We start from the raw sequence: 57,671 nt of genomic DNA, 5'->3' as shown, positions 1-57,671 counted from the left end.
GTCGCGGTTCCGATCGTGTCCTGGCTGGGCGTCGGCAACGTCATCTCGGTGCTGCACCCGGTCAGCGCGGAGCCGCTGATCCGGCGGTGGCGGCAACGTCGCGATTCGCGTCGCATCGTCGGCTGGCTGGTAGCCCTGGCGCTGCCGTATGCGGTGTACTACGTCGCCGATCCGATGGGTGGGGTGGAGCATCGCATCTTGTGGACGCAGCTACCCGCGGCGATCGGGCCGGTGCTCGGCCGCGATACCAAAAGCTTTGTGCATCTCGGCATCGCCTTGGTGGTCTGGGTAATGGGCACAGTCGTCGCGGAAGTGTGGGTGCGCAAGGGTGGGCTGCAGATGAGGTAACGCTCAGCCCGGCGTTTGCGCGGCCATGACCGAATTGGGTGAGGACCAGTCGGTCGACACATTGCGCTGTTTGATCAGCCAGGCATCGCCGTCGGGCACGAAGATGTCGCGGTAGCGGCCGAAATGGTCGAGGCCGATATGGGTGAAGACGGTGAAGTAGCACGAGACGTGGGCTTGCTCCGGCGTCATGCCGGTGAACAGCACGTTGGAGACGTTGTGCCGGACGACGGGCTTGACCCCAGCGCCGGTTGCGATGTCGCCCGTGACACCGCCGAGGAACGCCGCGATTTCGGACCTGCCGCGCAATGTTTGCCTGCCGCGGATCTCGAGGACGCCGTCTGCGCAGAATGTCTCGATGAGGCCGTCGAGCCGCCCGGCATCGCCCGACCAGTTGTACCGCGCCAGCGTGTCACGAATCTGCTCACGCGCGATCAGTGCCCACATCTCCACCGTGACTCCTCACTCGACCGCCGCATAGGACGATAGTCGTGGCGAGACGAGTCTTTAACTTGACGAGTCTTTACTTGACGATGTAGGGCCGGAAGCTATGTGGGACCGCCGGGGTGATTCCGTTCAGGTCGAAGACGGCGATGAGGGCCCGCAAGAGGGCGGGGGACCAGTCCTCGAAGGGTTGCGCGTCCACCCGTTCGAGCAGTTCACAGCGTAGGTACTCGATGCTTGTCGGCTGATGATCGTCGATCATTGAGCCGGTTCCTCCAAACGAATCGGCGATGTTTTCGCGGTGTGAACTCGACGCTAGGGCAGCCGCGTCGCACTTGTACAGCGAACTGGTCAAATTCAAATTTCATTCAGGGACGGCGATCAGCCGCCAAACGTGCTTTTTGTAACCTGTTTGCTCACACCGCATTACCAGGTAGCTGCGGATCGGTGTCAAATCACGTCTCGCGCAAGGGTTTTGCACCGTTGGCTGCCCGCCCGTCGCCATGCGATGCGGGTGATTGGTGCTGCGCCGTCGCCCGCGTGATCGTCGGATCGGCGTCTTTTTCAGAGGCTCAAATCCGTGGATGAATGAAGACACCTTCGGCCGAGACCGTCACGCCCCCGGTGTCGCTGACCTTTCCTGCGGCGAAAGTCTTTACCCCGTCCACACTTTCGATCCAGGCTTCGGCGCGCAGGGGCCGCTGCAGCGGCGTGGGCCTGTGATAACGCAGCGTCAGGGTCCCGGTGTATGCCGGCTGTCCCGGTTTGTGTGCCGTGGCCCCGAGAACGTGATCGAGGATCATGGCGGAGACACCACCGTGCACATGACCCGGGGGACCTTCATAGGCGGCGCCGAGGACGAACTCCGTCCACACCGATCCGTCGCTCTCGTGGTGGATGACGAGCGGGGGAGCGGACGGGTTGCGCACGCCGATGACGACATTGCCCGCAGCTGGGCCCTGCCCGTCGTCGACGACACGCTGGCCGAACGATCCGGGCATCAGCGCCGCGCTCAGCTGGGTCGTGACGCCGTCGATCGTGGCCGCGGCCGAGGCGACGGTTTCCGGGGTCACCTCAGTGCGGATCGTCGCGTCGATCAAGCGCCGCACCGAGGTGGCCAGCGCCTCGTACTCCGGCGACGAATCGGCCATCGCGGCAATCGGATCCACCATGTCCGCCACCATAGATCAGTGGTGCAGCTCGGTCGGTGGGACGGCGGTCATCGCGAGAAGCGTGCAGCGCAGGAGAAGCTGTCCGCAACCTGGCGTCCCAGCCAGCGGTCGAAAATGCGCAACTCACCGCCCGTGTTGTTAATCTGGCGAAATGGCCCCCGGAGTGGACCCAGCAGGCGAGAAGTCGGTGAAGTCGGCGCTTGCCGCCACCAGTTGGGCGTTGCTGGGCATGATGTCCTACGAAGAGGAAGTCTCCGGCTACGACCTGAAGAAATGGATCGACTGGAGTGTCGACCTGTATTACTGGAGTCCCTCGTACAGCCAGATCTACACCGAGCTGAAGAAGCTGGAGAGCATGGGCCTGGTGACGTCTCGGGTCGAGCGCGACGAGGGGACCCGAAGCCGGCGGCTCTACAAAATCACCCCGGCCGGGATGGACGCGGTCACCGAATGGACCAACGAAGCACCGGTGGATCCGCCGGTGCTCAAGCACAGTGTGCTGCTGCGGGTGACGTTCGGCCATCTCAGCAATCCGACCCGGCTCAAGGAACTGTTGCAGGAGCATGTGGCCTACGCCGAGGCGCGGCACCGGAAAGCGGTCGAGGACGCCGATGGCGCCGAGACCGAACCCGCCTGGGCGTACTCGGTGATCGCCCTGCGCTGGGCGGCCAAGTACTACGCCGCCGAGCGTGAATTCGCGCTGGAGCTCATGAAGGACATCGACGAGGCCGATGCAGTCTTGAAGAAAGCGGCCAAAGGTGGCTACGGGCAACCGCGCCCCACCCCGGGCTATTGGCGAGAGGTCGAGAAGCAGGTCGAGGCCAAGCGCGCCGCAGACTAACCGCCCGGCTCCGCCGCGTCCCTGGCGGCGACGTAGCCGTACACCAGTCCTTGCGCGATGGTCGCTCCGGCTCCCGGGTACGTCGAGCCGAATGCGTTGGCCGCGGTGTTGCCGATTGCGTACAGGCCGGCAATCACGCTGCCGTCCTCGCGCAGCACGCGGGCGCGTTCGTCGGCTTTGAGGCCGCCGCATGTACCGAGATCGGACAGCACCATTCGCACGGCGTAGAACGGGCCTTTCAGCAACGCACGCAGGTTGGGATTGGGAGTTATCGTGGGATCGCCGTAGTACCGGTCGTAGGCGCTGCTGCCGCGGCTGAACTCGGGATCTTCACCGGCAGAGGCATTTTCGTTGAAACGAGTCATCGTTGCAACAAACTCCGACACGTCGACACCCATGCGCGCGCCCAGCTCGGCGAGGCTGTCCGCGCGATTGGCGATACCCCGGTCGTACCACGTCTGGGGCAGCCGCATCCGTGGAAACAGTTCGGCGCCAAAGACATAACTGTTGCGATATTGCTGGTCGAAGACGATCCACATGGCTTCCACGGGACTGCCGCAGCGCTCCAGCTCGAGAACTCGCTGTCCAAAGGACATGTAGTCGGTCGACTCGTTGACGAAGCGACGGCCGTGCTGGTCCACGATCAGGGATCCCGGAAGTGACCGTTCGGCCAGCATCACCGTGGGCGGCTTGCCGGGCACGGGTGCGACCGCAGGGAACCACCAGGCCTGATCCATCAGATCGATGCCGGCGCCCAGCTCCTGTCCGGCGCGGATCCCCTCGCCGGTGTTGGCCGCAGCACCCAGACTCAGGTTGGCGCCCAGCGACTCGGACTGGAACTTCCACCGCATATCCATGTTGTGGTCGAAACCGCCGGTGGCCAGCACCACCCCGCGGCGCGCGGTGATGGTGACTTGACGGCCGGCGTGGTCGACGACTGCAGCGGTTACCCTATCGCCATCACCGTCGAGGCGCACCAGCGTGGTCTCTGTCCACACCGGTATGCCGGCGCGCAGCACGCCCGCAAACAGCCCGGCCGCCAGTCCCTGGCCACCTGCCGCGTAGCGCCGGCCGATCAGCCGACCGCCCACGCCCTGTGCGATTCGCTTGGCGAAGGTGGGAATCCCCTTGCGCGGCAATCGAGTTACGAGGTTCATCCAGCGGTAGTCGGCACCCGTTGTCGGTATCGGGACGCTGGCCTCCATGACGCCGGGCTGTAACCGGGTGCGGTATGCGCCGAGGATCGACGTGTCGAACGGCTGGCATTCGCAGGTGCGACCCGCAGCGCTGCCGCCCGGCTCTTCGGGATGGTAGTCGGAATAGTCACGGGCCCAGAGGAACCGCAGCGGAGTGGTTCGGCGCAGCATTTCGACCGTTGCGGACACGTGCATCAGAAAGCTCGCCGATCGCTGTGGCGGCGCGGTTCCGGCGACCACCGATTCCAGGTAGGCGGCCGCCCACTCAGCGGTGTCGTCGGCGCCCGCCTCGCGCAGTATCGGGCCGCCGGGCAGCCACAAGGCGCCTCCGGACCGGGCGGTCGAGCCGCCCACATGCGGTGACTTCTCCACGATCAGCACCGACAGTCCGAGTTCGTCGGCTGCCAGCGCTGCGGCCATGCCGGTGCCCGACCCGATCACCAGTAGGTCGACGCTGGTGTCGGCCACGGGCAGCCCAGCAGGGATCGTCATACTGCCGGCGGTCACGCCTGTCAACGGTAGGCCGCGTGCGCGTGCGGGAGGAAGAGTCGTCCTGATGAGTGGAACATCTCGGCTGCGGCGGTACGGGGATGGGGGTTGAATGACCCCTATGAAGTCGCGGTCCGACGAGGTTCGGCACGAGGAAATTCGGCAGATAGAGGCGCAGGCCGCACCGACGCGGTTCGCCCGGGGCTGGCACTGCCTTGGTCTGGTGCGAGATTTCGGGGACGGTAAACCGCACGCGGTCAATGCGTTCGGCCAGAAGCTGGTCGTATTCCGCGGTGGAGACGGCAAGATCAACGTGCTCGACAGCTACTGCCGGCACATGGGCGGAGACCTGTCGGAGGGCGAGGTCAAGGGCAACGAGATCGCCTGTCCGTTCCACGACTGGCGCTGGGGCGGCGACGGCCGGTGCAAGCAAGTGCCCTATGCGCGGCGCACGCCCCGACTGGCCCGCACCGCAACCTGGCCCACGCTGGAGCAGGACGGCATGTTGTTCGTCTGGAACGACCCCGAACGCAAGCCGCCGCCACCGGAAATCACCATCCCGCGCATCGAGGGCGCCACCAGCGACGCATGGACGGATTGGCACTGGTACACCACCGTCGTACATGCCAACTGCCGCGAAATCATCGACAACGTGGTGGACATGGCGCACTTCTTCTATATTCACGGCTCGTTGCCGACGTATTTCAAGAACATCTTCGAAGGGCATGTGGCAACCCAATACATGAACGGCGGCAACCGGCCGGACCTTGGCAGCCCCGAAGGGTCCCAGATGCTCGGTACGACCTCCGTGGCGTCCTACTACGGCCCGTCCTTCATGATCGACGACCTGACCTATCACTACCAGCAGGGCGACGCCAAAACCATCCTGATCAATTGCCACTACCCGATCGACTCGAATTCCTTTGTGCTGCAATATGGAATCATCGTCAAGAAGTCGGAGACGCTGCCCGACGAGGAGGCCATGAAAACCGCGGTCAGCCTCGGCGACTTCGTCAAGTTGGGCTTCGAGCAAGACGTGCAAATCTGGCGGCACAAGGCGCGCATCGACAATCCGCTGCTGGTCGAGGAAGACGGCCCGGTGTACCAGCTGCGCCGCTGGTATCAGCAGTTCTATGTCGACGCTGCCGATGTGGAGCCGGATATGGTGGACCGCTTCGAGTTCGAGCTGGATACGACGCGGCCCCACGAGGCTTGGATGAAAGAGGTGGAAGCGAACATGGCGGCTCGGGCGGGCTCGGCGTGACGAGGTCGCCGGCCCGGGTCGACAACCGGCTCGACGACATGCCCATGGTGCCGGTGGTATGCCGCAACTGTGGGGCTCACGTGCTGGCGCGTAAGAGCAGCTGGAATCAGACCAGCGTGCAGTGGAATTCCGACGCGACGGCCCGTTGTGCCGAGCGACGGGAGGCACGGAAAATGCCAATGCCCGGCGGCCGGGGTGTGTTCCTGATGTGCACGGCGCTGAGCGAGTCGATATGCGACGCGGTGCGGCGTGGAGAGTTGTCCATCGTCGACGAAACAGCAGGCGCGGCAGGTGTGGTTGGGGGGCATAAGAGCGTCCCGTCGTCACACGCGTAACTTCGGCACCGCCAAGCAGGGCGACAATCGATCCGGAAAAGCGACAGGCCTTTTCCCGATGTGACGGATGTGACTAAGGGTCACGTCTTAACGACCGAAACGCGCTGGCCGCATACTCTTTCACTATGAAAGCTGAAAAGCACTGATCGGCGCCTCGTCGGGATAGCTGGACGGGCCACCGATGTCGTAGGCGGCGTTGAGCGCACTGATGAATGCCGGATCGTGTAGCGGTTCGCTGGGAATGTCGAGCTTGATGCCCCTGGCGTTCACGTCGTCGACCAGGATGTCGATGGCCTTATCGACGGTCAAGTCGGCGGAGCCCTCCATGTTCTTCTTCAGTTCGTCGAAGTCGGCGAACACCTCGGCCGACCAGTGCACCAGGAACCGCAACTCGTCAGTGTGGTGACGTGCAATCACCTCATCGCCGTTTTTCAACAGCCAGTGGTCGGGGGCGCCGGGGTCACCGGTGAACACGGTGTCGAATGCCAATCCGGCCGGGATCTGTTGTTCCAGTGGGCCATTGGCTTCACCGCGATGCACCATCATCTCGTTCTGCACCACCACACCGCGGTTGTTGATCGGCGGCAGTACGCGCTTGGGTGCCTTGAGCGGCCCGTCGGGCCAGTAGGTGAAGCCGCTACCGGTGTCCAGCGAGAACCAGGTGATCACCTGTGCCATCTTGATCAGATAATCCCCGAACAGGCCGGACTTACCCATGACACTGGTCAGCCACGTCGGCGCGTTCTCGTGGCGCACACCCCGGAAGCTCGGCGAATCCAGGTGTCCCGGATCACGATTGGCGCACGGACCATTGATGTTGAACAACATCAGCTGAGGTTTGGCGTACTCGGCGTTCCAGTAGCTCTTGGCCATCTCCAGAAACCGCGCGCTGTAGAAGCAGTCGTGCAGTTCTGGGTAGAGTACCGCGCCGTAGTTGGCCAGGTAGCCGCGGAAGGTCGGGGTCAGGAAAAGGTCCAGCGACGGGGTGAAACCCTCGGGAAAGAGGCCGCTCATGGTGGCGATCAACTCGTCGGCGGACGCAAAATGTTGTGCGATGATCAGCTTCCACGGACCCTCGGTTCGCACCACTTCCAGCAGGCGCTCCCGTTGGTCATCGGTGTAGACGTTGTCGATCTCGCGTGGCGGTGCGGCTGGGCGCAACACCTCGGATAGCTGGATCCGCTGCTCGTCGGTGAGCATCAGTTATCTCCCTCTGTCGGTCGTGAGATCCCGGGAGATCCCATCGGTACGTCAAAGTGCAAGGGATGGGCGAACTTCGCCCGCAGCAGAGCCCCGATCTCGGCGATGGCCAGCCGCCCGCGGGCGGTCGCGTCGGACCGCATCAGAAAACCGTGGTGCATGCCTGGGTAGCGGGTGGTGGTGGTCTGGACGCCGGCATCGCGCAGCCTGGCCGCGTACCTCTCACCCCAGTCGCGGATCGGGTCGCAGCCTGCGGTCACCACGATGGCCGGGGGCAGCCCGGACAGGTCGGCGGCGTAGGCCGGAACGAGGTAGGGATCGCGGGGCCGACCGGACTCGCCGTCAGCAAGGGCGTGCATGTAGTCGATGTCGTCCCGGCCCAGCATCGGTGCATCGGCATGGGCGGCGATGGACGGCGCGGTCATGTCGCGATCCAGGCCGGGGTAGAGCAGCACTTGCGCGCAGATCGCCGGTCCGCCACGGTCGCGCGCAGCCAACGCCACCGCCGCTGCCAGCGAGCCGCCCGCGCTGTCGCCTACTACCGCGACGCGCCCGGAGTCGAACCCCAGGCGCGGCGCGTGTCGCGATACCCATTCGGTCGCGCTGTAGGAGTCGTCGAACTGCGCGGGCGGCGAGGCTTCAGGGGCCAGCCGGTAGTCGACGGCTACGACGGCGGCTGCCGACGCCGCGGCTAGTTCGCGGGCCAACGGCTCGAACGAGCGGTTGGATCCCATGACAAGTCCACCGCCGTGGAAGTACACCAACGCGGGTTGGCCGGAATCGCTTGTGGGGCGGTAGATCCGAATCCCTAGCGGCCCAGCCGATGTGGGGATGACGTCATCGCTGACGTCTGCCATGGCCGGCATGGCGGCGGGCAACGGCGCCGACTCGATCGCTGCCCGCACCGCAGCGAGACCACGCTGGCGCATCGGCGGAATCTCGCCGAATGATGCGATTCGCGCTGCGGCGTCCGGATCCAGCGTGGACGTCATTGTGTTGTCGCGGCAGCGCTGTCGGCGGTGAGCTCGGACAGCGGGACGGAGTTGGTGGTGTCGAGAATGACTTCCATCCGGGTGAACTCCAGCCCGTCGGTGCCGCGCCGGACCTCGACGTTGGCCACACCGCTGGACACGGAGAACGGCACGAAGTTCGCGATTTGGTTGACGAATAGGTAAAAGCGCACCCGCGTGACGTCACCGTCAGCGCCGGTGCGATGCACGTTGGTGGCGTGGTGGCGCAAGGGGTAGGGACTCTGTTTGCGGTGCTCGGAAAGCCACTCCATGACGGCGTCCCGCCCGTGCAGCTGGGGCGACATCAGTGCCTCGAACGGGCTCGCTCCGGAATCGCTGCGGCTGATGTAGGTCACGTCTTGTGCACATCGGGCCGTCAACTCGTCATAGTGCGCCTCGTCGTAGTGGTACCAGAAGCCGGCGATGAACTCCTGCAGATCCGGCAGCGTGATGTCGCTCATGCTGGTGAGTCAACGCCGCTGCGGGCGGCCGCACACCGGGACTGTCCGGTCAGTGGAACAACCGCTTTCGTCAGCCGGTGATCAGGCCCCACAGCTTTGCCGCCCCGGCCTGCACAGCGGCGCTGGTGACCCGATCGTCCCAGTACCGAACCGTCCCGAACTCGGAACGCCAGGCGAGTGCCGCTCGGGTGAACTCGTGCAGCCGGTGCTCGCGAGTGGTGCCCATCGCGCCGTGCACCTGATGGGCGTTGCGCACCACTACCGAGGCGGCGTGTCCGGTGCACGAACGTGCCACGGCGACAAGGAAATCGAGGTTGGGCGCCGACCATTTGCTGGTGACCGCCGCGGTCAGCGCGGCCTCCGTCGCCGCTCGCGCGAGGGCCGCTTCGGCGGCGACATCCGCGATCAGGTTCTGTACCGCCTGGAACTTGGCCAGCGGACGGCCAAACTGGTTGCGCGACGCCGCGTGCTCGATCGAAAGCTGCAGGATCCGGTCGAGGGCTGCGCAGACCTGAATGGAACGCACCAGCGCCGACTTGAGCTGCAACCGGGCGACCAGGGAGGTGGCCAAGGGTATGCCGCCCAGGGCGCCGGGCTCGGCGACGACGGTATCCCGCGGCTCGCCGATCATGTTGGTGCTTCGGGTGATGTCTAGAGCCGTCGCCTCGACATCGGCCGCGCGGTACTGGCCGTCGGTGTGCCAGATGACCACGACGCGTTCGGCGCCGCTCGCCCACGGCACCGCGCTCGCCGTGCCGCGGTCGTCGAGCAGACACACAGTCCGCACCGCGTCGTCGCAATCCATACCGTTGGCATCCAGCAGCCAGCAGGCCAGTAAGTCGTGCTCGGCCAACGGAATTCGTACCGCATGGCGGACGGCGGCGGTGAGCAGCTCGGCCGCTTCATACCAGCTGGCCCCGCTGCCGCCGGCCCCCTCCTCGCCGGTCAACCGCACCAGGCCGAGATCCTGCAACCGTCGCCAAAGTGCGGTGTCGCGTTCACAGGGCGGCGCGGGCGAATGCGTCTCGCGATACTCGGCGAAGACGGCGTCCATCATGTCGGCCAGGGCTGGGTCGACGCCGTTCGGAGCGATTGTCATCGCAGCCCCAGTCCCCGGGCGATGACGCCCCGCAATATCTCGTTGGTTCCACCGCGCAGCGTGAAACCGGGACGCTGGTCTACCGCGGCCGCCACCAGCTCCGCGAACGCGGAATCCGCCTCGCCGAAGAGGTCGGCGAAGTCGGCGATGTCGCCCTCCGTGGTGGTGCCGAGCACCTTGACGACCGCGGCGGGAACCCCGACCTCGGGGTCGTGCCGCTCCAGCGCGCCGGCCACCGCCGACGACATTCGATGCAGGGCGGCGACGCGCGCCACCAGGCGGCCCAAGTCGGCATCGTGCGGAATACGTTGCGCGGCCATGCTTTCGGTGGTTGCTGCGAGCAGCATGAAGGTGGACAGAAATCGCTCTGGCCCGCTGCGTTCGAAGCTCAGCTCGGACGTCACCTGTCGCCAGCCTTCGCCGATCTCGCCGAACACCATGGCGTCGGGCACGAAGGCCTGGTCGAGTATCACCTCGTTGAAGTGGTGTGCGCCGTTCATCGAGATTATCGGGCGGATCTCGATGCCGGGCCCGCGCAAGTCCACGATGAACTGGCTGAGCCCGGCATGCCTATCTTCGGGGTTCACCGGTGCGGTGCGCGCAAGCACGATGAACGCGTGCGCGAGATGTGCGCCAGACGTCCAGACTTTCGTTCCTGCCAGTGACCAGCCACCGTCGACACGTACCGCTCGGGTGCGCACACTGGCCAGGTCGGAACCGGAGTCCGGCTCGCTCATGCCGATGGCGAAAAAGCATTCCCCCTGCACAATTCGCGGCAGGAACTCCGACTTCTGAGCCTCGGTACCGTACTTGAGCAACGACGGCACAATCTGTCGGTCCGCGATCCAGTGCGCCGAAACGGGCGCCCCGGCCGCCAGAAGTTCCTCGGTCACCACGAACCGGTCCACGAACGAGCGTCCATGACCGCCGTATTCGACCGGCACCGTCATACCCAGCCAGCCGCGCGCGGCCAGTGCTGCGGTGAAGTTCTCGTCCCAGCCCGACAGCCACGCATCGACCGTCGGCGTGAAGGCACCGGCAGCGAGTTGTTCGGCGAGGAACTGCCGCACCTCGAGCCGCAGGGCTTGCGTCGATGCGGCGTCGACACTGGCGGGCGGCACCAATCGCGGCAGCGGCGAAGGCGCCGTCACTGGGTTTTCCATCTTGCGATGCGTTGCAGATGCTCGGGGTCGCGGTGCGCCAACGATTGCATGGCCGCGGCCATGCCCAGCGTCGATTCGAGCGAACCTTTGCGCGACTCTTGTAGCAGTCGTTTGGCCATCCGCAATGCGTGCGACGGGTTCTTGGCGATTCTCTCGGCGAGTTCGTGCGCTTGGGGCAGTAGGTCGTCGTGCGGCACCACCCGGCTGACCAGACCCCAGTCCAGAGCCGTGGCCGCATCGATGCGGTCACCGGTGAACGTCATCTCGGCCGCGCGTTCATAGCCGATGGCGCGCTGCAAGAACCAGGTGCCGCCGTCGCCGGGGATGAGGCCGAGTTGGACGAAGCTTTCGGCGAACGACGCGCGATCGGACGCGATGCGGATGTCGCACATCATCGCCAGGTCGCAGCCGGCACCGATCGCGGCGCCATTGACGGCCCCGATCAACGGCACTTCGAGAAGACCCAGGGCCCTTGGGACGCGCTGGATTCCGTCGACGTACGCGTGCCGTTGGTCCAGGGGGCTCAGACCGAACATCCCGGCCTGGTCGGCCATCTCCTTGACGTTGCCGCCGGCCGAGAAGATCTTGCCTTTCCCGGTCAGTATCACCGCCCGGACGCTGGTATCGGCGTTCGCAGCGTCGACGGCGGTCTCGAAGGCGGCGATGAAGTCGTTGCCGGTGATCGCGTTGCCGACTTCTGGCAGGTTGATCGTCCAGACCTGCGTCGGCCCGCTAGTGGCGATGTCAAGGGGAGCGCTCATGCGGTAACTGTAGGGACTCGGCGTGACCGCACCGTAGGCGCGTCGATCCGGCTCGGATCAAAGTGTCCCGCTGAGTAGGCAGGGTGTACCTGCCGCCGTGGGCCGGCGCCGATACTCGCTGTCATGGGCACCCGCGCGGCTCTGCATCTCGACGAACTGCGGGCCAATCTGCGTCGGGCCGACCCCGGCGTGCTGGTCGCCGTATTGGCGCAACTGACCGGCGACCACGCCGTGGTCGACCGCTTCGCGCCGAAGATCGCTCACGTGCCCGACCCCCCGGAGCAAGCCGGTGTCACCGATCCCGAGACAGCCGAAGCCCTGGTCGAGGCCGTAGTCGGCGCGCTGGAGCAGGCCGGGTTTGCCGCCGTCGACCCCGACCTGTTCGCGCGGATCGCGCCGGTGGCACTCGGGGGAACCGTCGACGCCGAGTATCTCCCGCTGCTGTTGGAGCAGGGTGGATTTCAGCCTTCACAGCCGGTGCTGCCGCGCACCGCGAAGCTCCCGGACGGATTCCGCGTCGCGATCGTCGGCGCGGGCATCTCCGGACTGACCGCCGCGCTGGAGCTGGCCGACGCCGGCATCGACTGCCAGATCTTCGACCGCAACGACGAGGTCGGCGGCACCTGGTACACCACCACCTACCCGGGCATCGGGGTGGACACGCCGTCGTCGTACTACTCGCTGTCACGCGACATCAAAGGCGACTGGTCGAGTTATTACCCGCTGGGCGCGGAGTACCAGGCGTACCTGGTATCCGTGGCCGACAAGAACCGCCTGCGCGAGCGCACCCGGTTCGGCACCGAGGTCGAAGCGTTGTGGTGGGACGATCGGCGCCGGCAGTGGCAAATCCACGCAGTCGGGCCCGACGGCACCCGCGGGGTGAGTTATGCCAACGTGGTGATCCCGGCGGCCGGTTACCTGAACCGGCCGCGCTGGCCGGATCTCCCTGGCCGCGGCACATTTTCCGGAGTGGAAATCCATTCGGCGCAATGGGATCCGGGGCTGGACCTGACCGGCAGGCGGGTCGCCATCATCGGCGCGGGATGCACCGCGGTCCAGATCGTCGACGCGTGCGTGGACCAGGTGGCGCACCTGACTGTGTTCCAGCGTCAGCCGCACTGGGTGGCGCCGCGGCGGCGGCTCTCCGACGACGTTCCCGACTATCAGCGCTGGCTCGGCACCCGAGTGCCGTATTACGCCAATTGGCTTCGGCTGAAGTCGTTTTGGGGGACGGCGGACAACAACTACCCGGTGATCCTGCGCGATGCCGGTTGGGCGAACGAGCATTTGTCGATTTCGCCCGCCAACGACGTCTTGTTGCGGATCTGCCTGGACTACATAGACCGAATTTTCGGGGCAGGCAGCGAGCTTGCCCGCAAAGTCACCCCGGACTTTGCGCCGTATGGCAAGCGGATCATCCGCGATCCCGGTGGGTACTACGCAGCGTTGGCCCGCGACCACGTAGACGTTGAAGTCGACGAGCCGGCCCGGGTCAACGACGAGGGGATCGTGACGCGCGACGGCCGCCAGATCGATCTCGACGTCATCATCTACGCGACCGGCTATCACCTGGATTTCCTTTCGACCGTTGATATTCGGGGCCGCGACGGTAGGAGGCTGGTAGACGAGTGGGGCGCGAGCCCACGCGCCTACCGCGGCGGGACTGTCCCCGGCTTTCCGAACCTGTTCATCTCGTCGGCGCCGAATTACAGCCCGGGACACGGCGCCGGCCACAACTTCGGTGTCGAGGTGATGGTGCATTACGTCATGGAATGCCTGCAGTTGATGGCGCTGCGGAAGGCCTCCGTGATGGAGGTTAGCCGGCGCGCCTACGACGAATACGTCGCCGACATCGACGCGACGATGGCCGGCACCGTCTGGTGCCACACCCCGACGGCACATACCTACTACCGCTCGGGCGGGGGCAGGATCGTGACCGCATTCCCGTATCGCCTGGTCGATATGTGGCACAGTCATCGCGCTCCGATCGAGACGCATTTCGAGCTCCGATGACCGGAATACTTGGCGGCAAAACCGCTTTGATCACGGGCAGTAGCCGGGGCATCGGCCGGGCGATCGCACGACGGTTGGCGGCCGAGGGTGCCACGGTGGCGGTCACGGCCCGGTCGCATATGCCGTCGTCATCTGTGCGGGCGGGAGCGACGTCGATCCTGCCGGGGACCATTGGCGAGACGATCGGGTTGATCGAGGCTGACGGCGGCCGAGCCATTGGGGTGACGGCCGACCTCGAGGACCCGGAACAGCGCGACGGGCTGGTCGACGAGGTGCTCGACCGGACCGGCCGGCTCGACATCCTGGTCAACAATGCCGGATTCGCCGACTACGCATTGATCGAGGACATGAGCTTGGAAACCTTTGATCGGACCGTGTCGCACTATCTGCGTACGCCTTTTTTATTGACGAGAGCCGTTGTGCCGCATATGCGCAAGCAGGGAGCGGGGTGGATCGTGAACATCGGCTCGGTCACCGGCGTCGCGCCGGCACGGCCGTACCGGCAGTACAACAAGACCGCGGGTGACGTGATCTACGCGTCGATCAAGGCCGCGCTGCACCGGTTCACCCAAGGTGTGGCAGCCGAACTACTCGATTCCGACATCGCGGTGAATTGTGTCGGCCCTTCGACGGCCGTCCGCACACCCGGTGCGGCACAGCTGATTCCAGAGGACTTTCCGACCGAGCCGGTGGAATATCTGGCCGAGACCGTGCTGGCGATGTGTCACCGGCCCGCCGCTGAGCGCACCGGACTGGTGGCATTCAGTCTGCACTATCCCTGGTCGCAGCAATTGCCTGTGCACAGCCTGGACGGAAAGACGTTGCTGCCACCGTTGGCGCCGCCCGCCTCCGCCAATCCGAACATCTCGTCAGCTCAGCACAGGGTGCTCAACCGAACAGAAGCTGTGGCAGATGCGGTCGTGGACGATGACGTCGGTGGTCTCCGGGTCGAACCAGCGGTCTATCACGGCCCAGTGGATCGGATGCATCAGGTAAGGCCCCAATAGACCTTCGGCGTCGGAGAACTCCTGCTCGAACACGTGGGTCCAGCGCGCGTCTCCGACGGGCTCGACTACCCGGCTCAGCTGCCACGCCCGGATTGTCGAGACATAGAGCGGCATTGACGAAAGCTCGTGTTCGAAGCGGGTCACCGTTTCTTCGTCGGTGTCGGGGTGGACACGCAGCAGCAACGTCCGGTACACGGTGCCGGCCGTATCGCCGGAGCGTCGCGGCTCACCCCGGTAGGCCGCGCCGTTGACGCGGGTCACGGTGGGACTGGCCAGCAGCGCATCGAATCTGTCTGCGGCGCAACGCCAACCGCCCTCCTCGCTGAAGCGCAGGTGCACCAGGATGTCACCACCGTTCCGCGAGCCGGTCAGCGTCGGCCCCACAGCCGAGCGCAGTGCACCCGTTTCGGCGGCGGCGGAACGCAACTCAGCGACCAGCCGGTCGCGATCATCGTCGGCCACGTCGAGCAAGCGGGTCACGCTATACATCACACAGGCAGTCCACGTCTTCGGCGGATGCGGCGAAAGATCGCGACCGCTCCTGCACCAATTCGCTTACCTGCGACCACCATTGGCCCAGTTTCGGATCCAGCCGGCCTATCCGCGTCATGTCCCACCACGCCTGTGGGGATGGCAGCGTCCAGGTGATGGTGAGGGTGTTTACCTGATCGTCGAACCAGATCGGGGGACTGACGAGCACGTGGCGCAAGGTCATCCCCCGGTCGCGCGCTCCCGGCGCGTACTCGGCGAGGTAGGCGTTGACGAACCGTCGGGCGCAGCCTGGCCGGGTCACCACCCTGTCGATCACGAATACCTCGCCGTCAGCCATGCAATTGACCATATGGCCGGCGACGCTCGTAGCGCACTTGGCTCCCGGCCACCGGGAAAACAGTCGCTGTTGTCGGAATCGGTCCCGCGCCAACGGTCCCTCGGTAGCATGTTTGCCCAGGTGGGCGAGGGGAAGGCCGGTCGGTGGATGAGCGGGAATTCGGGCGGTACCGGCTACAGTCGGTGATCGGTCAGGGTGGCATGGGCACGGTCTACAAGGCCCACGACACCGTGATCGGCCGGGATGTCGCCGTCAAGGTGTTGCCCATCGAGTTGGGCGAGGAACCAGGTTATCGTGAGCGGTTTCGCCGCGAAGCGCACACCGCGGCGCGGCTGAGCGAACCGCACATCATCTCGATCTTCGACACCGGCGAGATCGACGGCCAGCTGTATTTGGTGATGCCGATTGTCAAGGGCAACGACGTGCACGAGCTGCTGCAGCGAGATGGGCCGATGACTCCCCAGCGGGCTGTGCACATCATCGAGCAGCTGGCCGCCGCGCTGGACGCCGCCCATGCCGCCGGGCTGGTGCACCGTGACATCAAACCGTCCAACGCGCTGGTGGCAGGCAACGACTTCGTCTACCTGATCGATTTCGGGATCGCCCACGACGGGTCAGCCACCAAGTTGACGAACACCGGGATGTTGGTAGGCACGCTCGCCTACATGGCCCCGGAACGATTCACCGCCGGCAGGGCTGATGCACGTTCAGATGTATATGCATTGGCGTGCGTGTTGCATGAATGCCTGACCGGTGACCAACCCTTCCCAGGCGACAGCATGGAGCAACAGATCGCCGGTCACCTCACACTTGAGCCGCCCCGGCCCAGCGAGCGCCGAACCGGGGTACCGGCCGGATTCGACGAGGTGATCGCGACTGGCATGGCCAAGGACCCCGCCCGGCGCTATCAAAGTGCCCATGAGCTGGCCAGTGCCGCCCGTCACGCCCTCAGCGCCGCGCCCAACCGCGGCCCGGACATCGCCGCCGCCCCGCCCGCGCCTGTCGGCAACCGGCCAGGCTACCCGACTTACACTGGGACACAACAACACTCGCGCACCTGGTCGGCTGTTCCACCACCTCGACCGGTGGACCGGCCACGCCGGCAGGTCGCTGAACGAGTGGAAGCGCAGCGCCCACCTCCACGGCTGACTTGGTTACTGGTCGCCGCGGTCGTCGTGCTGATAGGCGGCGCCGCCGGCATCACCGGCTATCTTCTGAGCAAACCCGGCACCACTTCCCGGGCGCCCGCCATCGTGGGGCCATCCAGCTCGGAGCCGTCGGCTATTCCGACGCCTTCCACCCTCGCCCTGCCCGCTCCGCCGTCAGCGACGACTACTCCGGCCGGTGTCGCAGGAATCGGACCGTTCGTGGGGCGCTGGCAGGCTCACAAGGAGGGTCTGGTTATCGACGCCAACGGCCATGGCCATCAGACGTTCACCGGCGGCAGCGTGGATTTCGCGCTGACCTCGGTGTCGGGTGACACCGCCACCGGTACCGTGACGGCCAGTTCGGCACCCGATAGCACCGTCGTGGGGGACCCCGTGACCGTGACGCTGGTCGGTAACGGGCAGGGGCTCAAGCTGAGTCGGGGCAAGGAGCAGCAGTTCCCGTACTGCAACAGCAACTCGCCCAGCAATTACTACTGCGGCGCGTAGGAACCGGCCGCTGCCTGATGCGCGGCGGCACGATCGGTCCGCGATCGGCGGCCGAGATTCACGCGTATTGCAGAGCAGGACGCGGACCGTGGGGGAGCAGCGGCCGCAGTGGTTGCAGGGTCGGCGCCACCCGCTGCGGGCCGTCCTCCACATTGCGCCAGATGCCCATTGCGGTCATGCGTACCGGGGCGGTCAGACGCTGATCGAACTTCATCCGGCTCATCGGACCACACACCGAGACCGCGGCGACGGCCTCACCCGGACTGCCGATGGGGGCTGCAACGCAACCGAATCCAAGGAGGGACTCCTCGCGTTCGAACGCCACCCCGTGTGCCCGGACCTTGGCCAATTCGATCGCCAGTTGGGAGTTGGTAGAGATCGAGTACTTGGTCTTGCGCACCTGCAGGTCCACCTGCGCGTCGTCGGCGTACGCCAACATCGCCTTGCCGAGGGCGCTGCAGTGCGCGGGCTGGCGACCACCCACCCGGGTGGGGAGCGCGCCCACTACCCGGTCGCCGACCTTGTCGAGGTAGACGACGTCAGATCCGTCCAGCACCGCGAGGTGAACCACAAGCCCAGTGGCGCGGTGCAATTCACCCAGCAGCGACCGGGCGGCGCGCACCAGACGGTCCTGGTGCACGGCCAGCGAGCCCAGTTCCACCAGGCGCATGCCCAGCTCATAGTCGCGACCGTTGCGGCGCAGCCAGCGCAGCTGCACTAGGCGCTCGAGCATTCGATGCGCCGACGAACGGGGCAACCCCGTGCGACGGACGATCTGGGCCAGCGTCAACCGTCCCGGCCCTTCGAACGCGTCGAGGACCAGCGAGATCCGGTCGATGACGGCGCTGGGTGTGCCTGAATCGACGGCGGCGGCGGTTGTCCCTGACATCGGTCCTCCAAAAGGCTGGGGTATCTGGCTGGTATATTCCTAATAGGAATATGACAGTTTGTATCACACCAGTCGGGCATTGTCACGCATCGCACTGAAAATCACCGGTGTGAGGTCGTAAACCCCGGTCGTTCGCGGCCGTCAGCTCGCGTAGGCCGGCCCTTCGGCAAGCAGATGCCGGCGCACCAGCTTGCGCCACCTTCGCTGGCGGTAGCGGAAGATCCCCATGGCCGCCGCGGCCACGATGACGGTGGCCGGCCCGGCGTCGATCTCGATGGTGTCGCTGTAGCGGCAGGAATTCTCATCGAGCGCTTCGGCGTGCAGCGTGTGGTTCCAGACTTTGAGCATGCCGCCGTGCTCGTGCGTGCGCACTGTCTTGGTGACCTCGTCGACCTCGATGACCTCGATCGTGTGCCGGTAGGCCGGTATGAGGTGGAATGCGACCAGCCATCCGGTCCCGCGCTCGCCTGGCCGCAGCGGCTCGGAACGTCCGGACAGGGCGGGAAAGCCGAATAGACCCTTGCACACATAGAGGAAGGTGACCGGGGACAGCATCGCCGACCACACTCGGTCAGCGGTGGTGGGGAGGATGGTTTCCAGGTGGATCGTTCGCACGAGGACTCCTTCAGAGCGGCGGTTAGGGTACCCTAATTTTGCTGGTCGCAGCCCCAATTGACTACTCGCTTTTCGGAAGGAGGCCCGCGATCGCCCCGACCGATCGGTTCCGGCCCCGCAAGCAGCCCAAACAGGAACGTGCCGAGAAGACGAGGCGACGGATCCTGGACGCGGCGGCTCACGTTTTCGCCGAGCACGGCTACGTCGCCGGAACCACCAATCGCATCGCCGAGCAGGCGGGAATATCGATCGGGTCGCTGTATCAGTACTTCCCGAACAAGGACGCCATCCTGCGCGCGCTGATGGACGCCCACGTCGATACCGGCGCTCGTCTGCTCAGCGAGCGGGTGGCTGAGGGGTTGCCGACAGGGCTCGACGAGACCCTGCGGGTGTTTGTGCGCGCAACGATCGATAATCACCGGGACAATCCCCGGCTGCACCGGGTGCTGTTCGAAGAAGCGCCGAGGGCACCCGCGTTTCTCGCGCGGTTGCACGAGTTGGAGCAACTGTCCGTGGATGCGACGGCCCGGCTGCTCGAACAGCATCCCGATGTGCGCGCGGGCGGCAGGCTCAATGCGCGCATCGTGGTGGCAACCATCGAATCGCTTGTACACCGGCTCGTCACGTCGGAGACTCCGGTGGATCCGCAACAGCTCGAAGACGAGATCGTCGACCTGCTTGCCGGGTATCTACGCTGAGGCGGCACTGCGCTTACGATCGCCATGCTGCGGCCGCCGCGTCTCCGGAGGCCACGGGCCTGACGCCGGTACCTGTCACGGCCGCATTGCCGCGGGCATCTCGCCGACCCATTGATGACCCCAGTAGCTGTCGGCCGTGATTTCCTCTGCGGTGTAATAGCTTTCGTCGACTCGCATACCGTCGGTGCCGAACTCGATGTCCCAGTCGCCCGGTGCGCGGACATAGAACGACACCATCTTGTCATTGGTGTGGCGCCCCAGCGTCGACGACAATTGGAAGCCTTCGGCGTTGACGCGGTCCAGCGCCTGCCCCACCGCGTCGAGGGTGTCGACCTCGACCATGATGTGAACCAGCCGCGGGTCGCGCTGATGTGCGGCCGGGACTATTGCCAGGCTGTGGTGTCGCTGGTTGATGCCGAGGAAGCGCACCCGCACCGGGCCGAACTCTTTCGGTAATGGAACCCGGAACGCGCCGCGTGAACGAAAGCCCAGGACGTCGGTGTAGAAGTCGAAAAGCCCGTTGGGATCGGTGGCCGGCAAAACCACATGGCCCAGACCCTGATCGCCGGTGACGAATTTCGCGCCGAACGGCGTCACCACCGGGCTGTGGTCGAGCACCGCGCCGTGAAAAACCTCGAGGGTGATGCCGGCCGGATCCTCGAAGGTGATCACCTCTTCGACGCGGCGCGCCTCGGCTTCATCGACGGACAGTTGCTTGAAAGCCACTCCGGCGCCGTCAAGAGTTGCCTTGACCCGCTGCAGCGCCGCGTGATCGCGCACCTCCCAGCCGACGGTACGCACCCGATCGGTCTCGCCGGGGACGACGATGATCCGGGCCGCCCGCTCATCCATCCTCAGGTACAGCGCCGACGGGTCCGGACCCTTGGAATTGGGCGAGCCTTCCGCGAAACCCAGTACACCGAAGGCGAATTGTCGCCAGCGGTCGATGTTGTTGGTCGAAATAGTAATGTAGCCAAGGCTTTTGAGGTCAGTCACCAGGTCCCCTAGTTCGACGCTAAATCAAAGCACGCAGCGGACCCTGCGGCGGATCGATCCCCAGGGAGCTCAGCGCCGACGCGTGGTAGACGGTGCCAGGGACATGGATGGCGTGCAGGTGGCCGACGTGCACATCGCGCCAATACCGTTGCAGCGGTTTGTCCATCCGGGCCGCATTGCCGCCGGAGCGTGCGAAGATCTCGTCGACGGCCGACACCGCGCGCCAGACGGCGCGTATCTGGGTACGACGGCCCGCGGCCCGGTCGGCGAATGACACCTCCTTGCCGGCCGCGACGATGTCATAGATGCGGTCGGCGTTCGCCAACAGCTCTTGGCGTGCAGCGTTGATGTCGGCAGCGGCCTCGCCGATGGCGTGCATGACGTACGGGTCGTCCTTGATCGCGGTTCCGGTAGCGCCGACCCGCTCCCGCTGGTAGTCCAGGTGCGCGGCCAGCGCCCCTTCGGCGATGCCGATGGTGGCCGCCGAGATGCCCAGCGGGAACATCGTCGACCACGGCATCAGATACAGCGGCTCGGTCATGCCGGCTTCGCGCTGTGCGGTGCCGTCCATGACCTTCGTCGCGTCCATCGTCCGGTAGGCCGGCACGAACGCATCCTTGACGATGACGTCCTTGGAGCCGGTTCCGCGCAGCCCCACCACATTCCACGAGTCCTCGACGATTTCGTAGTCCTTGCGCGGCAGGATCATGTGCAGCATCTGCGGCGGCATCAGCGGAACGCCGTTCGCGTCGCCGAGCATCGCGCCCAGGATGATCCAGTCGCAATGGTCGGTGCCCGAGCTGAACTGCCAGCGTCCGTTGAAGATATAGCCGCCGTCCCCGCCTTCCAAAGGCGTAGCCACGCCTTGCGGCGCGTACGGTGAGGCCATCCAGGTGTCGACGTCGTCGGCCCAGACCTCGGCGGGAACCTTCGGGTCTGCGTAAGCCAACTGGTAGGGATGCACTCCGACCACGCCGACGATCCAGCCTGCGGCCGGGTCCAGCGCCGCGGTCGCCATCACCGTCTCCGCGAACTCGCGGGGATGCGCTTCAAACCCGTTGTACTGCTTGGTTTGCAGGAGCCGGATCAGCCCGGCGCCTTTCATCATCTTGACCGACTCGTCGGTGAGCCGGCCGATCCGTTCGGCTTCCGGAGCCTGCTCGCGCAGCTGGTCGGCCATCGCTACAACCCGGTCAAGTACCCGCTCGGTCATGGTGTCGTCCTTACGTGTGTTCGCTTCCTAATGGTGTACCGCAGTCCGGATCCGGCCCTGCCACCACTCCCGGTGAGTGGACTAAATCCGGTCAGAACTCGACACGCAGCCACCGGCTCACCGGGCGGGCCCGGCACGCGAGGATCAAGCCGTCGCTCAGGTCGTCGGGCTCGAGCACCTCGCACGCCGCCATCTCGACCTCACCTTCGAGTACGGTCGCCACGCATGAGCCGCAGCGGCCTTCCCGGCACGAGTGGGGCACGTCGATAGCAGCGTCGAGCAGCATGTCGACCAGGGTCTGGCCCGGCGGCCAGGGCAACCGGTGCCGTTGACCATCCAGATCGACCTCGACGGCAGGCATGACATCTGACATGAGTGCATGGTTGCCGATGGACGTGTGACCGCATGCGCCCGTGCCCAATGGACGGGAAATGTCGTCCGGAGCGTCCGGTCACCGGGATGGGGCTGGGCTCGCGATCAGACAGGTCCTACCGTGGGTGCTTGTGAGCAACGCCGGCGACGAGGTTTCGAATGCACCGTTGGACGTGGTCGTGGTGGGTGCCGGGTTCGCCGGCCTGTACGCGCTACACAAACTGCGCAGCCTAGGGCTCACGGTACGGGTGCTCGAGGCCGCGCCCGAGCTGGGCGGCACCTGGTACTACAACCGATATCCCGGCGCCCGGTGTGACGTCGAGAGCGTCGACTACTGCTACTCGTTCTCCGAGGAGCTGCAGCAGGAGTGGAACTGGACCGAGAAGTATGCCACCCAAGCCGAGATTCTCAGTTACCTGAACTGGGTCGCCGACAAACTCAACCTGCGCCGCGACGTCGTGTTCAACACCCGCGTGGTGTCGGCGGTGTTCGACGAGATGACCCTGCGCTGGACGCTGTCCACCGACGGTGGAGAACGGCTCTCCGCGCGCTTCTGCCTGATGGCGACGGGCCCGTTGTCGGCCGCGCTGACCCCGAACTTCCCCGGGCTGGATACCTTCGCGGGCAAGATCTACCATACGGCTGCGTGGCCGCACGAGCCGGTGGACTTCACCGGTAGACGAGTCGCAGTCATCGGCACGGGATCCTCTGGCATACAATCGATTCCGATCATCGCCGAGCAGGCGGCACATCTCTACGTCTTCCAGCGCACGCCCAACTACAGCGTGCCTGCCGGCAACAAACCCTTGTCCGTCAAGGAACTCGACGACATCAAGGCGCAGTACGCGCAAAGACGCCAACTGTCGTGGCGCAGCGGCGGCGGCTCACCGCACATCACCGCCGCCAAGCCGACGCTGGAGTTCACGCCGGAGGAGCGCCGCGCGGCGTTCGAAACTCGCTGGCAATTGGGCGGTGTGCTGTTCTCCAAGACCTTCCCGGACCAGGTGATCGATCCGGCGGCCAACGAAGAGGCAAGAAAGTTCTACGAAGAGAAGGTGCGGGCCGTCATCGACGACCCCGCGGTGGCCGAAATGCTGATTCCCAACGATCACCCGATCGGCACCAAGCGAATCTGCACCGACAGCAATTACTTTCAGACCTTCAACAAGCCCAACGTTTCGCTGGTGAGCGTGCGCAGCACTCCGATCGAATCCGTCGATGCCACGGGGATCAACACCACCGCTAGGCACTATGACCTCGACGCTATCGTGCTGGCAACGGGTTTCGATGCGATGACCGGCGCGCTGGCCAAGATCGACATCGTCGGACGTTCCGGCGCCAAATTGCGCGATGACTGGGAGCATGGGCCGCGCACCTACCTGGGGCTGGGTGTCGACGGATTCCCCAACATGTTCGTGATTTCGGGTCCGGGAGCTCCGGCGGTGCTGGCGAACATGGTGCTGCACGCGGAGGCACAGGTGAACTGGATCGCGGACGCCATCACCTACCTCGACGAGCACGGTTACGCCGCAATCGAAGCCACCGCGCAGAGCGTCGATGAATGGGGCGAGGAATGCGCCCGGCGGGCCGACGCGACCCTGTTCACCAAGGCGAACTCCTGGTACATGGGTGCCAACGTGCCCGGCAAGCCTAGGGGTTTCATGTTGTTCGTCGGGGGATTCGCGACGTACAACGACATCTGCGCCGAGGTCGCCGATGCCGGCTACAAGGGATTTGACTTGATCAAGAAACGGTGATGACCGACGTCGCAAAATACGGACCGTGGGCGTTGATCGCCGGCGGCTCCGAGGGAGTGGGCGCCGAGTTTGCCACACAGTTGGCCGGCGACGGTTTCCAGCTTGTTCTGATCGCGCGCAAGCCCGGGCCACTCGAAGACACCGCGCGGCAATGCCGGGAGCTCGGTGTCCAGGTGCGCACGCTGGCCGTGGACCTTGTTGAGCCCGAGTCGATTTCGCGGATCGTCACCGCGACCGCCGACCTGGAAGTCGGGCTGCTGATCTACAACGCCGGCGCCAACACCTGCCGCGCACCATTTCTGGACGCCGAGCTTCCCGAGTTCGGTCGCGTCATCGACCTGAACGTGACGAGGATGCTCCAGCTCGTTCAGCATTTCGGGCGGCCCATGCGTGCTCGTCGCCGTGGCGGTGTCCTGTTGGTGGGTTCGCTGGCGGGCACCTACGGTTCGATGCAACAGTCGGTGTACGCCGGGGTCAAGGCGTTCGGCCGGCTTTTCGCCGAAAGCCTGTGGCTCGAATTGCGCGAGTATGGCGTAGACGTCCTGGAGTTGGTGCTGGGGGTGACCCGCACTCCGGCCATGCGGCGGGCCGGGCTCAACTTCGACGTGCCGGGCTTGTCCGTCTCCGATCCGGCTGACGTGGCCCGGGAAGGGCTTCAGAATCTGGCGAACGGGCCGGTGTTCATCGCGGGCGGTAACGCGGCGGCCGTGCACCGGGGCAGTGGGCCGGACCGGGCGGCAATCGTCCAGGGAGCCCACCAAAGCGTTCAGCGGCTACTAGGCCAGAAACCAAGGGACCTAACATGACTGACGACGACGTGAAGAGCCGGCTACGCCGACTGGAGGACGAACGCGACATCGCACGGTTGATCGCCAGCTACGGGCCGGCGGTAGACGCCGGCGATCCCGACGTCACCGCCGAACTCTGGGCGAGCGACGGCGTCTACGACGTCGAAGGCTGGCGTATGGAAGGCCGGCCCGACGTGCACGCGATGGTGGCCTCGCCGTCGCACCAGAATCTGGTGGCCGGCGGATGCTGCCACTTTCTCGGCCCGTGCGTCGTCACGGTCAGCGGCGATATGGCTGTCGCTGTGTGCGAATCACTGGTGCTGGTTCGCGACGGGGATGGGTACCGCGTATGGCGGGCAACCGCAAACCATTTCGAATTGCGACGCGGCGACGGCGGCTGGCGGATCAGCAGCCGGACCAGCCGCCTGCTCGATGGGAATCCTGACGCGCACACCTTGCTGCGGTCAGGGCTGGCGGGTCGGGCCGCGCCGGCCCCTGACGCCAGGTGACTCCGTCGGGTCAAGCGGTAGGCACGGATTCGGCCTTCTCGGCCGGCCGCTGAATGGGCTCAGGCCACGGCGAAGCAACCGGCCGCTGCCGAACCCGTTGCGGCCACCAGAACCACTTGCCCAGCAGCGCGGCGATGGACGGCGTCATCAGTGATCGCACGATCAGCGTGTCGAACAGCAGACCCAACCCGATGGTGGTGCCGACCTGACCGATCACGATCAGCTGGCTGACTGCCATCGTCATCATCGTGAAGGCGAACACTAGTCCCGCCGACGTCACCACCGAACCGGTGCCACCCATCGACCTGATGATGCCGGTGTTCAGCCCGGCATGGATCTCCTCCTTGAACCGGGACACCAGCAGCAGGTTGTAGTCGGCGCCGACGGCCAGCAGGATGATCACCGACATCGCCAGCACCATCCAGTGCAGTTCGATACCGATGAGGTGCTGCCAGATCAGCACCGAAAGCCCGAAAGACGCACCAAGGGAGAGCAGTACGGTGCCCACGATGACCGCCGAGGCCACCACGCTTCGCGTAATGATCAGCATGATGATGAAAATCAGGCACATGGAGGCGATTCCGGCGATCAGCAGGTCGTAGTTGCTGCCGTCCTGCATGTCCTTGAAGGTCGCCGCGGTCCCGCCGAGATAGATCTTGGAGCCCTCCATGGGCGTGCCCTTGAGCGCCTCGTAGGTGGCCTTCTTGATCGCGTCGATATGCGAAATGCCTTCTGGTGTCATCGGATCGCCGTCGTGGCTGATGATGAAGCGCACGGCATGGCCGTCGGGGGAGAGGAAGTTCTTCATGCCCCGCTTGAATTCGGGGTTGTCGAAGGTCTCCGGCGGCAGGTAGAACGAGTCGTCGTTCTTGGACGCGTCGAACGCTTTGCCCATGGCGGCGGAGTCGCGCTGTGCCCGCTGTTGCTGTTCCAGCAGACCCTTCTGGGTCGAATACATGGTCAGCATCATGGTTTTCATGTTCTTCATGTTCTGGATCATTTCGGGCATCAGTGCCACCATCTGCGGCATGAGCGTGTCGAGGTGATCCATGATGGGCATCAGGCTCTGGATGTCGTCGGTCATCGTGTCGACACCGTCGAGGGCATCGAAGACCGAGCGCAGCGACCAGCACACCGGGATGTCGAAGCAGTGCTTCTCCCAGTAGAAGTACGAGCGGATGGGCCGGAAGAAGTCCTCGAAATCGGCCATGTGATCGCGCAATTCGGCGACATCGATCGTCATGGCGTGCATCTTGCCGACCATCACGTGCATGTCGTCGGCCATCTGCTTGGTGATGCTCTGCATCTTCACCATGCTGTCGATGGTCGTCTGCATCTCGTCGGACTGGCGTTGCATGTCAGCGATCTGATCTTCTTGATACTTCTGCGTCATCTGCTGGCTGACGCCCTGCATGCTGATCTGGAACGGAATCGACGTGTGTTCGATCGGCGTGCCCTGGGGCCGGGTGATTGCCTGCACACGACTGATCCCGGGTACCCGGAAGATCGCTTTGGCGATCTTGTCGATGACCAGGAAGTCCGCTGAATTGCGCAGATCGTGGTCACTTTCGATCATGAGCAACTCGGGGTTCATCCGGGCCTTGGAGAAGTGCCGATCCGCGGCCGCGTAGCCGGCGTTCGCCGGCAGATCGGCGGGCAGGTAGTTGCGGTCGTTGTAGTTGGTCCGGTATCCGGGCAGGGTGAGCAGACCGACCAGAGCAATTCCGATCGTTACGACCAGGACCGGGCCCGGCCAGCGAACGACGAGCGCGCCGACCTTGCGCCAACCCCGAATTCGCTGCGCACGCCTGGGCTCGAGTGTCTGGCGGAAGCGCGATGCCACCGAAATCACCGCGGGCCCAAGTGTCAACGCAGCGAGCACAACGACCACCATGCCAATGGCAAGTGGGATTCCCAGTGTCTGGAAGTAGGGCAGGTTGGTGAAGTGCAGGCAGAACGTCGCACCGGCGATGGTCAAACCCGACCCGAGCACGACGTGTGCCGTGCCGTGAAACATGGTGTAGTAAGCGTCTTCTCGCGATTCGCCGACCGCCCTGGCTTCCTGATATCGGCCGATTAGGAATATCGCATAGTCAGTGGCTGCCGCGATCGCCAACGTGACCAACAGGTTGCAGGCGAACGTGGAGAGTCCGATGATCTTGTAGTAGCCCAGGAAGGCGACCGCGCCTCGGGCGGCGGCCAATTCGAACACCACCATTGCCAGCGTGAGCAGCACGGTGACGATGGAACGATAGACCATCAGCAGCATTGCGATGATGACCAGGAACGTCACGGCCTCAATCATCTGCAGGCTGCGGTCGCCGGCTAGATGCTGGTCGGCTTCCAGCGCCGAGGGGCCGGTGACGTAGGCCTTGACCCCGTTGGGGGGCGGGGTGCCTTTCACGATGGTCTGGACGGCCTCGACCGAGTCATTAGCCTTCGTCTCGCCCATGTTTCCGACGAGGTAGACCTGGACGTAAGCCGCCTTGCCGTCGTTGCTCTGCGCGCCGGCCCCGGTGAGTGGATCGCTCCAGAAGTCTTGAACGTGCTCAACGTGTTTGGTGTCGGCCTCGAGCTTCTTGACGATCTGGTCATAGAAGGCATGCGCCTCGGCGCCCAGGGCATTCTGGCCCTCCAGCACGATCATCACCGAGCTGTTGGACTTGTACTCCTTGAACACCTCGCCGACGCGCTTGGTCGCGATCACCGATTGCGCATCGTCGGGACTCATCGAGACCGAGCGCATCTTCCCCACCTCATCGAGCTGGGGGACAACGACGTTCAGCGCCGCGATGAGTGCGATCCAGCCGAGGATGATCGGCACGGCGAACGTGCGGATGAAGTGTGCGATCCTCGGCCGCGCCGCGTGCTTGGCAGCGGGGAAGGCGTCGGTGGGCGCATCTTGAGTGGGAGCGCTCATGCGGATTTCACCAAGCAGGAGGTCAGGGCGTGCACGCCGGTGGATGTTTGCTCGTCCTTGATTTCGTCGTCGACGGTGATGCGGCAACCGAGGTAATCACCGTCGCTTTGCGCCGAGATGTTGGGAAACACAGAGGGCGCGGTGGTGCTGAGCACCAAAGTCCAGGGCAGCGGCGCGCCGTCCAACCGTCGCGGCTCGGCGCTGAGATCCAGGTAGTTGACATTCGCGCGGGTCGCCGAGCCGAAGATCTCATACTTGACGACCTTGGGTTTGAACGGTTTGGAATCGTCCACCTTTGCGCTGGTCAGGGTGTCGGCGTTGTCGGCGCCGTAGAAGGACTTGACCCGTACCACCGCAAAGCCGCCGATGACCACCACCGCAACGATCAGCAGCGGCAGCCAGGCGTTACGCAAGACCTTAGCCATCGGCACCTACGCGATCCTTTCCCGGCCACGAAATGCCAACGCGGTCGTCGTCGATGTACTGCTGGGTCGAGAAGCATTGCGGGGCAACAAATGGCGCTATCAGCTCAACGCGGTCGAACGTCAGGTGCGTGGACGGCACTGCATGCAGCTCGATGTGGCCCGGTAGGTGACGGACGCGTGGTTCGAGTCGCCGAGGCACAGTGGAGAACCGCCGCCCGACCATGTGTACATGATCTGCATATTTTGCACACCATGCAAGTTTATGTGTTTCCGGTCACGCCGTCATTTCGTGAAGATGCTGTTGACCAGCGCGGCGGCGCGCTCGACGTAGGGCATCGGCGTGTCGTCGGCGTCCTTCGGATCGCTGCTGGACCAGCGTTCGATTCCCGAGCGCACCGCCGTCAGCGCTAATGCGGAGATCAGCGCGGGTATTTCATCATCCGACGGCATGCCCTGGCGTTTGGCCACGATATCGGTCAGCTGGGTCTGAAAACGCTCCAGGTCGGCCAAGAATGCCGCCAGCACCGCCGGCGTGGTTTTGGCCAGGTCAAGCATGCAAACGGCCTGCTCGCGCTGCGGGGGCATGTCCCGAAGATGATGTGCGGCCAGCGTGATCAGCTCGGCCAGGATCACCGAATAGGGGGCGGGTCCGGCCGCGACGAATTCGGCCGCCAGCTCGGGGGGCAGGTCCGAGGGGCCGTAGGCGATCGCCGCCTCTTTGTTGGGAAAGTAGTTGAAGAACGTGCGGGTGGAAATGCCGGCCTGGACGCAGATTTCCTCGATGGTCACCTTGTCCCAACCGCGCGCCTGTGCCAGCCGCACCGCCGCCCCGCGGATGTCCGCGCTGGTCTGACGGCGACGCCGCTCGCGCAGGCCGATCTGGTTCATCATGACATTCATAGTTGCACGAACTGCACATTCTGCACGCCACACGGGACGAGCACACGCCAAAGCGCCATTTCGGCGCGACAATAAGTGTTTTTGCGCCTGCTCGCGCGGCCCGCGCGCTCACGCTTTCCCACGTAGAAGGAAGCACAGCACGGTGCTCTCGAACGCTTCCTTGGCCTCGATCATGGCCCAGTGCCCGCATTTCGGGAACACGTGGAGTTCCGCGTTGGGCATGGTGCGCATCGGAATGAGCGCCATGTCAGGCGGGCTCACCCGATCGTCGCGTCCCCACGTCAGCAGGGTGGGCGCGGACACCTTGTGCATCACCGCCCACGGCATCGGGGTGTCGGCGGCCTCCATCGCCGACGTCATCGCGGCGAACGCCGCCTTGCCGTACATGCGGCGCGCGGCGGCCAGCGTCTCCGGGTCGGTGGCCAGTTGCCAACGCTCCTCGATCAATTCGTCGGTGATGACCGACTGGTCGTACACCATCGACTTGAGCCAGTCGACGAGTCGTTGCCGCGTCGGGTCCTCGGTGAATTCCTGCAGCAGCCGGATGCCTTCGCTGGGGCTGGGACTGAAGATGTTGGTGCCGACCCCGCCGATCGTCACCAGCCGATCGATGCGGCCCGGATTGCGGATCGCGAAGTTGATCCCTACGCCCCCGCCCATCGAGTTGCCGACAATGCTGACCCGGTCCACATTGAGGGCGTCCAGGAACGGCACCACCGTACGTTGCGCGGTGACCATCGGGTGGCCGCCGAAGTCGTCGCTGACTCCGAAGCCGGGGAATTCCAATACCAGGCAACGGAAATGCTCGGCGAACGCCGGCAAGACGCCGCGGAAGTTGCGCCAGCCGGTGACACCGGGGCCCGAGCCGTGCAGGAACAGCAACACCGGCGGTTCTGCGGAACCGGGCCCGCAGTCGTAGTAGCGCAAAACGCCGGCCGGAGTGCTGATTTCACGCAGATGCTGCGCCCCGGGGTTGCGTCCAGAAGTGTCTGTCACGGATGCCACCCTGCCATGCCGCGTCCGGGAAGGTCAGCCGGTGTCCGCGTGGCGGGAGAGGAAGTCCAGGACGGCCTGAGCGAAGATGTCGTTGCGGTCGCCGGCGACCATATGGCCCGCGCCGCGGACATCGACGAATTCGACCTGGGGGAACCGTTCAAGGAATTCGTCGGCCCGCTCTTGACTGACAAGGTCACTCATCTGGCCTCGTACCAAGAGCAGCGGCACGCCGTTACGCAGAATTGCGGCAACGGCAGCGTGCATGCGGTCGGTGTCGGTCACCTCGATCGGGGGGAATGGCGAAGTGCCGCTGATGAATTTCGGGTCCCAGTGCCAGTACCAGCGATCGCCGCGACGGCGCAGGTTGGTGCGCAGGCCGTCGAGATCTGTGGGACGGGGCCGATGCGGGTTGTATTCGGCGATCATGTCGGCGACTTCGTCCAACGAGTCGAATCCCGAGGCCACCCGGTCGGCCATGAACGCGTGAATCCGGCTCGCTCCCGACGGATCCATGTTGGGCACGATGTCTACCAGAACGACCGCGCCGGCGATGCCGGGCGATAGCTCACCGGCGAGGAGCATCGAGGTGAACCCGCCCAACGAGGCGCCGACCAGCACCGGCCTGGCCGGCAGCCGGCGCAGCACCTCTTGGATGTCGCTGGCGAAGCTCACCACGCGGTAGTCGCCGTCGCTAGACCAGTCCGATTCGCCGTGCCCCCGCATGTCAACGGTGACCGCCTGCCAACCACGCTCGGCAACGGCGGCCGCCGCGCGGCCCCAGGAGCGGCGGGTCTGCCCGCCGCCGTGCAGGAACACCACGGCTCGCGCCTCAGGGTCGCCCAGGCGATCGCAGACAATGCGAACATCGCCGGGGCCGTAGGTCGAGAACAGTTCCGGTGTGGTGGTCACTGATGGGATGGTAAGTGCTGGCCGGCTGACGCTCGGCCTTTACGTCGAGACTTAACGTGCTGCGACGGTGCCCGGCGTGTCGGGTGCGCAATTTAAGTGTCGCGAAGCGAGCCAATGGGCAGCGGCCTGGGCCGAAAGAACAGGGCACCCGCGATGGCGCGGTCGCGCAGCGCTGCCGCCCGCCAGGTGTTCACCGGATGGGAGGCCAGCATGTTGGCCAGCCAAACGAAGAATCCGGTCTCGGTCGCGGCCCGGTCGGCCATGCCGTCGAAATCCACCAACCTGAGCAGATATTTTCCGGCGCTCAGGACTCCGATGGCGCGGGCCGTCCCCGACGGGCGAAATGCGTACCCGTAGTTGTCGGCCGTGTATTCCATCGACCGTGACAGCGATTGGCCCAGGAGCGGGATCCGCATCGCCAGCTGGCTCAGTTGGCGCCAGTAGGACGTGTGGCCGGCAGCGATGTGGCCCACCTCGTGGCCGATCACGAATGCCAGCGCTTCGGGATCGCGGGCCTGGCCCCCGATCTCGAACAGGTCGCTGTAAACCGCCACGTACCGACGGAAGCCGTGTCCACTCGCGAAGGCGTTGATCTTGCCGTTGCCCAGCACGACGTAGGCGTCGGGTACTTCGGGGAGCCCGAACCGCTGGGCGGCCTCGACGACGAGCCAGTAGCCCTCGGGGAACTGGGTAGGCGACATCTTGACGCCGTTCACCCGCTGCCTGCCGTAGGTCAGGCCGCGGCCGAAATACACCACTATCGGCCAAGCCAGAATCCCAAGCCACAGCGTGCTCGTGCGGCCCGACAGCACTACGGCGATCGCCAGCAGATAGAGCACGAAGCTGGACGCGATGACCAGGACGAGAAGTCCGATCTCCCAGGGGTGGCGGTGGGGCTGTTCCACATATGGGACGTGTGGGTTCTGGTGCCCCGGCAATTGCACGGTGGTCATGAGCGCGCTGGACTCCTTCTGTGATGTCAATTTCCCGGTTCTGCCCGGGCGACTTCACAGTTCAGGGCTGCTCTTGAAGGATTCTCCGCAATTTCTTGGCACCCAGCGGCGTCGGCTCACGGCGCGGCAGGCCGATTGGTCCATTCCCGATCGGTCCGGCGCGCCGAGCGGAACCAGCCGCCGGCGGCGCCGGTACCGCCGTCGGTCGGGATCGTGTGGCCGGTAACGAAGGCCGACAGCTCGCAGGCCAGGAACAGGATCACCCGGGCCTGGTCCTCCGGTAGTCCCATCCGTCCGACGGGAACCCATTGCGGCCACTGCCGTTGCTCGTCCGGCGATAGCCACTGCGAGTAGGGCACCTGTAGCGACTCGGTGACGTCGGGGCCGATTGCGTTGACCCGCACGCCATCGCGACCCACCTGGACGGCGAGGCTGCGAGTGAAGTGGATGACGGCCGCTTTGAAAGCGGCATAGACCGGATCCTCCGGATAGCCGCGCAAGCCTTCGACGGACGAGACGTTGACGATCGCGCCCGCGTGCCGGCCGACCATCGCCGGCAGGAACGCACGGGTGACCAGGAAGACGTGGTGCAGGTTGATCCGGTAGAGCTCGTCCCACAGCTGCGCGTCGGTGTCGACGAAGTTGCCCGGATGCCGCAGCCAGTGGCCCACGTTGTTGACCAGCACGTCGACCCGGCCGCAGCGATCCAGCACAGTGTGCGCCAACGCGCTGACCTGGTCGGGCTCGCGCACATCGACTGCCACGGCCAGGCCGCCGATCTCGTCGGCGATCGCCTGCCCGCGCCCGGCGTCAATATCGGCGACGACCACCCGGGCGCCGTGCTGGGCGAACAGTCGCGCGGTCGCCGCGCCGATGCCGCCCCCGGCGCCAGTCACCACCGCGACCCGGTCGGCCAGCAGCGCCGCCGGTGTCGATTTCGGGTTGCTCACAGGTGACCGATGGCGAAATCCGCGGCTTGACCGACCATGCCGTTGAACGGATACGCCCCGTGCTGTCGGTCCGGCGGCCCACCGGGCGCACCGTCGCAGATGTTGTCGCCGGGAGCGCACAGGTCGATGGTCTTGCCCGCGAACTGCGGACCGATCACGATCGGCGGTGAGCCGAACGTGCGCAACCAATTCGGCGACGGTTTCCCGAACAGGGCGACGGCCGCGACGTGGTTCGCCCCATCCGCCGACACGCCGCCGGAGGTCATGTTGCCGGTCACGGCCGCACCCTGGGAGTAGCCGCCGACGATCATTCTGGTGTTCGGGCAGTTGGCCGCCATGGACTGGATGTGTCCGCGCTCATCGCCGACCCCAGCGTTGAAGGTCCCGCGGAAACCGGGGTTGCCGAAGTCACCGCTGGCGGGGTAATTGACGCCGTACTCGCCGACCGATCGGCCGCCGGCCCGCCCGCGGACTGCATTGACGAATGCGCCTCCGACCCCGCCCACCCCCGGTGGCTCGCCGGTGCCGCGCGCGAACACCACCTCGATGTCGGGGCACGCCGCCGCGGACGCGACCGGGACAGGTCCGCACAGCAGAGCCGGCGACGCCGTCGTCACCGCAAGGAAGGACGCGGTGAGCCGGAACGCGCGCCGCCGGAAATCGGTCATCATCGGGTTTCTCCATCACTATGCAGACGCACCAGACGTGTGGTGCTGCTCTCGTCGAGGTCGACGATGTCGCTGCGCGAGCGCAGGAAGTCGCTGAATGACTTGAATCCCAGCGACTTCTCGCTGAATGACGGGTTCATCCGCTTCATCTGCGCCTTGACCACCGAGTTGTGCAGCCAGTCGGCGTCGTCCTTTTCCTGACTGATTCGAAGCGCACGCTCGAGCAGGCTGGTGGCCGCGGCTTGCGGATCGGGCGGCGGCGGCTCGTCCTCGGGTTCGGAAGTCGCGTGCCGCCCACGCTTCTTGGGCTGGCGCACCGGCGCGCTTTGGGTGGGTATTCCGGGCAGGGTGTCGTAGGTGACGAACTCGTCGCAGGCCGCGGCCAGCGACTGGCTGCTGGCGCCGGCCACGCCGATACCGACGACGTAGCGGCCGAGCCGTTTGCAGCGCTGGGCGAGGGCGATGTAGTCGGAGTCGCCGCCCACGATCACCACGTGGGTCAGGTCGGGCAGCCGGAACATGTCCTCGACCGCGTCCACGGCCAGGCGGATGTCTGCCCCGTTCTTGCCGTAAACGGTCGCGGGAAACAGTTGCACCAGATCCACCGCGCGGCCCACGAGTTGGCCGTGGTAGCGGGCGTTGACGTCGGTTGACCAATCCGCATACGCGCGAGTGAGGACCAGCGTGCCGAACGAGGAGGCGAAATCCATGACGGCACCGAGGTCGACGGTCGCCGCTTCCAGCCGCTCATTCTCCAGGCCCTTGGCCTTGTCCCGTTGGAACGCGTTGCGACCGTGCACCTGGTCGTAGTGCGAGATGACGATGTTGTCGAAGTCGAAATAGACCGCAACACGGTCCGCACCGGATTCGGTCATTCGGCAATCGTGCGCCTCACCGGCGGAATTCATCAAGCTTCCGGCTGTCCCAATAGGAGGCTCTCGTTTCGATCAGGGAAAGTAGGGTTTGCAGCTATCACGAGCGTTCTGCACGAAAAGTTCGGACAGCCGCGGCAAGGGAGCCGGAATGGATTTCGAACTCGACGCCGGCCAGCGTGCCTGGTTGGACGAGGTCCGCGAGTTCCTCCACGCCAACGTCACCGCGGAATTACGTGCCGAACTCAGCGAGCATGATCTCGAGTTTCCCGACGGCGAGGTCGCGCAATTTCGCCGCAAGATCGGCGACAAAGGCTGGTTCGGGCTGAACTGGCCGCGCGAATACGGAGGTTTGGGTCTCGGTGCCGTCTATCAGCACCTGCTGATGAGCGAGTTCGAATATTGGGGCGTGCCAGGACCCGACCTGACGGTCACCTCGGTGGCGCCGATGATCATGCGACACGGCACCGAGCAGAACAAATCCGAATGGCTCCCGCTGATCGCCAAAGGCGAAATGGTTTGTGCGGTAGGCTATTCCGAGTCTGAGGCTGGCACCGACTTGGCCAACATGCGCACTCGCGCGACGCGCGACGGCCAGGAATGGACGATCAACGGCAGCAAGATATGGAATAGCGGGGCACAGCGCGCCACCCATGAATGGCTATGCGTGCGCACCGATCCGACCAGCGCGCGCCATCGCGGGATCTCGGTGATCATCGTCCCGATCGACAGCCCGGGTGTGGAGATCCGCCCGCTGTACGCGTGGTCGGGCTATCGCACCAACGAGGTGCATTTTCGTGATGTGCGGGTGCCCTTGACCAACCTGATCGGCGAAATCAACCGGGGCTGGACGTATATCACCGGAGCGCTCGACCTGGAACGCGGGGCCCTGACCAACGCGGGTGACCTGCGCCGGGCGGTCGACGACTTGCGTGAGCTCGCCATGCGCCCGCGGCGAGACGGCACGGTGCCCGCTCACAGCGCGGTACTTCGGCGCCGCCTGGCGCAGGCCGAGGCCGACGTGGAGGCAGCCGTGCTGATGGGCTACGAGGCGGCCTCGATCCTCGACAGCGGCGTCATCCCCACCGTGGAGGTAAGCGTCGAGAAGGTCTTCACCAGCGAACTTCGTCAGCGCATCGCCGATCTCGCGCTTGATCTGCTCGGCCCGGATGGCTTGCTGACACACCGCAGCGCAGAGGCGCCGCTCGGCGGCAAGTTCGAACGGCTCTACCGGTCGGCGCCGTTGATGCGGTTCGGCGGCGGCACCAACGAGGTGTTGCGCGACATCATTGCTCAGCGGGGCCACGGGATGCCCAGCTATGGACGTTGACTGATGAGAGCCATTCCGACCGCCGTGCAGCGGGAGTTCGGGGCGAGTCTGCGCGCGCTGCTGATGACGGAGAGTCCGGTGAGCCTGGTCCGGGCACTGAATGAGCCCGGCGCTGATCGAAGCACTCCCGCGCTGTGGAAGGCGCTCGCCGACGCCGGCGTTTTCGGGCTCGCGATCGGCGAGGAGTACGGCGGGTCCGGCGGCTCACTTGACGATCTCGCCGTCTTCTACACCGAGGCCGGCCGCGCGCTGTGCCCGGCGACAGTGCACAGCACCGTGCAGGCCGCACTGGCCCTCGACCAACTGGGCACCACCGATGCCCGCGCCGCGTGGCTGCCGGCACTGGCGACCGGCGCTGCTCGCGGCACGACGGCACTGTGGAGCGCCCGCAATGCCGCTGTCGTCTCGGCGGTGCTGGACGCCGAACCCGCCTCGAGCGGTCGCTGGCGGTTGAGCGGAATCGCCGACTACGTCGCCGACGCTGACATCGCCGACCTCATCGTGGTGTCAGCCGCCGCACCAGGGGGCACATCGGTCTTCGCCGTCGGCACGCGCGCCGCCGATGTGAGGATCGAGCCGCTCGCCATGGCCGGTGGCCACCGTGCATTCACCGTGCGATTCGACGATCTGGTGGTCGGCTCCGACGCGCTTGTGGACCACCGTGTCACCCCGTCGGCGCTGCGCCGGTTGGCAAATGCCGCGGTGGCGTTGGGATCACTCGACCTGGTCGGGGTGGGGCAGGCCGTGCTGGACCGCACGGTCGACTACATCAAACTGCGCCACCAGTTCGGCCGGCCGATCGCGTCGTTCCAGGCGGCCCAGCATCTCGTCGCCAACATGCACATCGCCTTGGCGGCAGCGCGATTGGCCGCACACTCGGCGGTCTTCTGGATAGCGCGTGGCCGTACGGCGGCCAGGGAAACGGCCATAGCGCGCATGCATGCCGCGACGGCGGCCAGACTGATCACCCTGGATGCCCATCAACTGCACGGCGGAATCGGCTACGTGACGGAGACCGATCTGCATTTGTGGACCGAAAGGGCGCGCATAGGCTCAACCCTCGGCGGCGGAGCCGACGTCGCCGCGGCATGGCTGGAGGAAAGTATTGACGACTGAGGAGTCCCTGATCGACGCCGAATCGGCGTCACGCGTGGGCACCGTCGCCGCATCCGCGACGGGCGAGGTGAATCGACGAGACTGGCAGCGGTGGGCTGCGGCGGTCGGCGACCACAACCCGCTGTGGTTTGATCCGGACTACGCCCGCGCCAACGGCTTTCGGGACATCGTCTGCCCGCCGCTGTTCGTGCAATATGCGGTGCTCGGTGTCACTCGTCTGGACGGCCTGCGGCCTGATGGTTCCTCCGGCGCGGCCTCCGGCAGTCTCGCGTTCCCGCGGGCTCCCAAACGGATGGCCGGTGGCGAAAGTTTCACCTTCCACGTGCCGGCCTACCACCGAGACCAAATCGAAATGGTCCGCACCGTCGAGTCCATTGTCGAAAAGCAAGGCCGTTCAGGGAAATTCGTACTGGTTACCTGGCGGACGGTGTATCGAAACCAGCACCGCGAGCTGGTCGCCGAAGCGTCGACGTCGATGATCGCACGCCCATGACACGCGCCGGCGACGATGCAGTGGGGGCACCCCCAGCCGCGCAGCGGCGAGGGGGACAAAGCGATGAGGCGGAGCGGCGCCAATGACGGACGCGCAGGTGTTTTACGAGGATGTCGGTGTCGGCGAGCAGATTCCCACACTGAGCGTGACCGCCGACGAAACCCAGCTGTTCTTCTTCAGCGCCGCCACCTACAACGGCCACCGGGTTCACTACGACAAAGTGTGGGCCGAAAGTGAGGGCTACGACGACGTGTTGGTCCAGGGTCCGCTCCAGGCGGCGCTGCTGGCCCGTGCAATCTGCGACTGGATCGGGGGCCGGGGACGCCTGGTTTCCTTCTCGGTGCAGAACCGCGCGGTCGCCTATCCGGGCCAGCAGCTCCTCTTCGGCGGCACGGTCACCGGAAAGCGCATCACCGACGAGGGCGCCGGACTGCTCGATCTCGATATCGCCGGCCGCCGCGGCTCCACCGTGCTGATGCCGGGCACGGCGACTGTCCAGCTGCCCCGGCGCGGAACACCGTCGTGACCGGGTTGCGCGGTGAGGCGGCCATCGTCGGCATCGCCGAGCTGCCCGCTGAACGCCGCCCGCGCCGACCGCAGTTGTTCACCCTCGACCAATACGCGCTGTTGGCGAAGATGGTGGTCGAGGATGCCGGCGTCGATGCGGCATGTGTCAACGGCCTGCTGACGCATGGAATAGCCGAATCGACGATGTTCGCGCCGGCTACCTTGGGTGAATATCTCGGCCTGCCCTTGGATTTCGGTGAGCGCGTCGATCTGGGCGGAGCCACCTCAGCAGGGATGGTGTGGCGGGCCGCCGCAGCCGTCGAACTCGGCATCTGCGACGCGGTGCTGGCCGTGGTGCCCGGATCGTCGGACCTGCCGCAAGCCCGAAGCCGTCCGGCCGCTACACCGAATTGGTTTGGAGCGTCATCGAACAACTACGGTTCGCCCCAAGCGGAGTTCGAAATACCGTACGGCAACGTGGGTCAGAACGCGCCGTACGCGCAGATCGCACAGCGTTACGCGGCGGAGTTCGGCTACGACCCCGCCGCGGTCGCCAAGATCGCCGTCGACCAGCGCACCAACGCATGTGCGCATCCCGGCGCGGTTTTCCACGGCACTCCGATCACCGTCGACGACGTGCTGGCCAGCCCGATGATCGCCGACCCGATCCACATGCTGGAAACGGTGATGCGGGTACACGGGGGAGTCGGCGTCCTGATCGCGAACGCCGAAATCGCGCGTCGCGGCCGCCACCGGCCGGTGTGGATCGCCGGTTTCGGCGAGCACATCGCCTTCAAGACCCCGACCTACGCGGACGATCTGCTGCGCACCCCGATCGCACGGGCGGCGGACAGGGCCTTCGCGATGGCGGGCCTGAGCCGATCAGATGTCGACGTCGCCTCGATCTACGACTGTTACACGATCACCGTGCTGATGAGCCTCGAGGATGCCGGCTTCTGCGCGAAAGGCCAAGGCATGTCTTGGGTTAGCGAACACGACTTGACCTATCGCGGCGACTTTCCGCTCAACACGGCAGGGGGGCAGCTGTCGTTCGGTCAGGCGGGGATGGCCGGCGGCATGCACCACGTCGTCGACGGGGCCCGGCAAATCATGGGCCGAGCGGGGGACGCGCAGGTTCACGACTGCCACACCGCGTTCGTGACCGGCAACGGCGGCATCATGAGCGAGCAGGTGGCGCTGCTGATGCGGGGAGACTGACCGCGCCGGCGACGATGCAGAGTGAAGCGATGAGGAGGAGTGGCGCAATTGACCGTGAGCCGCACTGAACCCCGTCCCGTCCCCGAGCCCACGCCCGTCTCGCGGCCGTTCTGGGACGGCCTGGCGCAGCACCGTATCCTCGTGCAGTACTCGCCCTCGCTGCAGCGCTACGTCTTCTACCCGCGAACCCTGGCGCCGGGGACGCTGGCCGACGACCTGGAATGGCGCGAAATCGATGGTGCCGGAACGCTGTACACCTTCACCATCGCTCGTCGGCCCACGGGGCCGCCGTGGGCCGACGCGACACCGCAGTTACTCGCGGTGGTGCAGTGGGACGCCGGCCCCAGAATCAGCACCGAACTGGTCGATGTCGATCCCGAAGACGACGAAGCCATCCGCATCGGAATGCGCGTGCAACCGGTGTTCTACGATCTGCCCGACGCCGGAATAACTCTGCTGAAGTACCGACCGGGTGACCGGCGCGATGAGTGACCGGTGCGACGGAGCCGTCGGAGGCGCGCATGGATGACGCCGTGCAGGCGATGCTGCGTGACTTGGACGCCGGATTTCCTCGCGTGGAAACCATGACCGGCCCCCAGGCCCGCGCCGCGCTGGCCGAACGACGGGTTCCCGCCACCAACGTCGACGATGTTCGACGCACGGTTGATCGCATGATTCCAGGCCCCGCCGGCGAAATCGCGGCGCGGTTCTACTACCCGCACGGTGACCCATCGCAACAGCGCCCAGGGATCGTGTACTGCCACGGCGGTGGATTCGTCTTCTGCGACATCGAATCCCACGACGGATTCTGTCGGGCGCTGGCTCGCGGCAGCCAAAGCGTCGTGGTTTCGATCGACTATCGACTTGCGCCCGAACATCCCGCGCCCGCGGCGGCGCTCGACGCTTTCGCGGCGTTCCGCTGGGTGGTGGAACACGCCGACGAGCTGGGGATCGACCCGGCGCGGACCGCGGTCGGCGGCGACAGCGCCGGCGGAAATCTCGCCGCGGTCACCGCCATTCTCTGCCGCGAACGAGAAGTCACCGCACCCGCTGCACAACTTCTGATCTACCCCGCGATAGACCCCTCGTTCGACACCGAGAGCTATCAGCGCTACGCCAGCGGATATATCAACACCCGGGCCGCGATGATGTGGTATTGGCGTCAATACCTGGGCGGGGAAAGGCCTTTTGACCCGCCATACCTGGTGGCGCCGGCTCGCGCGGAATCCCATGCGGGGCTGCCGCCAGCGGTGATTGTCACCGCCGGCCTGGATACGTTGCACAGCGAAGGGTGCAGCTATGCACGGCTGCTGCGCAGCGCGGGGGTACGGGTGGTGCACCGAGATTTTCCGGGCCTCTTCCACGGCTTCATGACGATTCAACTGTTGGCCGCGGCAGCGTCGGGTCTGCAGCTCGTCTGCCGCGACCTGAGACAGCTGCTGTACCCGAATGTGGAGCGACAGTGACATCGGTGTCTGGGACCGACGTGATCGTCGTCGGCGCGGGATTCGCCGGGCTCTACGCCGTGCATCGAGCGGTGGCGGCGGGCCTTTCGGTGACCGCCCTCGAGGCGGCGCCCGATGTGGGTGGAACCTGGTACTGGAATCGCTATCCCGGTGCCCGCTGCGACGTCGAAAGTGTCGACTACTCTTACTCATTCGACGAAACGCTGCAGCAGAGCTGGCAGTGGAGCGAACGGTTCGCCGCTCAACCGGAGATCCTGGCCTATCTGCGTCACGTCGCCGAGCGCTACGACCTGCGCCGCCACTACCGATTTGGTTGCGACGTGGTAGCCGCCGAGTTCGACCAGGACTCCGCACGTTGGCGTGTTCACACCGCCGCTGGTGACATACATACCGCGCGGTTTCTGCTGTGCGCAACGGGCTGCCTGTCGGCCCTGAATCGCCCCGACATTCCCGGCGTCGACGACTTCACCGGAGAGGTGTATTTCACCGCTGCGTGGCCGCGCGAGGATCCCGATCTGCGCGGCAAACGCGTCGGCGTTATCGGCACGGGTTCGTCTGGCATCCAAGTGATTCCGATCATCGCCGAGCAAGCGGCGACGCTGGTGGTCTTCCAGCGGTCGGCCAACTACAGCATTCCCATGCCCAACCGACCCTGGTCGGCCGACGAGCAACGGCAGATCCAGGCGGAGTATCCCGAACGCCGGCGGGCCTCCGCATACGCGGCGGCGGGGACTCCGCACGGTACTTACCACAAGAAAGCCGTCGACACCGAACCCGCCGAGCGGGCAGAAGCATTGTGGCGGCGCTGGCGGGAGGGTGGCGTGCTTTTCGCCAAGACCTTCCCCGACCAGACCAGTGACCTGGCCGCCAACGACATCGCTCGCGAGTTCGCCGAACAGCGGATCCGCGAAATCGTCAATGATCCAGCCGTAGCAGGCGATCTTATCCCGGTCGACCACCCGATCGGCACCAAACGGATCTGCACTGACGCCGGTTACTACGCCACCTTCAACCGGGACAACGTCCGGCTGGTGAACCTGCGTCGCGAGCCCATCGACACGATCACCGCCGACGGGATAAGAACCAACGTCACCACCTATCCCTGCGATGCACTGATCTTCGCCACCGGATTCGACGCGATGACCGGCGCGCTTACCCGCATCGACCCGAGCGGTCCCGGCGGAGAACGGTTGCGCGACATCTGGGCCGACGGCCCGCTGACGTTTCTAGGTCTGATGGTGCCCGGGCTACCGAACCTGTTCAGCGTCAGCGGACCCGGCGCCCCTTCGGTGCTGGCGAACATGGTGCTGCACGCCGAGGTTCAGGTCGACTGGGTCATGGATCTGGTAATTACCGCGGGCCGACTCGGGGTCAGCGAAGTCGAACCGCGCCTCGACGCCGCCCGGGAATGGACCGACCACGTGGCGGCAGCCGCCGAGCAAACGCTGTTTCCCCGGGCCGCATCGTCGTGGTACCTGGGCGCCAATATCGAAGGCAAGAAGCGGATCTTCATGCCCTACGCGGGAGGCTTCGGCACCTACCGCCGTCACTGCGACGAGGTAGCCCGGCGCGGTTACGCCGGCTTGGTGCTGACGACCCGCTGACGAGGATCCAGATAACCGTGCCGGAGACAGTTCAGCAGATACTGCGGCAGCGCAGGCACGACGACACCCCCGCCGTCGCCTACGGCGACCGAACCTGGACCTGGCGGGAGCACTTGGCCGAGGCCGAAGCCGAAGCCGCCGCCCTGATCGGGCTCGCCGACGTGACCCGCCCGCTGCACGTCGGCGCGCTGCTGTCCAATTCCCCGGCGATGCTTCGCGCCATGGCCGCGGCGGCGCTGGGCGGATATGTGCTGTGCGGCATCAACACCACGCGGCGCGGAGCCGGACTGCTCGCCGACCTCCGGCGCTCGGACTGTCAACTCCTTCTCGTCGACACCGAACACCTGCCGCTACTGAACGGCTTGGAGCTCAACGGGATTCAGGTGCTCGATGTCGACGAGACGCGTTACGCCGAAGCGGTGGCCACGGCGTCACCGCTGGTTGCGCACCGTGAGGTCACGGGCCCGGACACGCTGATGATGATCTTCACCTCCGGCACCAGCGGCGATCCCAAGGCGGTGCGGTTCGCGCACGGGATGGCTGTCATGTGCGGCGCCAGCCTGATTTATCAATACGACGTCACCGCCGACGACGTTTGCTACTTGTCGATGCCGTTGTTTCATTCCAACGGCGTTGCGGCAGGTTGGGCGGTCGCCGTTGGAAGTGGCGCGACGATGGTCCCGGCCCGGTTCTCACCGTCGCGTTTTCTCGACGACGTACGTCGCTACCACGTGACGTACATGAACTACGTCGGCAAACCGCTCGCGTTGATCCTCGACACTCCCGAACGCCCCGACGACGCCGAGAACACGCTGCGGGTGGCATTCGGCAACGAAGCGACCGATCGCGATATCGCCGAATTCGCAAGGCGTTTCGGATGCCGCGTGGTGGACAGTTTCGGCTCCAGCGAGTTCGCGGTGATCGTGGTACGAGAGGACGGCGCGCCAACGGGGTCAATCGGCAAGCCCTACCCGGGAGTGAGCGTCTACAACCCCGAAACGTTGACCGAGTGCGCGGTCGCGCAGTTCGACGAACACGGCGCCCTGACCAATTTCGAAGAAGCCGTCGGCGAACTCGTCAACACTCAGGGGGCGGGACCGTTCACCGGCTACTACAACGATCCCTCGGCGACGGCGCAGCGGATGCGGCACGGCATGTATTGGTCCGGCGATCTGGCCTATCGCGACGCTGACGGCTGGATTTACCTCGCGGGTCGCACCGCCGACTGGATGCGGGTCGACGGCGAGAATCTGGCGGCGGCCACTCTCGAGCGCATTTTGGCGCGGCTGCCGCAAATCAGTCAGGTTGCGGTCTATGCGGTGCCTGACGACAGAGTCGGGGACCAGGTGATGGCGGCGCTGGTGCTGCGTGACCGGATGCGGCTCGACCCCGCTGACTTGGGGGATTTCCTCGCCGCACAGCCCGACCTGTCGCCGAAGGCCTGGCCGCGCTACGTCCGCATCAACGACGACCTACCGGTGACGGCGACCAACAAGATCCTCAAACGCCGGCTGATCGAGGCTGGCGTCAATGCGCAGGGCGGCGTGTTGTGGACCCGGCCGGCTCGCGGCCGGACCTACCGCCCGGTCGGTTGAAATACCACTCGGGTGACCACCGGTCATCGAGATCCGTGGGGTGACCAGCAATGTCGATGTTTGCGCTGCGCCGCCTCTGGGCAAGCAAAGGGAGTTGTCGTTGACGGCGTAAGGCTCAACAGACGATTCCATCCGCGAAGACTCAGTGAACGTCTGTATCAATTGTGGCCTGCGGTAGTTCATTCTGATTTATTTAGCAATCAGTACGATTGACTGCGCGCAGTTGAATTCAGTGAACAACTGTGTACTATGGCCACATGGCGGAGCGAGGTGCGCAGCCCCAAGTCCCGCGCGGTCGCAGGTTGTTCCTGCGGGCCGTGCGGCGATTGTTCAGTCCGTTGCAGCCCGACGACTACCTGGAGATGATCAACCCGCTCTGGACCACGAAGGAGCTGCGCGGCAAGGTCGACCGCGTTGAGCCCCAAGGCTCTGAAGCAGCGAGCGTTCTGATTCGGCCGGGGTATGAGTGGCCAGGTCACAAGCCCGGGCAGTACGTGCGCCTGGGCGTCGTGATCGACGGCGTCTACCACTGGCGGGCCTATTCGCTGACATCGGACCCGTCGCCCGAAGACGGTCTGATCAGCGTTACGCCCAAGAAGGTGGACGGCGGCGTGGTCTCGCCATACCTCGTGCAGAAAATCCAGCCCGGTGACTTGGTGCGGCTCGGCGAAATAGAGGGCGTGTTCACGCTGCCCGACCCGCTGCCGCCCAAAATGTTGTTCATCAGCGCCGGCAGCGGCATCACACCGATCATGAGCATGCTGCGCAGCCTCGACCATCGCGACCAACTGGACGACGTTATCGTCATTCACTCCGCTCGGACCCGCGAACAGGTCATGTTTTTGTCCGTCCTCGAAGACCTCGATCGCCGCCACGACGGGCTGCGGCTGGATCTGCGCCTGACGTCCGAGCGGGGCCGGCTTGAGCCGGCAGACCTCGACGAGGTCTGCCCGGACTGGCGCGATCGTGAGGCCTTTTGTTCCGGGCCGGGGGAGATGCTCGATGCGCTGACCGAGCACTGGAAAAGCAACGGCGATTGCGATCGCCTGCACATGGAACGGTTCCAGCCCAAGATCGGTGGTGACGGCGCTACCGGTGAAGGCGGCGAAGTTTGCTTCCTCGACAGCGAGAAGTCCGTCGAATGTGACGGCGGCACATCAATTTTGGAAGCCGGCGAGCAGGCCGGCCTCAACCTCGCCTTCGGCTGTCGCATCGGAATCTGCCACACCTGCGTCGGCACGCTGAAGGCCGGCAAACTTCGCGATCTGCGCTCCGGTGACGTGATCGAACCCGTGGGGCAGGACGTGCGGATCTGTATCAATACCGCCGAGGGCGACATCGAACTAGAGCTCTGACGAAAGGATTTGGGGTGACTTCTACTTTGCAACGCCAAGAGACCCCGTTTGCCCATTTGGGCGAGCAGGAACGCGAAAAGCTCGCGAAAGAACTCGACGCGATTCACGACGAGGTGTTCGCCGATCTCGGCGAGCGCGACCGTAGCTATATCAAAACCGTCATTTCGGTGCAGCGGCAGATTGTGGTAGCCGGTCGTGTGCTCCTGCTGGCATCGCGATCTAAGACTGCATGGGTCCTCGGAACGGCGTGCCTGGGTATGGCCAAGATCCTGGAAAACATGGAGATCGGCCATAACGTCATGCACGGCCAGTGGGATTGGATGAACGATCCCGACATTCATTCCTCGGTGTGGGACTGGGACACCGCCTCGACCAAGGAGGCGTGGAAGCACTCGCACAACTACATCCACCACACCTACACCAACATCTTGGGCAAGGACAAAGACCTCGGCTACGAGATCATGCGGATCGATCCCAATCAAAAATGGCATCCGCGCTATCTTGGGCAACCGCTCTACAACCTGCTGCTCACAGCGCTCTTTGAGTGGGGTGTGGCGGTCCACGATATGGACATCGAGGCGATCCGGGCCGGAGAGAAGCCGTGGTCGGAGATCCGTAAGGACCTCAAAGGCATTGGCGGCAAGGCACGTTCGCAGATCTTCAAGGACTATTTGGGCTGGCCGCTGATCAGTGCCGGCGCATTCGCGCTGGTGCAGCTGGCGTCGCGTGGCCGACTCGAGCAGCCGGCGGAGTCGCGTATCGGCAGGCGGCTCCGGAGAATTTCGGGCAAAGGGCGGGTCGGCGCGGCGGCGACGTTCCTCGACCGGACATTGCCCGGTGTGGAAAGCACCTATCTGCGAACCCTGCTCGCCGACGCCGCGGCCAATGTCATCCGCAACGTGTGGGCGCACGCCATCATCTTCTGCGGACATTTCCCCGACCAGACCTACACGTTCACCGAACAGGAAGTCGAGAACGAGACGCGCGGCGATTGGTATCTGCGGCAACTCGTCGGTGCGGCCAACATCGAGGGCAGCCCGCTGTTCCACGTCATCAGCGGCAACCTGGGTTATCAAGTCGAGCACCACCTGTATCCCGACATGCCGAGCAGCCGCTACTCGGAGATCGCTCCGAAGATCAAAGATATCTGCGAACGCTACGAGCTGCCGTACAACACCGGGCGATTCTCCAAGCAGTGGTTCTCAGTGCACCGCAGCATCTTTCGATTGGCCTTCCCGGGTGGCAAGCCCCGGCCTAAGCCCGGGCCATACCACAGCGACGATCGGCGTCCCGAGCCCGGCAATGACGGTGAAGCGACTCGATTCCGTGAACGTGTTCCGGCCGAACACCCGGCCGCAGGCCCGGAGCACGAGTCAAGCGGTGTAGAGGTGCAGCCACCGCCGCGCGGCGACGATTGAGCCAGCTCGGGTCTCAGTCTGCTTCCGCCGGGCTCGGTGCTTCCCCGAATCGCGCCAGCCCCAGAGTGCCGGCGACCGCAACCGCGAATCCCAACACGACCAGCCAGCCGAGGCCCTCGCGTGCGCGGTCACCGAGCCACACCGCCCCGACTAGCGCCGGGGCAACGGTTTCACCAACGACCATGGCGGCGACTGTCGTGGTTACGGACCCGCGTTGCAACGCGGATGTGAACAAAAGAAATCCGATGACGCCGCCGCTGATCGCCGCGTACAGCGCCGGGTTGGTGTAGAAGGCGGCTTTGGTCGGGGCAATCAAGTCGATCAGGCGCACGCCGACTTCCACCACACCGAAGCCGCTGCCTGCACCGAAGCCGAGGGCAAGGGCACGCTCTCGATCACTCAACCGGCCAGCGGCGACACCGGCAACCAGGATCGCGACCACCACCCCCAACAGGGCCCAGCCGAGGCCGGCCGGTGCGCGCCGAAAGTGCCCGGGTCCGGCGGCGCCGGCGAGTACTGCGAGGCTCACGCAGACGATGCCTACCGCTGTCCACTCGGCTGGTGACAGTCGCGCAGACAGGGCCCACGCGGAGACGATCCCGGTGACCGCGATCGAGGCGGCGAGCGCAGCGGCGACGACATAGATCGGTACCAAGCGCAGTGCTATCACCTGGAGGACAAATCCGAGGCCGTCAAGACCGATGCCGGCGAGGTATCGCCATTGCCTGGCAGCGCGCAATACCAACGCGGCGTCGACACCCGACCTGCTCTCGCCTTGCACCGATCGTGCCGCTACCGCTTGCAAGACCGAAGCCGTGCCGTAGCACACCGAACAGCCCAGGGCCAGCAGGAAACCGATTAGCACAGACCGACAATATGCTGTGGCGGGCCGCCTCGGGCCGCCGCAACCACTGTCACCTCGTTCCCTATCATCGGTTGATGAGCGTTGGTGGGCTGGAGGCCGTAGGATCGCCCGCGTTCACCGCCGAGGACGCCGCCCGGTATCGAGCGCAGGGTTGGTGGTCCGACGTCACGCTGTCCGACGCGGTGCGCGCCAATGCCGCTCGCTCACCCGGCCGCACCGCGTACATCGACCACCCGGGAATGCTGCTGACCTGGAGCGAATTCGACTATGCGGCAAGCGATCTGGCGCAGCAGTTGGCCGGGGTTGGTGTCACGCGCGGCGACCGGGTAGCGGTGTGGCACGGCGACTCCGCCGCCATCCACGCGCTGTTCGTCGCGGTCGAACGCTGCGGCGCCGTCGTCGTCGGCATCGGCGCGCGCGCCGGTACCCGCGAGGCCGCTGCGATCCTGCGCAGTTCGCAACCCAAGATCCTGATCAGCGATCACCAGCGCAGCGCAGCCGCGACCCAGGTCGCGGAGCAGCTCGCAGACTTCAGGCTGGCGCCGCTCGTCTTGGGCCACGATGCGGGTGCGCTGCGGCTGGACACCCAGGCCGACCCGCGGGCACCGTCGCTCGCGTCTCAGCTCGGCCCCGACGACGTCTTCCTGATCAACTCCACCTCGGGCACGACGGGGCAGCCCAAGTGTGTCGTGCACACCCAGAACCGTTGGTTCTACTTCCACCAGAAGGCCGTCGCCAACGGGTTACTGACCAGCGACGACATATTCTTACCCGTCATACCCATGCCGTTCGGCTTCGGGATCTGGACCAGCCACACCAGCCCCATCTACCTCGGAGCCACCGCAGTGATCCTGGACCGGTTCACGGCGAGGGCGGCCTGCGAGGCGATCGCTCGGCGTCGGGTGACCGTGTTATGTTGCGTCAGTACGCAATTGACGATGTTGATGGCCGACGTTGCGTCACGGGACTTCGACTTGAGTTCGTTGCGTGTCGTGTTCGCCGGCGGGGAGGCATTGCCGTATCGGCCGGCTGCCGAGTTCGAGGAACTCACCGGGGCCAGGATCCTGCAGTTCTACGGTTCCAACGAGACGGGAATGCTCAGCGCGACCACGCTGGACGACCCCCGCGAACGCCGGCTCCGCACGGGCGGTCGGATCGTGCCGGAGATGTCGGTGCGGCTCTTCGACGGCGACCGCGACGTCACTGCGACCGGGCAAGGTCAGCCCGCGTGCCGCGGCCCGGCAACCAGTCTCGGCTACCTCGGCGGTACCGACCACGACAAGCTGTTCACCCGCGACGGGTGGATGCGGATGGGTGATATCTGCCGGATCGACGCCGATGGCTACCTCAGCGTCACCGGCCGAACATCGGATTTCATTTTGCGCGGCGGCAAGAACATCAGCGCGGCACAGGTGGAGGACGCGGTTACCACGCACCCCGCGATCGCGATGGCTGCCGCAGTCGCGATGCCGGACCCGGTGTTCGGCGAAAAGGTTTGCGTCTACGCCGAAGTCGTCGATGCTCACAAGATCGACCTACCTGAGCTCGTCGAGCATCTGCTGGCGCTGGGGACTTCGAAGGAGCTGCTTCCCGAACGCCTCATCGTGGTCGACGAACTGCCCCGTTCGTCCGGCGGGAAGGTCACCAAAGGCGCGCTGCGCGCGGACATTCGAGACAAAATGGAGGCCAATTGTGAATGCTCCTGACGCACGCCCAGGCGGCCTCGAGGTGTGGGCGCCGTCGGTGGTGCCCCCGATCGGGGTCGAGCTGTCCGACGAGCAGGCGCTGGCCGTGGCCTTCCGCCATCTCGCTGCGATCGGGTTCGCGGAGAACATGGCCGGACACATCACCTGGCAGCCCGACGGGCAAACGAACATGTTGGTCAATCCGTGGGGCCTGTGGTGGGCCGAACTGACCGCGTCGGATATCTGCGTGGTGGACAGCGACGCGCGGGTAGTGCGTGGCCGTTGGGACGTCACTCCGGCCATCCACATCCACACCGAACTGCACCGGGTGCGCGATGACGCCCGCGTGGTCATCCACAACCACCCGTACTACGTATGCCTGCTCGCCGCCCTGGGCCGCTTGCCCGACCTGGTGCATCAGACCGGTTCGCTGTTCCTGGACGACCTCTGCCTGGTCGATACCTACGACGGCGAAATCGACAGCGCCTCTGGCGCAGCCGAACTCGCGGCCCGCATCGGCGGCGCCAACCTCACGATTCTGGCCAACCACGGCGTCATCGCGACCGGCCGCAATCTGCCCGAGGCCGTCTATCGAGCGGCGTCGATCGAGCGGGTGTGCAAGCTGGCCTACGACGTCATGCTGACCGCCACCGAGCCGCTGCACATGAAATGGTCGGACATGGCGGGGATGCAACGATCGCTGATCGAACGCGCCGCCGACGTCTATTGGGCGGGGGCCGCGCGGATGACCATCAAAGCCGATCCCGATGTGCTCACCTGAACCGCGAACAGACGCAAAAGCACGTCAATTCGGCTCGAATTCAGTGCTTTTGCGTCTGCTCGCGCTGACATAGCCCCCGCAAGGAGAGATTGCCGACCATGAAATCCATCGACGAGCTGGCCGCCAATTTGAGCTTCACCACCGCCAAAACCGGCGCCGAACGTTCGGTCACCTTCCTGCCCGATCCGCCCCGGGCGCGGCGCCGCTACACGGTGATCTCGGTAGACGACCACATCGTCGAACCTCCGGACACCTTCGCCGGACGTATGCCGCAAAGGTTCTCCGATCGCGCCCCCAAAGTCGTGGACAACGGGCAGGGCGGCCAGACGTGGGTCTACGACGGCCGGGAATTGCCCAACGTAGGCTTCAACGCCGTGGTCGGGCGGCCGGTGTCCGAATACGGCTTCGAGCCGGTTCGATTCGACGAAATGCGCAGGGGTGCATGGGATATCCATGCGCGCATCAAGGACATGGATCTCAACGGCATCTACGCCTCGCTCAATTTTCCGTCGTTCCTGCCGGGCTTCGCCGGCCAGCGGCTGCAGCAGGTGACCAAGGACCGCGACCTGGCGCTCGCCTCGGTGCGGGCATGGAATGATTGGCACCTCGAAGTCTGGGCGGGTTCGTATCCCGACCGGATCATTCCGTGCCAATTGCCGTGGCTGCTCGATCCCGAGGTCGGCGCCAACATGATCTACGAGAACGCCGAGCGTGGCTTCCACGCAATCACTTTCAGCGAGAACCCGGCGATGCTTGAACTGCCGAGCATTCATTCAGGTCATTGGGATCCGATGATGGCCGCATGTGCGGAGACCGGCACGGTGGTGAATCTGCACATCGGATCTTCGGGTTCGTCGCCGTCTACCACGGAGGATGCGCCGCCCGACGTTCAGGGTGTGCTGTTCTTCGCCTATGCCATTTCGGCGGCGGTCGACTGGTTGTATTCGGGACTGCCCAGCAGGTTTCCCGATCTCAAGGTCTGTCTGTCAGAGGGCGGAATCGGCTGGGTTGCCGGGTTGCTGGACCGGCTCGACCATATGCTGAGCTACCACGAGATGTATGGCACCTGGCGGGCGCTGGGTGAGAGTCTGACTCCCGCAGAGGTTTTCACACGCAACTTCTGGTTCTGCGCGGTCGAGGACAAGTCGTCGTTCGTCCAGCGGGACCGGATCGGCGTGGACAACATCATGTTGGAAGCTGACTACCCGCACTGTGATTCGACCTGGCCGCACACCCAGGAAACGATCCATGAACAGATCGGCGACCTGCCGCCGGACGTGATCCGCAGGTTCACCTGGGAGAACGCCTCGCGCTTATACCGCCACCCGGTGCCGTCGGAAATACAGCAGGATCCGGACGCTTTCTGAAGACTTCGACGGCATTGCGCGCCGCCTTCGTTGCCCAGGCTTTCCGTGTGAATCCTGGGCTTCGAGAGTGAATCCTGGGTTTCGCGCGTGAACACAGGGCGGTACCACTGGCCATAGTTCCGCCCAGGCTTCACCATCAAAGCCCAGGTTTCACAATCAAAAAGCTAAGGCTTAATGGATTTGGTTGGCCAGTTTGTTGACCAGCGCTTGGTTGAGATAGGCATTGGCGGCAGGACCGCCGGTGTTGAACGCGGCGATGGTGGCCGGGTCGTCGATGATGACCAAGATACCGGTATATGCGTTGAAACCCGTTGGTAGACCGTTGTATCCGCCGCCGCCAGCGGCTGGATCGGTGCGGCACAAAACCATAACCGCGGTCGACTGAGCCTGGGAAAACGCGGTCGGGGTGTCCAGCGGTACTTCGGGGGGCTCAGTGGGCCCGCGTCGGAAGTTGGTGTTGTAACTGAATCCCAGATTTTCCAGGTAGCTCGTCGGCCGTGACACGCGCGCCGCGGCGGTGGTGGCGACACCGGAGAAGTTCACCACGGTGATCGATTTGCCGCCAAAGCCCGGGTGTTGCGATTTGATGGTGGCAAGTCGCGACCCAGCATCGGCGATCAGCGTTTTCGCGGTATCGGAGCGGCCGAGCGCCTGAGCGATCCACGTCAGCTGCGCCTGCCAGGTCCAGTCTTGCGTGCTGTCAGCCGGACGGGTCAGCGTTGGCGCGACGGCGGCCAACTTGTCGTAGGTGGCTTTGTCGACGTCGCCGGTATCGATGATCAGGTCGGGTTTGGCTGCCGCTACCGCTGCCGGATTGGGCGTTCCCAGCACCGGCGGCGACGAATGCACCAGGGGCTGAATCCAACTGGGCAAGTTGCCCGTCATGCCTCCGATCACCACCGGTTGGACGCCGAGCGACAGCACCGCGTCGGGATCGCCGGGTCCCAGGGCCGCGATGGCCAGCGGCCGCTGATCAAGACGAACATCCCCATGGACTCCGGTGAGCGTCTGCGGCTGATACGGCGCCAATCCGCCACCACGGTGGTGTCCGACCAGAGATACGGTCACGGTTGTGGCCACCGCGACCACGGTGAGCGCCAACGCCGTCAGGATGAGGGCCCGCCTGCGCCGTCGCCGCGGCCGTTGCCCAGGACTTTCGGGGACGAAAGACGGCGTGGCCGGTGGCGGGTGCGGCGCCGGCGCAACCTGATGCCCGAGCGGCGTCGGCGGCTGCGTCGGCTCCTGCCGTGCGGGGCCGCTGCTCAGGGCCGGAGGCGGGGTCGGGTGCGACACCGGCCGTGTTGTCCAACTCCGTGTCTGGGACCCACTGCCGGACGAGGGCGCGGCGGGATGACCGGTCAATGCTGCCGCGGTCGCGGCGGCGAGCTCACCCGCGGTGCTGAACCGCTCGCCTGGATTCTTCGCCATCGCGCGGGCAATCACGGCGTCGATGGCCGGTGGCAGGCCCGGGGTCACCTCGCTCGGGCGTGGCACGGGCCGCATCATGTGGGCCATCAACATCGCTGGCAGCGAACCGGTTTCACCGTACGGTGTTCTGCCGGTCAGCAGCCGAAACAGCGAGCAGCCCAGCGAATAGATATCGGCCCGATGGTCGACAGTTTCGCCTTCGATTGCCTCCGGCGCGGCATACGCCGCTGTGAAGACCAGCGAGCCGGTCGCGGTCAGTGAGGAGGCATCGTCAAGCGCGCGAGCGATCCCGAAATCGGCGAGCAGAACTCGCTCCTGATCGGCCGCTGGGATGTCCATGGGTCCGGAAACCAGGAAGTTCCCGGGTTTGACGTCGCGGTGCAGAACCCGGCGGGAATGGGCGTAATCGAGCGCCCTGGCGACGCCGGTGGTTATGCGCGTGATCCGTGCCGGCGTGAGGTTGACGCTCGAAATATCATTGGCCGCAGTGCCTTTGACATACTCCATGGCTATCCAGAGCTGAGCGTCTGCTGTTTCGCCGCGATCGAAGACCGTGACGATATTGGGATGATTCAACGTGGCGGCCAGATCGGCTTCGCGGATGAATCGGGCACGGAACTTTTGGTCCAGGGAAAGCTCGGTGGACAGGATCTTCAGCGCATCGCTGCGGGGCAGAGTTGGATGGCGCGCCAGATACACCGTGCCCATACCCCCGGAGCCCAGCACACCCTCGATCCGGTAGCCGGCGACCACCGTTCCCACAGCTAGCGGCATTCAACGATCCTGATCAGGGCTTACCGAGATGCGGATGGTAGCTCATGCTACCAAGCACGGGCCCGTTATCGTCGTGCAGATGAAACGCCCGAACTTCCTGGTGATAGTCGCAGACGATCTCGGGTTTTCCGATATCGGCGCGTTCGGCGGCGAGATCAACACGCCGAACTTGGATCGGTTGGCGTACGCGGGGTGCCGCCTCACCGATTTTCATTCGGCGCCGGCCTGCTCACCGACTCGGGCGATGTTGTTGACCGGCACCGACCACCACATCGCCGGCATCGGCACGATGCTCGAGGTCGCGATCCCCGAATTCGCCGGCGCACCAGGCTATGAGGGCTATCTGAACGACCGGGTGGTGACCCTGCCCGAGTTACTGCGCGACGACGGCTATCTGACGTTGATGTCCGGCAAGTGGCATCTTGGCAGCACGATCGAGACTTCGCCGTGGGCACGCGGGTTCGAGCGTTCGTTTGCCCTGCTGCCGGCCGGCGCCAGCCACTACGGCGGTGGACAGGCTGGCGGATTCTCTCCGGTGCCAACGCTTTACACCGAAGACGACCGGTTCGTCACTGTCGGCGACGAGTTCTACTCGTCGGACTCCTACACCGATACCTTGTTGCGCTACTTCCGGGAACGCTCCGACGGCGAACACCGACCCTTCTTCGCCTACCTGCCCTTTCAGGCGCCACACTGGCCGCTGCAAGCTCCCCGGGAATCCATCGCGGCTTATCACGGCCGCTACGACGCCGGGCCGGACGCCTTGCGCGACGCCCGCTTGGCCGCGCTCAAGCGGCTCGGCTTATGCGAACCCGATGTCACGCCGCACCCCGTCGTGGCCGACGGCGCTCCCGAGTGGTCCGACATGACGGCCGATGAACGCGCGCGCTCGGCACGCAGCATGGAGGTTTACGCCGCCATGGTCGAGCGCATGGATTGGAACATCGGGCGGGTGATCGACTACCTGGGCGAGACCGGTGAACTCGACGAGACAGTCGTAATCTTCTTGTCCGACAACGGCGCAGAAGGCGCGATCGTCGAGGCGATGCCGCTGCGCGGCCCGCAGATCGCCGCACAGATCGAAAAGTATTGCGACAACAGCCTCGACAACCTCGGCGGACCCACCTCGTACATCTGGTACGGCCCGCGCTGGGCACAGGCTGCCACCGCACCGTCACGCCTGCACAAGGCGTTCACCACCGAAGGCGGGATCCGGGTCGTCGGCTTCGTCACCTGGCCCGGCTTCACCCGGCAGCAACAAATCGGCACCGCTTTTACGACCGTCATGGACATCGCGCCCACCGTGCTGGAACTGGCGGACACCGCACACCCCAGCACCTACCACGGGCGCGAAGTGGTGCCCATGCGTGGCCGCTCAATGGTGGGCTATCTGTCGGGGATCGCCGATGCGGTACACGACGCCGACACCAGTACCGGTTGGGAGTTGTTCGGCCGGCGAGCCATCCGACGGGGCGACTGGAAGGCGCTCTACCTGCCCGCGCCGTATGGCCCGGGCACCTGGCAACTCTATGACCTCTCGCAGGACCCGGGCGAGATCTATGATCTTTCCCGCTCACAACCCGACAAGCTGGCCGAGCTCCTCGAGCTGTGGGAGCGCTACGTGCAGGACAACGGCGTGATCCTGGATCCTGTCTCGGTTTTCCAGGTCGACCTGCCAAACTTTTCCTGAAAGTGCATTGTGCTGGAAGCGATTTCGTATGGGACAGCTTGCTCGTTGTGGCGACGGGTCAGCTGGCCCGTATGCTGAGCGATGATGGTTGACACCACCACGTGCGCGATAATCGGCGGCGGCCCGGCCGGAATGGTCCTCGGGCTGCTGTTGGCCCGGGCAGGCGTGGAGGTCACCCTGCTGGAGAAGCACGGCGACTTCCTGCGCGACTTCCGCGGTGACACGGTGCATCCGACGACGATGCGGTTGCTCGACGAACTGGGCTTGTGGGAGCGGTTCGCTGCTCTACCCCACACCGAGGTGCACAAGGCGACATTCGAGGCGGACGGCCGCTCGGTGACCTACGTCGATTTCGGACGTTTGCGTCAACCGCATCCTTTTGTCGCAATGGTGCCGCAGTGGGACTTGTTGAAGCTCCTGGCCGAGGCCGCCGAAGCCGAGCCCACGTTCACGTTGCGGATGAACACCGAAGCCACCGGCCTGTTGTGGGACGCCGGCAGGGTTGCCGGGGTGCGCTATACAGGACCCGAAGGTGCCGGCGAACTGAAAGCCGAACTGACCGTTGCATGCGACGGGCGCTGGTCGATCGCTCCGCACGAAGCCGGGTTGAAGCGACACGAGTACCCGGTCAATTTCGACGTGTGGTGGTTCCGGCTTCCGCACGAGGAAGACACCCAATTCTCCTTCCTGCCTCGGGTCGGTCCAGGCAAGGCCCTCGGCGTCATCCCGCGCGAAGGCTATTACCAGATCGCTTATCTCGGACCCAAGGGCACGGATGGCGAACTGCGAGCGCGGGGCATCGAAGCGTTCCGGCGCGACGTCGGAGCGTTGCTACCCGACATGACCCACTCCGTGGCCGCGCTGGAATCCATGGATGAAGTCAAGCATCTCGACGTCCGGGTAGATCGGCTGCATCGCTGGCACATTGACGGGCTGCTGTGTATCGGCGATGCCGCGCACGCGATGTCTCCACTGGGCGGCGTCGGCATCAACCTGGCTGTCCAAGATGCCGTCGCGGCGGCAAGGGTATTGGCCGAACCGCTGCGCCGGCACCACGTCACCGAGCGCGATCTGGCGGCGGTCCGGCGCCGCCGCCTGTTTCCTACCGCCGTCACCCAGGCTGTGCAACGGATGCTGCAGCGCACTCTGCTCGGGCCGCTGCTACGAGGAGCAGACCCCACCCCGCCGACAGCCCTGCTCGGCTTGGTGCAACGACTGCCCTGGCTGTCCTTTGTGCCCGCCTATTTCATCGGGGTCGGAGTGCGGCCCGAGCGCGCCCCCGCATTCGCGCGTCGTTGACCCGGCGGCTGCTAGCGTTCACTTCGTGACTGGACAAGCGGCCCCGCTGCGGATCGGCGTCCTGGGTGCGGCACGCATCGCGCCGATGGCGCTCATCAACCCGACCAAAGACAACGCCGAAGCGGTGGTAGCAGCGGTAGCCGCACGCGATGTGTCGCGCGCCCAAACCTTTGCGGCAAAACACGGCATTACCCGAGTACACGACAACTACGACGCTTTGATCGCCGACCCCGAAGTCGATGCCGTGTACAACCCACTGCCGAATGGTCTGCACGGCAAGTGGACCCGAGCAGCACTGGCCGCAGGGAAGCATGTGCTGTGCGAAAAGCCTTTCACCGCAAACGCTGTCGAGGCGCGCGAGATCGCGGAGCTTTCCGCCGCATCGGATCGCGTCGTGATGGAGGCGTTCCACTATCGCTACCATCCGCTGGCCCTGCGCGTCGAGGCGATCATCACCTCGGGCGAGCTGGGGAAGCTGCGGCGGGTCGAGGCGGCCCTGTGTTTCCCGCTGCCGCGATTTTCCGACATCCGCTACAACTATTCGCTCGCCGGCGGCGCCACCATGGATGCGGGCTGCTACGCGGTGCACATGGCCCGCACCTTCGGCGGTTCCATCCCGGAAGTCGTTTCCGCGCAGGCGAAGTTGCGAGATCCTCAGGTCGACCGCGCAATGACGGCAGACTTGCGCTTCGCCGACGGGCACACCGGTCGGGTCCGGTGCTCGATGTGGTCCAAGCGCCTGCTGCAGATCAGCGCCAAGGTCGTCGGCGAACGCGGCGAGCTGCGTGTTTTCAATCCCGTCATGCCGCAGTTCTACCATCGGCTCGCGGTCCGATCGTCGGACGGCAAGCGCGTCGAACGTCTCGGGCGTCGACCGTCCTACGCCTACCAGCTCGACGCGTTCGTCGACGCCGTCCGCCGCGGTGTGCCGGTGCGAACGACGCCCCAAGACGCGGTCGAAAACAT

55 protein-coding genes and 1 pseudogene (1 of these 56 running past the window's edge) are annotated in these 57,671 nt (G+C 65.3%); 28 read left to right on the top strand and 28 right to left on the bottom strand.

The window, feature by feature from the left end:
• Window positions 1–348, top strand: partial view of a hypothetical protein gene (locus tag A5791_RS12520; protein WP_231995875.1) — the end only. 534 nt of this gene lie to the left of the window's left edge; the window shows 348 of its 882 coding nt (coding positions 535–882); its start codon lies off the left edge, out of view; its stop codon occupies window positions 346–348.
• 3 nt (window positions 349–351) lie between these two features.
• Here A5791_RS12520 and A5791_RS12515 read toward each other — a convergent pair whose 3' ends face one another.
• The 3 genes from A5791_RS12515 to A5791_RS12505 form a co-directional block, all read right to left on the bottom strand.
• Window positions 352–798 carry a nuclear transport factor 2 family protein gene (locus A5791_RS12515; RefSeq protein ID WP_067236448.1) on the bottom strand — a complete coding sequence of 149 codons (447 nt, stop codon included), beginning with the start codon at window positions 796–798 and terminating at the stop codon, window positions 352–354.
• Between the two features lie 70 nt (window positions 799–868).
• Window positions 869–1,051 carry a hypothetical protein gene (locus A5791_RS26475; protein ID WP_156661188.1) on the bottom strand — a complete coding sequence of 61 codons (183 nt, stop codon included), beginning with the start codon at window positions 1,049–1,051 and terminating at the stop codon, window positions 869–871.
• 310 nt (window positions 1,052–1,361) lie between these two features.
• Window positions 1,362–1,961 carry a PaaI family thioesterase gene (locus tag A5791_RS12505; protein ID WP_067236719.1) on the bottom strand — a complete coding sequence of 200 codons (600 nt, stop codon included), beginning with the start codon at window positions 1,959–1,961 and terminating at the stop codon, window positions 1,362–1,364.
• Window positions 1,962–2,112: 151 nt separating this feature from the next.
• On the opposite strand from A5791_RS12505, the gene A5791_RS12500 reads away from it, so the two are divergent.
• Entirely contained in the window at window positions 2,113–2,802 is a 690-nt protein-coding gene (locus A5791_RS12500; protein WP_067236441.1) for a PadR family transcriptional regulator, read from the top strand.
• On the opposite strand, the gene A5791_RS12495 is transcribed toward A5791_RS12500, so the two are convergent.
• A complete protein-coding gene (locus A5791_RS12495; protein ID WP_197504674.1) occupies window positions 2,799–4,505 on the bottom strand; it encodes a 3-ketosteroid-delta-1-dehydrogenase in 1,707 nt (568 codons plus the stop codon). The two genes, A5791_RS12500 and A5791_RS12495, sit on opposite strands and share 4 nt — an antisense overlap.
• A 103-nt stretch (window positions 4,506–4,608) precedes the next feature.
• Between A5791_RS12495 and A5791_RS12490 the strand changes: the two genes are divergently transcribed.
• A complete protein-coding gene (locus tag A5791_RS12490; RefSeq protein WP_067236437.1) occupies window positions 4,609–5,751 on the top strand; it encodes a Rieske 2Fe-2S domain-containing protein in 1,143 nt (380 codons plus the stop codon).
• 38 nt (window positions 5,752–5,789) lie between these two features.
• Window positions 5,790–6,086, top strand: a complete 297-nt coding sequence (locus A5791_RS12485; protein WP_067236715.1) for a ferredoxin — start codon at window positions 5,790–5,792, stop codon at window positions 6,084–6,086.
• A 123-nt stretch (window positions 6,087–6,209) separates the two neighbouring features.
• Here A5791_RS12485 and A5791_RS12480 read toward each other — a convergent pair whose 3' ends face one another.
• From A5791_RS12480 to A5791_RS12455, 6 genes are all read right to left on the bottom strand, one after another.
• Window positions 6,210–7,286, bottom strand: a complete 1,077-nt coding sequence (locus tag A5791_RS12480) for a hypothetical protein (RefSeq protein WP_067236434.1) — start codon at window positions 7,284–7,286, stop codon at window positions 6,210–6,212.
• On the bottom strand, window positions 7,286–8,278 hold the full coding sequence (locus A5791_RS12475; protein ID WP_067236431.1) for an alpha/beta hydrolase: 993 nt from the start codon (window positions 8,276–8,278) through the stop codon (window positions 7,286–7,288). The genes A5791_RS12480 and A5791_RS12475 overlap by 1 nt, the downstream gene beginning before the upstream one ends.
• Complete coding sequence (locus A5791_RS12470) at window positions 8,275–8,757, bottom strand: nuclear transport factor 2 family protein (protein ID WP_067236426.1); 483 nt, start codon at window positions 8,755–8,757, stop codon at window positions 8,275–8,277. The genes A5791_RS12475 and A5791_RS12470 overlap by 4 nt, the downstream gene beginning before the upstream one ends.
• A 70-nt stretch (window positions 8,758–8,827) precedes the next feature.
• Window positions 8,828–9,856, bottom strand: a complete 1,029-nt coding sequence (locus tag A5791_RS12465; RefSeq protein ID WP_067236423.1) for an acyl-CoA dehydrogenase family protein — start codon at window positions 9,854–9,856, stop codon at window positions 8,828–8,830.
• Window positions 9,853–11,007: an acyl-CoA dehydrogenase family protein gene (locus A5791_RS12460; protein ID WP_369828061.1), complete on the bottom strand. Its 1,155-nt coding sequence runs from the start codon at window positions 11,005–11,007 to the stop codon at window positions 9,853–9,855. Before A5791_RS12460 ends, A5791_RS12465 begins: the two co-directional genes overlap by 4 nt.
• Window positions 11,004–11,780 carry a crotonase/enoyl-CoA hydratase family protein gene (locus A5791_RS12455; protein ID WP_067236417.1) on the bottom strand — a complete coding sequence of 259 codons (777 nt, stop codon included), beginning with the start codon at window positions 11,778–11,780 and terminating at the stop codon, window positions 11,004–11,006. Before A5791_RS12455 ends, A5791_RS12460 begins: the two co-directional genes overlap by 4 nt.
• Before the next feature lie 123 nt (window positions 11,781–11,903).
• Here A5791_RS12455 and A5791_RS12450 point away from each other — a divergent pair, with 123 nt between their 5' ends.
• Both A5791_RS12450 and A5791_RS12445 read left to right on the top strand, forming a co-directional pair.
• On the top strand, window positions 11,904–13,793 hold the full coding sequence (locus A5791_RS12450) for an NAD(P)/FAD-dependent oxidoreductase (protein ID WP_067236414.1): 1,890 nt from the start codon (window positions 11,904–11,906) through the stop codon (window positions 13,791–13,793).
• A pseudogene (locus tag A5791_RS12445) lies at window positions 13,790–14,668 on the top strand (SDR family NAD(P)-dependent oxidoreductase); the annotation flags it as partial. The gene A5791_RS12450 and the pseudogene A5791_RS12445, both read left to right, overlap by 4 nt.
• Here the strand turns inward: A5791_RS12445 and A5791_RS12440 are convergent.
• Together A5791_RS12440 and A5791_RS12435 are read right to left on the bottom strand one after the other, a co-directional pair.
• Entirely contained in the window at window positions 14,663–15,289 is a 627-nt protein-coding gene (locus A5791_RS12440) for a Dabb family protein (RefSeq protein ID WP_082966881.1), read from the bottom strand. The pseudogene A5791_RS12445 and the gene A5791_RS12440 overlap by 6 nt on opposite strands.
• Complete coding sequence (locus tag A5791_RS12435; RefSeq protein WP_067236707.1) at window positions 15,282–15,629, bottom strand: hypothetical protein; 348 nt, start codon at window positions 15,627–15,629, stop codon at window positions 15,282–15,284. Before A5791_RS12435 ends, A5791_RS12440 begins: the two co-directional genes overlap by 8 nt.
• Window positions 15,630–15,772: 143 nt before the next feature.
• Between A5791_RS12435 and A5791_RS12430 the strand changes: the two genes are divergently transcribed.
• Entirely contained in the window at window positions 15,773–17,284 is a 1,512-nt protein-coding gene (locus tag A5791_RS12430; RefSeq protein WP_067236407.1) for a serine/threonine-protein kinase, read from the top strand.
• A 58-nt stretch (window positions 17,285–17,342) separates the two neighbouring features.
• Here A5791_RS12430 and A5791_RS12425 read toward each other — a convergent pair whose 3' ends face one another.
• Together A5791_RS12425 and A5791_RS12420 are read right to left on the bottom strand one after the other, a co-directional pair.
• Window positions 17,343–18,173: an IclR family transcriptional regulator gene (locus tag A5791_RS12425; RefSeq protein ID WP_067236403.1), complete on the bottom strand. Its 831-nt coding sequence runs from the start codon at window positions 18,171–18,173 to the stop codon at window positions 17,343–17,345.
• A 141-nt stretch (window positions 18,174–18,314) separates the two neighbouring features.
• Window positions 18,315–18,788, bottom strand: coding sequence for a hypothetical protein (locus tag A5791_RS12420; protein WP_067236400.1), 474 nt, complete (start codon window positions 18,786–18,788; stop codon window positions 18,315–18,317).
• 41 nt (window positions 18,789–18,829) lie between these two features.
• Between A5791_RS12420 and A5791_RS12415 the strand changes: the two genes are divergently transcribed.
• Window positions 18,830–19,486: a TetR/AcrR family transcriptional regulator gene (locus tag A5791_RS12415; RefSeq protein WP_369828062.1), complete on the top strand. Its 657-nt coding sequence runs from the start codon at window positions 18,830–18,832 to the stop codon at window positions 19,484–19,486.
• A 75-nt stretch (window positions 19,487–19,561) separates the two neighbouring features.
• On the opposite strand, the gene bphC is transcribed toward A5791_RS12415, so the two are convergent.
• From bphC to A5791_RS12400, 3 genes are all read right to left on the bottom strand, one after another.
• A complete protein-coding gene (gene bphC / locus A5791_RS12410; RefSeq protein ID WP_067236396.1) occupies window positions 19,562–20,482 on the bottom strand; it encodes a biphenyl-2,3-diol 1,2-dioxygenase in 921 nt (306 codons plus the stop codon).
• 19 nt (window positions 20,483–20,501) lie between these two features.
• Window positions 20,502–21,695 carry an acyl-CoA dehydrogenase family protein gene (locus A5791_RS12405; RefSeq protein WP_067236393.1) on the bottom strand — a complete coding sequence of 398 codons (1,194 nt, stop codon included), beginning with the start codon at window positions 21,693–21,695 and terminating at the stop codon, window positions 20,502–20,504.
• Window positions 21,696–21,786: 91 nt separating this feature from the next.
• Window positions 21,787–22,068, bottom strand: coding sequence for a 2Fe-2S iron-sulfur cluster-binding protein (locus A5791_RS12400; RefSeq protein ID WP_369828060.1), 282 nt, complete (start codon window positions 22,066–22,068; stop codon window positions 21,787–21,789).
• Window positions 22,069–22,126: 58 nt separating this feature from the next.
• Here A5791_RS12400 and A5791_RS12395 point away from each other — a divergent pair, with 58 nt between their 5' ends.
• The 3 genes from A5791_RS12395 to A5791_RS12385 are packed head-to-tail and all read left to right on the top strand — an operon-like array spanning window position 22,127 to window position 25,121.
• Window positions 22,127–23,824 (top strand): NAD(P)/FAD-dependent oxidoreductase, encoded by a 1,698-nt coding sequence (locus tag A5791_RS12395; RefSeq protein WP_197504673.1) that lies wholly within the window; start codon window positions 22,127–22,129, stop codon window positions 23,822–23,824.
• A complete protein-coding gene (locus A5791_RS12390) occupies window positions 23,824–24,630 on the top strand; it encodes an SDR family oxidoreductase (RefSeq protein WP_067236383.1) in 807 nt (268 codons plus the stop codon). Before A5791_RS12395 ends, A5791_RS12390 begins: the two co-directional genes overlap by 1 nt.
• On the top strand, window positions 24,627–25,121 hold the full coding sequence (locus A5791_RS12385) for a nuclear transport factor 2 family protein (RefSeq protein ID WP_067236378.1): 495 nt from the start codon (window positions 24,627–24,629) through the stop codon (window positions 25,119–25,121). The genes A5791_RS12390 and A5791_RS12385 overlap by 4 nt, the downstream gene beginning before the upstream one ends.
• Before the next feature lie 10 nt (window positions 25,122–25,131).
• Here A5791_RS12385 and A5791_RS12380 read toward each other — a convergent pair whose 3' ends face one another.
• The 9 genes from A5791_RS12380 to A5791_RS12335 all read right to left on the bottom strand — a co-directional run bounded on the left by A5791_RS12380 (window position 25,132) and on the right by A5791_RS12335 (window position 34,717).
• Window positions 25,132–28,041 carry an RND family transporter gene (locus tag A5791_RS12380; RefSeq protein WP_067236375.1) on the bottom strand — a complete coding sequence of 970 codons (2,910 nt, stop codon included), beginning with the start codon at window positions 28,039–28,041 and terminating at the stop codon, window positions 25,132–25,134.
• Window positions 28,038–28,466, bottom strand: coding sequence for an MmpS family transport accessory protein (locus tag A5791_RS12375; protein ID WP_197504672.1), 429 nt, complete (start codon window positions 28,464–28,466; stop codon window positions 28,038–28,040). Before A5791_RS12375 ends, A5791_RS12380 begins: the two co-directional genes overlap by 4 nt.
• A gap of 282 nt (window positions 28,467–28,748) precedes the next feature.
• The gene (locus A5791_RS12365) at window positions 28,749–29,357 is read right to left on the bottom strand and encodes a TetR family transcriptional regulator (protein ID WP_067236697.1); all 609 of its coding nucleotides are present in this window, start codon (window positions 29,355–29,357) and stop codon (window positions 28,749–28,751) included.
• Between the two features lie 117 nt (window positions 29,358–29,474).
• Window positions 29,475–30,362, bottom strand: coding sequence for an alpha/beta fold hydrolase (locus A5791_RS12360; protein WP_067236694.1), 888 nt, complete (start codon window positions 30,360–30,362; stop codon window positions 29,475–29,477).
• Between the two features lie 33 nt (window positions 30,363–30,395).
• Window positions 30,396–31,271: an alpha/beta fold hydrolase gene (locus A5791_RS12355; RefSeq protein WP_197504671.1), complete on the bottom strand. Its 876-nt coding sequence runs from the start codon at window positions 31,269–31,271 to the stop codon at window positions 30,396–30,398.
• Between the two features lie 92 nt (window positions 31,272–31,363).
• Window positions 31,364–32,224: a M48 family metallopeptidase gene (locus A5791_RS12350; protein WP_067236368.1), complete on the bottom strand. Its 861-nt coding sequence runs from the start codon at window positions 32,222–32,224 to the stop codon at window positions 31,364–31,366.
• Between the two features lie 116 nt (window positions 32,225–32,340).
• Window positions 32,341–33,174, bottom strand: coding sequence for an SDR family NAD(P)-dependent oxidoreductase (locus tag A5791_RS12345; protein ID WP_067236365.1), 834 nt, complete (start codon window positions 33,172–33,174; stop codon window positions 32,341–32,343).
• Window positions 33,171–33,845, bottom strand: a complete 675-nt coding sequence (locus tag A5791_RS12340) for a cutinase family protein (protein WP_304441703.1) — start codon at window positions 33,843–33,845, stop codon at window positions 33,171–33,173. The genes A5791_RS12345 and A5791_RS12340 overlap by 4 nt, the downstream gene beginning before the upstream one ends.
• Window positions 33,842–34,717: an NYN domain-containing protein gene (locus A5791_RS12335; protein WP_067236685.1), complete on the bottom strand. Its 876-nt coding sequence runs from the start codon at window positions 34,715–34,717 to the stop codon at window positions 33,842–33,844. Before A5791_RS12335 ends, A5791_RS12340 begins: the two co-directional genes overlap by 4 nt.
• A gap of 148 nt (window positions 34,718–34,865) precedes the next feature.
• On the opposite strand from A5791_RS12335, the gene A5791_RS12330 reads away from it, so the two are divergent.
• From A5791_RS12330 to A5791_RS12280, 11 genes are all read left to right on the top strand, one after another.
• Window positions 34,866–36,044 carry an acyl-CoA dehydrogenase family protein gene (locus A5791_RS12330; RefSeq protein WP_067236359.1) on the top strand — a complete coding sequence of 393 codons (1,179 nt, stop codon included), beginning with the start codon at window positions 34,866–34,868 and terminating at the stop codon, window positions 36,042–36,044.
• A gap of 3 nt (window positions 36,045–36,047) precedes the next feature.
• Window positions 36,048–37,160, top strand: a complete 1,113-nt coding sequence (locus tag A5791_RS12325) for an acyl-CoA dehydrogenase family protein (RefSeq protein WP_067236355.1) — start codon at window positions 36,048–36,050, stop codon at window positions 37,158–37,160.
• 7 nt (window positions 37,161–37,167) lie between these two features.
• The gene (locus A5791_RS12320) at window positions 37,168–37,653 is read left to right on the top strand and encodes a MaoC family dehydratase N-terminal domain-containing protein (protein ID WP_082966884.1); all 486 of its coding nucleotides are present in this window, start codon (window positions 37,168–37,170) and stop codon (window positions 37,651–37,653) included.
• An 82-nt stretch (window positions 37,654–37,735) separates the two neighbouring features.
• Complete coding sequence (locus A5791_RS12315) at window positions 37,736–38,179, top strand: MaoC/PaaZ C-terminal domain-containing protein (protein WP_067236349.1); 444 nt, start codon at window positions 37,736–37,738, stop codon at window positions 38,177–38,179.
• Entirely contained in the window at window positions 38,176–39,378 is a 1,203-nt protein-coding gene (locus tag A5791_RS12310) for a thiolase family protein (protein ID WP_067236345.1), read from the top strand. The genes A5791_RS12315 and A5791_RS12310 overlap by 4 nt, the downstream gene beginning before the upstream one ends.
• Before the next feature lie 54 nt (window positions 39,379–39,432).
• Window positions 39,433–39,870 carry a Zn-ribbon domain-containing OB-fold protein gene (locus A5791_RS12305; RefSeq protein WP_067236341.1) on the top strand — a complete coding sequence of 146 codons (438 nt, stop codon included), beginning with the start codon at window positions 39,433–39,435 and terminating at the stop codon, window positions 39,868–39,870.
• Window positions 39,871–39,899: 29 nt separating this feature from the next.
• Window positions 39,900–40,844 (top strand): alpha/beta hydrolase, encoded by a 945-nt coding sequence (locus A5791_RS12300; RefSeq protein WP_067236681.1) that lies wholly within the window; start codon window positions 39,900–39,902, stop codon window positions 40,842–40,844.
• Window positions 40,841–42,448 carry an NAD(P)/FAD-dependent oxidoreductase gene (locus A5791_RS12295; RefSeq protein WP_067236338.1) on the top strand — a complete coding sequence of 536 codons (1,608 nt, stop codon included), beginning with the start codon at window positions 40,841–40,843 and terminating at the stop codon, window positions 42,446–42,448. Before A5791_RS12300 ends, A5791_RS12295 begins: the two co-directional genes overlap by 4 nt.
• Window positions 42,449–42,465: 17 nt before the next feature.
• Complete coding sequence (fadD1, locus tag A5791_RS12290) at window positions 42,466–44,043, top strand: fatty-acid--CoA ligase FadD1 (protein WP_067236334.1); 1,578 nt, start codon at window positions 42,466–42,468, stop codon at window positions 44,041–44,043.
• A 257-nt stretch (window positions 44,044–44,300) separates the two neighbouring features.
• A complete protein-coding gene (locus A5791_RS12285) occupies window positions 44,301–45,398 on the top strand; it encodes a ferredoxin reductase (protein ID WP_067236678.1) in 1,098 nt (365 codons plus the stop codon).
• Between the two features lie 14 nt (window positions 45,399–45,412).
• Window positions 45,413–46,816: an acyl-CoA desaturase gene (locus tag A5791_RS12280; RefSeq protein ID WP_067236331.1), complete on the top strand. Its 1,404-nt coding sequence runs from the start codon at window positions 45,413–45,415 to the stop codon at window positions 46,814–46,816.
• A 13-nt stretch (window positions 46,817–46,829) separates the two neighbouring features.
• Here the strand turns inward: A5791_RS12280 and A5791_RS12275 are convergent, their stop codons facing one another.
• A complete protein-coding gene (locus tag A5791_RS12275; RefSeq protein WP_067236328.1) occupies window positions 46,830–47,681 on the bottom strand; it encodes a DMT family transporter in 852 nt (283 codons plus the stop codon).
• Between the two features lie 74 nt (window positions 47,682–47,755).
• Here A5791_RS12275 and A5791_RS12270 point away from each other — a divergent pair, with 74 nt between their 5' ends.
• From A5791_RS12270 to A5791_RS12260, 3 genes are all read left to right on the top strand, one after another.
• Complete coding sequence (locus tag A5791_RS12270; protein ID WP_067236674.1) at window positions 47,756–49,387, top strand: class I adenylate-forming enzyme family protein; 1,632 nt, start codon at window positions 47,756–47,758, stop codon at window positions 49,385–49,387.
• Window positions 49,374–50,147, top strand: coding sequence for a class II aldolase/adducin family protein (locus A5791_RS12265; protein WP_197504670.1), 774 nt, complete (start codon window positions 49,374–49,376; stop codon window positions 50,145–50,147). The genes A5791_RS12270 and A5791_RS12265 overlap by 14 nt, the downstream gene beginning before the upstream one ends.
• Window positions 50,148–50,245: 98 nt before the next feature.
• Complete coding sequence (locus A5791_RS12260; RefSeq protein WP_067236324.1) at window positions 50,246–51,514, top strand: amidohydrolase family protein; 1,269 nt, start codon at window positions 50,246–50,248, stop codon at window positions 51,512–51,514.
• Between the two features lie 171 nt (window positions 51,515–51,685).
• Here the strand turns inward: A5791_RS12260 and A5791_RS12255 are convergent, their stop codons facing one another.
• Window positions 51,686–53,716: a serine/threonine-protein kinase gene (locus tag A5791_RS12255; protein ID WP_067236321.1), complete on the bottom strand. Its 2,031-nt coding sequence runs from the start codon at window positions 53,714–53,716 to the stop codon at window positions 51,686–51,688.
• 79 nt (window positions 53,717–53,795) lie between these two features.
• On the opposite strand from A5791_RS12255, the gene A5791_RS12250 reads away from it, so the two are divergent.
• From A5791_RS12250 to A5791_RS12240, 3 genes are all read left to right on the top strand, one after another.
• The gene (locus A5791_RS12250) at window positions 53,796–55,406 is read left to right on the top strand and encodes an arylsulfatase (RefSeq protein ID WP_067236667.1); all 1,611 of its coding nucleotides are present in this window, start codon (window positions 53,796–53,798) and stop codon (window positions 55,404–55,406) included.
• A gap of 84 nt (window positions 55,407–55,490) precedes the next feature.
• Window positions 55,491–56,705, top strand: coding sequence for an FAD-dependent oxidoreductase (locus tag A5791_RS12245; RefSeq protein ID WP_067236664.1), 1,215 nt, complete (start codon window positions 55,491–55,493; stop codon window positions 56,703–56,705).
• Window positions 56,706–56,730: 25 nt separating this feature from the next.
• Window positions 56,731–57,671: Gfo/Idh/MocA family protein (locus A5791_RS12240; protein WP_067236660.1), on the top strand; the 941-nt coding region annotated here is incomplete at its 3' end.

This window comes from Mycobacterium sp. 852002-51163_SCH5372311 (assembly GCF_001667115.1).
Taxonomy (GTDB): domain Bacteria; phylum Actinomycetota; class Actinomycetes; order Mycobacteriales; family Mycobacteriaceae; genus Mycobacterium.
Note: the sequence above shows the minus strand (reverse complement) of the source record. Positions and strands in the feature narration are given on the sequence as shown.

Bases quoted from the DNA above. Each gene is read 5' to 3' on its own strand.
- A5791_RS12340 (WP_304441703.1), bottom strand. From the start codon at position 33,845: ATGATGACCGATTTCCGGCGGCGCGCGTTCCGGCTCACCGCGTCCTTC.
- A5791_RS12350 (WP_067236368.1), bottom strand. From the start codon at position 32,224: ATGACCACCGTGCAATTGCCGGGGCACCAGAACCCACACGTCCCATAT.
- A5791_RS12485 (WP_067236715.1), top strand. From the start codon at position 5,790: ATGCCCATGGTGCCGGTGGTATGCCGCAACTGTGGGGCTCACGTGCTG.
- A5791_RS12325 (WP_067236355.1), top strand. From the start codon at position 36,048: ATGAGAGCCATTCCGACCGCCGTGCAGCGGGAGTTCGGGGCGAGTCTG.
- A5791_RS12385 (WP_067236378.1), top strand. From the start codon at position 24,627: ATGACTGACGACGACGTGAAGAGCCGGCTACGCCGACTGGAGGACGAA.
- A5791_RS12365 (WP_067236697.1), bottom strand. From the start codon at position 29,357: ATGATGAACCAGATCGGCCTGCGCGAGCGGCGTCGCCGTCAGACCAGC.
- A5791_RS12285 (WP_067236678.1), top strand. From the start codon at position 44,301: ATGGCGGAGCGAGGTGCGCAGCCCCAAGTCCCGCGCGGTCGCAGGTTG.
- A5791_RS12470 (WP_067236426.1), bottom strand. From the start codon at position 8,757: ATGAGCGACATCACGCTGCCGGATCTGCAGGAGTTCATCGCCGGCTTC.
- A5791_RS12390 (WP_067236383.1), top strand. From the start codon at position 23,824: ATGACCGACGTCGCAAAATACGGACCGTGGGCGTTGATCGCCGGCGGC.
- A5791_RS12505 (WP_067236719.1), bottom strand. From the start codon at position 1,961: ATGGTGGATCCGATTGCCGCGATGGCCGATTCGTCGCCGGAGTACGAG.
- A5791_RS12255 (WP_067236321.1), bottom strand. From the start codon at position 53,716: ATGCCGCTAGCTGTGGGAACGGTGGTCGCCGGCTACCGGATCGAGGGT.
- A5791_RS12480 (WP_067236434.1), bottom strand. From the start codon at position 7,286: ATGCTCACCGACGAGCAGCGGATCCAGCTATCCGAGGTGTTGCGCCCA.
- A5791_RS12380 (WP_067236375.1), bottom strand. From the start codon at position 28,041: ATGAGCGCTCCCACTCAAGATGCGCCCACCGACGCCTTCCCCGCTGCC.
- A5791_RS12440 (WP_082966881.1), bottom strand. From the start codon at position 15,289: ATGTATAGCGTGACCCGCTTGCTCGACGTGGCCGACGATGATCGCGAC.
- A5791_RS12500 (WP_067236441.1), top strand. From the start codon at position 2,113: ATGGCCCCCGGAGTGGACCCAGCAGGCGAGAAGTCGGTGAAGTCGGCG.
- A5791_RS12450 (WP_067236414.1), top strand. From the start codon at position 11,904: ATGGGCACCCGCGCGGCTCTGCATCTCGACGAACTGCGGGCCAATCTG.
- A5791_RS12490 (WP_067236437.1), top strand. From the start codon at position 4,609: ATGAAGTCGCGGTCCGACGAGGTTCGGCACGAGGAAATTCGGCAGATA.
- A5791_RS12395 (WP_197504673.1), top strand. From the start codon at position 22,127: ATGTCGTCCGGAGCGTCCGGTCACCGGGATGGGGCTGGGCTCGCGATC.
- A5791_RS12260 (WP_067236324.1), top strand. From the start codon at position 50,246: ATGAAATCCATCGACGAGCTGGCCGCCAATTTGAGCTTCACCACCGCC.
- A5791_RS12330 (WP_067236359.1), top strand. From the start codon at position 34,866: ATGGATTTCGAACTCGACGCCGGCCAGCGTGCCTGGTTGGACGAGGTC.
- A5791_RS12245 (WP_067236664.1), top strand. From the start codon at position 55,491: ATGGTTGACACCACCACGTGCGCGATAATCGGCGGCGGCCCGGCCGGA.
- A5791_RS12300 (WP_067236681.1), top strand. From the start codon at position 39,900: ATGGATGACGCCGTGCAGGCGATGCTGCGTGACTTGGACGCCGGATTT.
- A5791_RS12315 (WP_067236349.1), top strand. From the start codon at position 37,736: ATGACGGACGCGCAGGTGTTTTACGAGGATGTCGGTGTCGGCGAGCAG.
- A5791_RS12375 (WP_197504672.1), bottom strand. From the start codon at position 28,466: ATGGCTAAGGTCTTGCGTAACGCCTGGCTGCCGCTGCTGATCGTTGCG.
- A5791_RS12250 (WP_067236667.1), top strand. From the start codon at position 53,796: ATGAAACGCCCGAACTTCCTGGTGATAGTCGCAGACGATCTCGGGTTT.
- A5791_RS12400 (WP_369828060.1), bottom strand. From the start codon at position 22,068: ATGTCAGATGTCATGCCTGCCGTCGAGGTCGATCTGGATGGTCAACGG.
- A5791_RS12405 (WP_067236393.1), bottom strand. From the start codon at position 21,695: ATGACCGAGCGGGTACTTGACCGGGTTGTAGCGATGGCCGACCAGCTG.
- A5791_RS12270 (WP_067236674.1), top strand. From the start codon at position 47,756: ATGAGCGTTGGTGGGCTGGAGGCCGTAGGATCGCCCGCGTTCACCGCC.
- A5791_RS12435 (WP_067236707.1), bottom strand. From the start codon at position 15,629: ATGGCTGACGGCGAGGTATTCGTGATCGACAGGGTGGTGACCCGGCCA.
- A5791_RS12465 (WP_067236423.1), bottom strand. From the start codon at position 9,856: ATGACAATCGCTCCGAACGGCGTCGACCCAGCCCTGGCCGACATGATG.
- A5791_RS12335 (WP_067236685.1), bottom strand. From the start codon at position 34,717: ATGACCGAATCCGGTGCGGACCGTGTTGCGGTCTATTTCGACTTCGAC.
- A5791_RS12455 (WP_067236417.1), bottom strand. From the start codon at position 11,780: ATGAGCGCTCCCCTTGACATCGCCACTAGCGGGCCGACGCAGGTCTGG.
- A5791_RS26475 (WP_156661188.1), bottom strand. From the start codon at position 1,051: ATGATCGACGATCATCAGCCGACAAGCATCGAGTACCTACGCTGTGAA.
- A5791_RS12475 (WP_067236431.1), bottom strand. From the start codon at position 8,278: ATGACGTCCACGCTGGATCCGGACGCCGCAGCGCGAATCGCATCATTC.
- A5791_RS12425 (WP_067236403.1), bottom strand. From the start codon at position 18,173: ATGTCAGGGACAACCGCCGCCGCCGTCGATTCAGGCACACCCAGCGCC.